We start from the raw sequence: 54,322 nt of genomic DNA on the forward strand, positions 1-54,322 counted from the left end.
GAGCCGGTCCTCACCGACCTGGATGTCGCCCGCGGCACCGGTGGTGGCGCGGAAGAGCCCTCGACCGGGGACGTACATGAAGCGTTCGCCATCAACGCCAGGACTCGGTTCCTCGGTGATCTCGAACCGGATCATCGGCCACTGCCTCAGCGCAGCAGCCAGTTCGGCACCCGTCCCGGGCCGGCCGGACCACCCGCACTCCGCCCGGCGCGCGCCGGGATCGACGGGCTGGGCCGTCCAGTGCAGGGTGACCGGCGCGGTTAGGACGCGCGCGATCGCCCACTCGACGTGCTGGCACACGGCGAGTGGGGTCGAGTGGACGTATACGACGCCACGCGTTGGCACGGTGACCTCCCGGAGAGCGAGGTGCGTCTTCCCCTACGACCTCGCATCACCGACGGATCACCGCGCAATGCTGAGACACATGATGACGGTTGTGACGGATGGTACGCCAGGGATTCGGGAAACTGCTCGAGGGGAATAGCCGTACCGGTGTAGGTAGTTGGTCCCCATGTCAGCGGCGGTAGCCGACCAGCCAACACCGCCGTCGTGTAAAATTTGCCCGGCGGCGTCTGCCGCTGGCAGCAGGCAGCACCCGGTCGTCCCCGCCCATGGTTCAGACCTCCGTGGTCCAGACCCCCGTGGTCCAGCCCATGGCGTCCACTCATGGCGGAGCCGGCCAGCACGATATGAATCGGCGGCCCGTCCGCCAACTGTCCCCTCGGACTTCCCGTCCTCCCGTACGTCATGCAAGGAGTACCTCCGTGGCGAGCAACACCTCCAAGACCGCGCGCGCATCCGTCCGGGCCGGGCAAGCAGGGCAAGGTGGCGCCCTGAGCGTGCTCGGCGAGTTCAAGTACCTGATCCCGCTCAACGGCGGCAAGCACGCCTACGTGCGGAACCTGCTGAACGGCAAGACCACGCACCTGCGGACCGACTCCGACGCCTTCGTCGAGGAGATCCGGGCGCTGGCCGGCGCCGGCCACGCTGCCAAGATCCGCGCCGAGCTGACCAGCCTCGCCGCCACGCACCCGAGCGACGGGTGGGACCGCTGCGAGAAGCGGCTCGTCGAGGCCGGCGTCTTCGAGGCCTGAGCGGAATCACGGGCGCTCGTAGCACGGGCGCCCGTGGCACGTACCCGGTAACGCCCCCGGCACGACCTCCGTGCCGGGGGCGTTCGCCGTGCTCGTCAGGTCCCTGACCGGCACGTCCGATTCCGCCCGTCGGATTCCTGACCGGGGCGTTCGCCCCTGCCCGTCGGGTTCCTGACCGGGGCGCGATGCCCGGGTTCACCGGGCCGGGGGTGCGGGTAATCACCGCCCGGTGAGACGTGTCGACGCCCGGAATCCGGACCCGCGCCCGCGCCCCGCCGACGGCGGCACTGCTTCGGGCACAATTGTTACCCGTGGGTACGGTTTACCCCGGCTCGATACGGAGGTGGCCATGCCCGACCCCGTCTCGGTACCTCTGCCCGACGGCGTACGGCTGCACGGCGAGAGCTGCGGCCCCGAGAACGCCCCGCTCACCGTCCTGCTGCTGCACGGCTGGACACTCGACCGGCGAATCTGGCACCGCCAGGTGACCTCGCTGCGAAAGACTCTCGGCGACGCGGTCCGGGTGGTCAGTTACGACGCCCGGGGCCACGGCCGGTCCGGCCCGAGCAGCCTGCGCACCGCGACCCTGGCCCAACTCGGCGACGACCTCGCCGAGGTGATCGCCCAGGTGGCCCCGCACGGCCCGGTGGTGCTGGCCGGCCACTCGATGGGCGGGATGACCGTGATGGAGTACGCCCACCGGCACCCCGACGACTTCGCCCGCCGGGTCGCCGGCCTGGTCCTCGTCTCCACCACCGCCGAGGGGCACACCCACACCGGCTACGGAGTCGCACCGCAGCTCGCCCGGCTGATCCGGATCGCGGAGACCGCCGGTGCCGGACTGCTGGCCCGCTGCGGAAGCTGGCGTACCCCCCGCCCGTTGCTGGACGTGCTCCGCCCGACGCTGCGCTGGCTGCTCTTCGGCGACCTCTGCGACCCGGCCGACATCCGGCTCACCACCGCCGCGGTGGCCCGAGCCTCGCTGGTCTCGATCGGCGGGTTCCGGCCGTCCATCGGGGCACAGCGCCGACTGGAGACGATCGCGGCGCTGCACGACGTACCGGTCGCGGTCCTGGTCGGTGACCGGGACCGGCTGACCCCGCCGCCGTGCGCGCGCTCGATCGTCGACGCGCTGCCGTCGACCGAGCTGACCGTCTGTCCGGGTGCGGGCCACATGCTGATGCTGGAGCGCGCCGACGTGGTCACCGCCGCGCTGCTCTCGGTAACCGAACGGGCCGTCGCCGTCCCCGCCGGCCCCGCTGCGGCGACTCCCGGCAGATCACGGGCAGCCGCCGGCAAGCGGACGGCGGCGAGGAGGTCGACAGCGACCGGCGGCAAACCGACCCGCCGGTCCGCCGGCAGAGCCGACCCGGCCGGCAGGGACACGCCGAGGGTGGCGACGGCGGGCGAGGGAGCCGTGCCGCTGCTGGAACAGCCCCGACAGCGTGGTGGGCGGCCGGCCACCCCGTGCCCGTGACCCGGACGACCAGCGGCCCCGACACGACCGTCAGCACTGCCGACACGGTGAGCAGCGGGCCCGACACGACCGTCAGCACTGCCGACACGGTGAGCAGCGGTCCCGACACGACCCCCGCCGCCGCCGACACGGCGGTCGGTGGACGCGCGGGCGGGGCGTACCCTCGCTAGCTGGCACTCGCACGGCGGGCGAGGTGCCGGGTCCGGGAATCCGGGACCGGCACCCTGACCGGAATCCGATCTCCCGGGAGCATGAGCGTTGACCGACCAGACCACCATGCGGCAGGAGATCGAGGCCGAGCAGCACCACCTCGACCGGGTCTACGCCCGGCTGGCGCAGCTGCGCCGCTCCGCCGCCCGGGCGGAGCGGGAGGGTTACCAGATCGCCCGGGTCGGCAACTTCGGTGCGCTCGTCGAACGCGACGCGATGGTCTTCCACGCCGCCCGGCGCCGGCACACCCTCGACGCGGAGCACGAGGGCCTGGTCTTCGGCCGGCTCGACCTGCGCACCGGCCAGGTGCTGCACGTCGGCCGACTCGGCGTACGCGGCGAGCACGCCGAGCCACTGGTGATCGACTGGCGGGCCCCGGCCGCCGCCGCGTTCTACCAGGCCACCGCGGCGGATCCGCAGGGCGTCGTACGCCGCCGGGTGATCTCGTCGAGCGGCGAGCGGGTGACCCGGATCGAGGACGACCTGCTCGACCCGTCGGCGGCTCCGCCCGGGATGCGGGTGGTCGGCGACGGAGCGCTGCTCGCCACGCTCTCCCGCACCACCGGGCGCGGCATGCGGGACATCGTCGCCACCATCCAACGGGAGCAGGACGAGGCGATCCGCTCCCCCGCCGGCGGGGTCACGATCGTCTCCGGCGGCCCGGGCACCGGCAAGACCGCGGTCGCCCTGCACCGGGCCGCCTACCTGCTCTACTCCGACCGCAACCGGTTCGCCGGCGGTGGCGTACTGGTGGTCGGGCCGTCCGCCGTTTTTGTCGACTACATCGCCTCGGTGCTCCCGTCCCTCGGCGAGAACGCCGCCACGCTGCACTCACTCGGTTCACTGGTCGAGGGGGTCAGCGCCACCCGTACCGACCCGACCCCGGTCGCGGCGGTCAAGGGTTCGCTGCGGATGCGCAAGGTGCTGCAGCGGGCCGTCCGCGACCAGGTGCCGGACGCCCCCGGCGAGCTGCGGCTGCTCTACCGGGGCGAACTGCTCCGGCTGCCCGGCACCGAGCTGGAGCGGATCCGGCTGCGGGCGCTGCCGCCGGGTGCCCGGCGCAACGAGGTACGCCGGGCCGGCTTCGACGGGATCTTCAGCGCGCTCTGGGCGCAGGCCCAGGAACTGCGCGTCGGCCGGCTGCCGGACCAGCGGACCTTCGAGGACGACATCGCCGAACGCCCCGAGTTCCGGGACTTCCTCCGGGCCTGGTGGCCCCGGCTGCACCCGACCCACGTGCTGAACTGGCTGACCCGGCCGGAACGGCTCCGCCGGTACGCCACCGGGATCCTCTCGAACGCCGAGATCCGGCTGCTGGTCGAGGCGTACGGCGGGACCGGTGCCGACGGGCCGACCATCGCCGACGTGGCACTCCTGGACGAGCTGGACGAGTTGCTCGGCCGCCCGCCGCGACCCGCCCGCCGCCGGCGGGACCCGTTCCACGTGGCCGGTGGGATCCGCGAGGTGACGACGTACGCCGACCGGCAGCGGGCCCGGGCCAGCCGCGACGCCGAACGGCCGGCGGACTACCGCGAGTACGCGCACGTGGTGGTCGACGAGTCCCAGGACGTCTCGCCGATGCAGTGGCGGATGCTGGGCCGCCGCGGCCGGATCGCCTCCTGGACGGTGGTCGGCGACCCGGCCCAGACCGCGTGGACGGGTGACCCGGCCGAGCTGTCCCGGGCCCGGGACAAGGCGCTGGGCCGACGGCCCCGACACGAGTACGCGCTCACCACGAACTACCGCAACTCGGCGGAGATCTTCGCGCTGGCCGCCTCGGTGATCCGTGAGATCTCCCCCGACCTGCCGCTGCCCGTCGCGGTGCGCCGTACCGGGGTCGAACCGGTGCGGCTGACGGTGCCCGCCGCCGAGCTGCCGCACGCGGTCCGCGAGGCGATCGTCACGCTGCTCGCCGAGGTCGAGGGCACGGTCGGCGTGATCACCCCGGTCCCACGCCGGGACGAGGTCGCCGGCTGGCTCGACCCGGCGGCCGAACCCCGCCTCCAGGTCGTGGACAGTCTCCAGGCCAAGGGCATGGAGTACGACGGCGTGCTGCTGGTCGGGTCCGGCGAGATCCGGGCCGACTCGCCGGCCGGGGTACGCACCCTCTACGTCGCGCTCTCCCGGGCCACCCAACGCCTGGTCACCCTGGACCCGGTGTAAGGAAGGGCCCCTTGTTATCGCTTCTGGTTGTACAAGGGGCCCTTCCTAACCGGTCAGCCGACGGGCGGCGGTCCGACGTCAGGGGCGCGGAACCGCGACCACGGAGTACGGCGTCTCCGGCGTCGGCGTGGTGGTGAACCGCGCGTTCGGCAGGTAGAGCCGGTTGCCGTACGCGGCCACCGTGGTCGGTACGTCGAAACCGGCGTCGGTCACCCGCTCGACCACCCGCCCGCTCCGGCCGGCCCGGTCCAGCCGCAGCACCGCGAGGGTGTTGAGCCGGTTCTGCACCACGTAGAGCGTCCGCCCGTCGAGCAGGAGTCCGTCGCCGTTGGTGAGCAGTTCACCGCCGAGGTCGACGGTCCGGGTGGCCCCGGTCGCCGGATCGACCCGGAACAGCAGCCCGGTGCCGGACTGTACGACGAGCAGTCCCTTCCCGTCCGGGGTTGGGGCGATGCCGTTGGCGTTGATCCCGGTCCCGTAGACGATGTCGCCGCTCAGCGGCACCCGGACCACCCGGTCGGCGGCGGGCAGTTGGCCACCCCGGCCCAACGGCACCCGGTACAGCACCGGGTTGGTGGAGTCGGTGAACCACGCCGACCCGCCGGTCAGTACGACGTCGTTGACGAAGCTGGCCTGGTCGGTGAAGCGGTAGCTGGCCAGCAGCCGGCCGGTGCGGGTGTCCACGACCCGACCGTCCCCGCCGGTGCCACCGGCGACGAAGAGTCGTCCCCGGCTGTCGACCTTCATCCCCAGCGACGGCGTACCCGGGCCCGGGTTGATCACCTCACCGCGGCCGGTGAGCAGGTTGGCCCGGTAGATCGCCCCGGTGGCCCGGGAGCCGAAGTAGCCGAACGGCGTGGCGCCGATCGCGATCCCCTCGGGTTGGAAACCGGCCGGCAGGTCGAGGGTGCGCGGCGCGATCGGCGCCCACCGGGGCAGCGTCTCCGCAAATGCGCCGGCCCGGTCGGCCGGCGCGGCCCGGTCGGCTGGCGCCCCTCGGTCGGTTGGCGCGGCCGACGCGGCGGGGACACCGGTGGCGACCAGCGCACCGGTCAGGGTCAGGGTGGCGGCGAGCAGGACGGGGTTACGTCGGCGACGACGCATGGATTCGGCTCCCTTCACTGCCCGACGGCCACCGGTACCGACCGGACCGGTCACGACCCCGGTCGGCGACACCGGCCGATCCGCACCCGGTGCCGTACCGGCGGCGGCACCGGCCGGTCGGATCAAACCGGTCGACGCTGACCGCTGACCGTCGGACATCGACGAATCTTCACTGAGACCGGGTTCGATGATGCCAGGTGTCCGGCTGTCCGCATCTCGACACGGCGCTCCCCCGCCCACCCGACCCCCGCCACACTGGCCGGATGCGCCCCGCCTGCTCGCCGCCGCCGGGCGTCGATCCGACACCGTCGTACACCGGTCGGTCACCGCGCGTCGAACGGACACCGTCACACGCCGAGCCGCCACCGCGGGTGAACCTGTCGAGATTCCTCCGGCGCCCGGGGCCGGCGGGGTGGCGGTGAGGCGTCCCCTGCTGCGACTGGCCCTCGCCGGGCTACGGGCGCACGCCGTACGGCTCGCGCTGACCGGGTTCGCGGTGGTCGTGGCGGTCGGTTTCCTGGCCGGCACCCTGGTGTACGGCGACACCGCACGCTCGGCGTTCTACACCGACCTGGCCCGGTCGGCCCGGAACGTGGACGTCCTGGTCGAGCCGGACGCCGGACTCGTCACCCCGGCGGTCCTGGAACGGATCCGGGCCGTCGACGGGGTGGCCGAGGCGGACGGGCGGGTGATCGCCTGGCTCGGCGTACTGGACCGCGACGGCCGGCTGCTGACGAGTCAGGAGCACATCGGCTACGCCCTCTCGGTGCCGACCGCCCTGGCGCTGGCCCCGTACGACGTGGCGGCCGGCAGGCTGCCCCGGACACCCGGCGAGATCGCCCTGGACCGGGCCACCGTGTCGGGCGCCGGATTCGCCACCGGAGGGCCGGTGACGGTGCTGGACCAGGCCGGTGTCCCGCACCGGCTGCGCCTGGTCGGGATACTGGACCTGGGGGTGAACCGGCTCTTCGGCGGTTCCGCGGTCGCCGCGTTGACCGACACCGACCTGGTCAGGTTCACCGGCACCGGCGACTACGCCCAGGTGGTGGTCCGGGCGGCGGACGGCACCGATCCGGCGACCCTGCGCGGCCGGGTCGCCACCGCGGTCGGCCCCGGCCACCAGGTGGTGTCCGGGAGCGGTTTCCGGGACCGGCTGGCCCGGCAGGCGGCCAAGTACGTCGACGGCTTCCTCGCCGTCCTCCTCGGTTTCGGCCTGGTCTCGGTCACCGTGTCGGCGTTTGTCATCTACAACACGTTCGCGATGCTGGGCGCGCAGCGTACCCGGGAGTTGAGCCTGCTGCGCTGCGTCGGCGCCTCCCGACGGCAGGTGACCGGCGCCGTACTCCTGGAGGCGACCGTCCTCGGTCTGCTGGCCTCGCTGGGTGGGCTGCTGGCGAGCCTGCTGGTCGGCTACGGCCTGATCCGGGGGCGGGAACTGGTCGCCTCGGACATCCCGCTGCACGCGCCGGTGGTCCGCTGGCCGACGGTGGCGGTCGCGCTCGGCTTCGGCGTCCTGGTCTCGGTGCTGGCCGCGCTGGTGCCGGCGGTGGAGGCGGGCCGGGTGCCACCGCTGGCGGCACTGCGGGACCGGGACGCCGCCGAGGCGGGCGGCGCTCCGCTGCGGCGCCGCCGGGGCCGGGTCGTGGTCGCCGCCGGCCTCGGCGGGGTCGGCGTGCTGCTGGTGCTGGCCGGGCTGCCGCAGGGTTTCCCCGGCCTGCCGCTGGTGCTCGGCGGCGGCATGATCGGCATCCTCGGCGCGGTTGTCGCGGCGCCGTTGCTGGCCCCCGGGGCGGTCCGGCTGGTCGGCTGGCTGCCGGCCCGGGTCTTCGGCCCGGTGGTACGACTGGCCGTCGCGAACGCCCGACGTAACCCGCGCAGGACCGCGGCGACCAGCAGCGCGCTGATGATCGGCGTGGCCCTGATGGCGATGTTCGGCGTGCTGCTGGCAACCGCCCGACAGCAGGCCGGACGTGAACTGACCGAGAACTTCCCGGTGGAGTTCGTGCTGGACACCGTCCGCCTGGACGGCACGCCGACGGCGGTACGCGGCCCGTTGCCGGCCGGACTGGCGCAGCGGCTCCGGGCCGACCCGGCGTTCGCCACGGTGGCCGAGGTCCGTCAGGCGCCGGCCCCGCTGGACCCCCGGGTCCGGGTCTGGGCGGTGCCGCCGGAGCAGTTGGTCGGGCCGATCCGGCCGGAGGTGACCGCCGGCAGCCTGGACCGGCTCGGCCCGGACGCGGTGGCGCTGAGCCGACGGCTGGCGGCCGAGCGGGGGCTCGCAGTCGGCGACCGGATCCCGCTGGGTCTGGGTCCGGCGGACCCGTTGACCGTGGTCGCGCTCTACGACGACGCGCCGACCGACGGTGCCGTCCTGGTCGACTGGGCGGCGTACGTCGCCGGCTACGGCAAGGCCGCCGCGGACCGGATCCTGGTCGACCTCGCCCCCGGGGTGTCGACGGCGGCCGGCCGGCAGGCCCTCGACAGGCTGCTGCACGACCACCCGACGGTTCGGGTCCGGGCCCTCGCCGAGCAGGCCGACGCGCTCTCCACCACCCTCGACGAACTGCTCGGGATCTTCGCCGCGCTGCTCGGCATGTCGGTCCTGATCGCGGTGCTGGGCATCGGCAACACCCTCGCCCTGTCGGTCTTCGAGCGCCGACACGAGTCCGCCCTGCTGCGGGCGCTCGGGCTGGGCCGCCGACACCTCACCGCCCTGCTGCTGGTCGAGGCGTCGCTGATCGCCGCGATCGGCGCGCTGGCCGGGCTCGCCCTCGGGGTCACCCTCGGCTGGGCGGCGGCCCTCGGGCTGATCAGCGCGTACGGGCACGGCCTGCCGGTCGTCCCGGTGGGTCAGCTCGCCCTCTGCCTGGTACTGGCCGGCGCGGCGGCGGTGCTGGCCAGCCTGCCGCCCGCCCGGCAGGCCGCCCGAGCCCCCCTCGTGTAAGGAAGGGCCCCTTCTTATCGCTTTCTGGAGAAAAGGGCCCCCTTCCTAACCACCTACCGGTCGGCGGCCAGCCGCGTGAGCATCGATGGGGCCGACCGCCGGACATATCGCGATCTCGGCATATGTCGGATCACGCTGGACACAGCGGGGAAGGTGTGGACGTGGGGGCAGGACATGACCACGCCGGTGCGGTGACGCGCGCGGCGCAACGGCACCGGGGCCGGTTGTGGGCCGCCTTCGCGCTGCTCGCCGCGCTGATGGTGGTCGAGGCGGTGGCCGCGCTGCTCACCGGCTCACTCGCGCTGCTCTCCGACGCCGGACACATGTTCACCGACGTACTCGGGATCGGGATGGCGCTGGCCGCGATCACCGCGGCCGGGCGGGCGGCGGCCGACCCGCAGCGCACCTTCGGGCTCTACCGGCTGGAGGTGCTGGCGGCGCTCGCCAACGCGGTCCTGCTCTTCGGCGTCGCGCTCTACGTACTGGTCGAGGCGGTACGCCGGTTCGGCGACCCGCCCCAGGTCGCGGCCGGGCCGATGCTGGTGGTGGCGGCACTCGGCCTGCTGGCCAACCTCGCCGCGTTCGGGCTGCTCCGGGCCGGGGCGCGGGAGAGCATCAACCTACGCGGGGCGTACCTGGAGGTGCTGGCCGACCTGCTCAACTCGGCGGGGGTGATCGTCGCCGCGTTGCTGATCATCTTCACCGGCTGGCGTTGGGCCGACCCGATCGTGGCGCTGGCGGTCGGACTCTTCATCCTGCCCCGCACCTGGCGACTGGGCCGTACCGCGGTCCGCATCCTGGTCCAGGCCGCTCCCGAACACCTGGACGTGGCGACGGTACGGACCCGGCTGGCCGCCGTACCCGGTGTCTGCGACGTACACGATCTGCACGTGTGGACGCTCACCTCCGGGATGGAGGTCGCCTCCGCCCACCTCACCCTGGACGCCGGGGCGGAGGTCGCGACCGTGCTCGCCGCCGCCCACTCGGCGCTGCACGATGACTTTCACATCTCGCACGCCACGCTGCAGGTGGAACCCCGTACGACGCCCGGCGCCTGCGGCCCCACCGACTGGTGACCGCGGAGCCGAAGCGGACCTCGGCGTGACGGATGCCCGGTGGCTCGCGCCACGCCTACCCGGAGTAGTTAGCTGGGCCTTAAATTTGCCCCGGCAATCGGTCGAGTTTGTCCGATTAGTTCACCCGGAAACCGCATAATCGGGGCGCCCACACCGGCAACCACGCGTGTCCCCCGACGGCAACTGCCGGTAGGCTCAGCTCCGGCCTCCGCCGGACGGCACCCGCCGAACCGTGGAGACCGCCGCCTAATCGCCACGCGCGAGCCGGGGAACCAGGTACCAGGGGTGTATCCGCGCCAGCGGTAGGGATCTTCCGTCCCGAACCCGTCAGCTAACCCGGTCGGCGACTGACGGAAGGACACTGTCATGCCGTTCCTGGCATCTGCCAGCAGTACCATCCGCCCAGCCACCTGGGCGGTACCGGGATCCGGCCGCGGATCGGCCGCCCGACTGGTTGTCGTACTGACCGCGCTGGTCGCCCTGGGCGCACTCGTCGTGACGCTCGGCGGCTCCCCCGCCACCGCGGCCCCGGCCCCACTCGGTTACGCACCCGGTGACATCGACGAAGGGGGCACCGACGACCTCCGCGAGCAGCTCGAAAAGGCGAGCAAGGGGTACGTCGACGCCAAGACCAAACTGGACCGTTCCGTCAAGCGACAGAAGGAACTGACCGAACAGCTCGGCACGCTACGCACCGAGGTCACGGCCCGGAGCCAGCAGGTCGCCGAGATGGCCGGGGTGGCGTACCGGACCGGCCGGCTCGGTCAGGTCTCCGCCCTGCTCAGCAGCGGCTCCCCGGCCAGCCTGCTGGACCGGGCCGCCGCACTGGACAAGGTGGCCGCCAACGAGAACCGCGCCCTGCGCGACCTCCGGGCGACCCTCGACGCCGAGACCGAGGCCAAGGCCGAGCTCGACCGGGAGATCCGGGAGCAGCGCAAACAGGTCGAGGTGATGGAGACCCGCAAGAAGCAGGCCGAACGGGCGCTGGCCGCGGCGAACAGCGGCGGGGCCAGCGGCGGGGTCAGCGGCGGCAACTCCGCCTCGGCGAGGCCGGCACCGCGCAACTCCGACGGCTCCTGGCCGGCCGAGTCGTGCAGCGTGAACGACCCGACGCCGGCCGACGGGTGCATCACCCCCCGCACCCTGCACGCGCTCAACCAGGCCAAAGCGGCCGGCTTCACCCGGTACGTCTCCTGCTTCCGCAGCGGCGGCAGCGGCGAGCACCCGAAGGGTCGGGCGTGCGACTTCGCCGCCCAGAAGAACGGCTTCGGCGGCGTGGCCACCGGCGGCGACCGGACGTACGGCAACAACCTGGCGGCGTACTTCGTGAAGAACGCCGACCGGCTCGGTGTGCTGTACGTGATCTGGTTCAAGCAGATCTGGCTGCCGAGCAGTGGCTGGCGGGCCTACAACGGGGGCGGAGACCCCTCGAGTGACCACACCAACCACGTGCACCTGTCCATGAACTGACCGACGCACGTCCGCGAAACCACCCGCCGGCACCGCCCGCCACCCCTGGGCAGTGCCGGCGGGTCGCTTCTGTCCGAACGTCACACCGGACACCCGACGACGGCGGCCGTGCGGTCAGCAGCCGATCCGGGCCGAGCCGAGCGCGACGTCGTCGAACCAGAGCGTGTCGGCGCCCTCGCCGTAGCTCTCCCAGCCGAGCCGCAGATCGGTCAGGTTCGGCCGCCAGTTGGCCCGGTTGTGCCACTGCCCGTCGACGTCGTGGGTGGGAGTGCCGTCGGCGGTCAGGCCGGTCACCGCCGTACCGTCGACCCAGGTCTGCAACCGTCCCTGGGTGCCGTCGACCAGGAACTCGACGCAGGTCCACCGGTTCACCGGCAACGGCAGACTGAGCGCGACACCGTTCGGGCTCTGCTCCGGCAGCGTGGCGTCGTCGGAGGCCCGGTTCCACTGCAGGGCCCCGTTCTGGCCACCCATCCGCAGGTCACGGTTGCCGTCGTTGGCGTCCCGCATGGCCAGGAACGTGACGTGCTGGGTCGGCAGCGCGGTGGTGTGCCGGACCCAGAACCGGCCGTACCGGACCGCGCCGGCACCGCTGAGGTCCCGGTTGGACCGGACGAAGACGTGGTTGCAGTAGCCCGCCGTACCGCTGATCCGTACCGACCGACTGCCCTGGTGCGCCGTCGTGCTGTCGATCGAGGCAGTGCCGCTGCCCTGACAGTCGGGATAGTTGACACTCCAGTCACCGGAGGGCGTCGTACCCGTCTGGTTCTCGAAACCGTCACAGAGCACGGCGGTGCCGCAGCCCGCCGGCGGCGGTCCGGTGGTGGGCGGCGGCGTGGTCGGCGGCGGCGTGGTGGGCGGCGGCGTCCTGGGTGGAATCGTGGGCGTCGGTGGCACAGTCGGCTCGGCGCCGTTGCACGGTACGCCGTTCAGGGTGAACCCGGTCGGTGCCGCCGCGCTCGCCGAATACGTGCCCTGCACGCCGAACTCGGTCGAGCCGCCGGCGGGCAGCGAGCCGTTCCAGGCCACGTTCTGGGCAGTCACGGTCACCCCGCTCTGGGTGACCTGGGCGTTCCAACTGCTGGTGATCCGTTGGTCGCCACCGTAGGTCCAGGTGACGGTCCAGCCGTTCACCGCGGTGTCCCCGGCGGTGACCCGCACGGCGGCGGTGAACCCACCGGTCCACTGGTTGACCCGGTAGTCGACCAGGCAGCCGGCGGCGGCCTGGGCGGAGGCGCCGGGGAGCACGCCGACCACGGCGACGGTGCCGACGGCGAGCGCGGTCACCACCGCCCCGGCGACGGACCCACGACGGTACGGTGCGGAGATCCTCATGGGGATTCCTCTCAGAGGCTGCCGGCCGCGCACGACCGCGCGCCGGCGATGCTGCTGCTACGACGACGGTCGACACACCTCGTCGGGTGCGGCCGTCCGACGCCTCCCGCGATCGGCTCCCCGCGATCGACCGGCTCCGGCGGCTCCGGCGGACCGCCCGACCAGCCCGTATCCGGTCGTCCCGCCGGCCCTGCCTGGATGCCGGGCCCGGCTCAGCTTAGAGACGGATATCGATAGATGCAACCAGGGCTCCGGGGCCGGAAGCTGTCCGCTCCCCTGCTGACGCCGCCTCCCGGGTCACATCGGCGCCGCGCCGGACCGCCGGGAGAATGACCGGCATGACCGTGGCCCGTTCGCTGCTACTCTTCCTGCTCGCCGCCGTCGCCGAGATCGGCGGGGCCTGGCTCGTCTGGCAGGGCGTACGCGAGCAGCGCGGACTGCTCTTCGTCGCCGCCGGGGTGCTCGCCCTGGCCGGGTACGGCTTCGTCGCCGCGTTCCAACCCGATCCACACTTCGGCCGGGTGCTCGCCGCGTACGGAGGCGTCTTCGTGGCCGGCTCGCTCGGCTGGGCCGTACTGCTGGACGGGTTCCGGCCGGACCGCTACGACCTGGCCGGCGCGACCGTCTGCCTGCTCGGGGTCGCGATCATCATGTACGGCCCGCGCGGCTGACCGGCCCCGCCGTCGCCCCGCCGGACCGGGGCCACCGTGACCCGCCCGCCCGCCCGCTGTCGTACGTCGAACCGCGTACCTCCGACGTCCACCCTCGTACGACGCCACCGCCACCGCCCGGCGGGAGCATGGCCGGCATGAGACTGTCTCCGCGTTGGCGAAAGGCCCTGCTCACCCTGCACGTGACCACCGCCGTCGGGTGGCTCGGGGCGGACGTGGTGCTGCTGACCCTCGGCGTGGCCGGGGCACGCGGCGTTGATCCCGGTGTGGTCTATCCGGCCGTCGGCCTGGTCGGCCAGGTGCTCTTCGTGCCGCTCAGCGTGCTCGCCTGGCTGGTCGGCGTGGCCAGCGCCCTGCTCACCCCCTGGGGGCTGGTCAGGCACCGGTGGGTGGTGGTCAAGCTGGTGATCACCACCGTGATGCTGGGCGCGGTCCTCTTCGCGCTGCGACCGAACCTGCGTGCCGCCGCGGAGCTGGGGGCGGCGGTGCCGGCCGACGTCCGGGAGGGGCTGCTCGCGGCGCCGATCGTCTCCAGCACCCTGCTGATCGTGGCCACGGTGCTGTCCACGTACAAGCCGTGGGGCCGGACGCGACGCCGGACGGGCGTGCCGGGCGACGGGACCGTCGACGGCGGAAAGCGTGCCCGGGGCGGGCGGGCTGTGCCGCCGGTCGGTGGCGGCGAGGCTGTCCCGGGACGCCCGCTCAGGTCTGGAGGGCGGCGGGCAGACGCTCGGCGAGGACCAGATGCGCGGCCCGGGCCTGCTGGAAGGCGTACCGGAACAGGGGCGTGGGCGCGGTGAGGGTGATCTCGACGTCGACCCGTACGTGTCCGTCGGGTTCCCGGCTCAACCGGGTGTGGTTGTGCACGCTGGTGCGGGGCCACTGCCGGGCGACGATCACCACCTCGTCAGGGCCGATCCGGAGCGTGTCGGCCTGGTAGGTGATGCGGAACCGGAACGGTCCGGCGACCAGTCGGTCGGTGACGAGTTGGCTGCGCAGCACGCCGGGGCGGGGCGGGCGGTGGCGTACCCGGACGATCAGCGGGTGCAGCACCGCCTGGCGTTCCACGTCGGCGAGCAGGTCCCGCGCGTGGGCCAACTCGCAGCGGGCCCGGGCGGTGTACCGGAACGAGCCTGTCCGCGGCACCGATCGCCTCCCGACGGTTATCCACTCGTGCGACGTGCCGAATCGTGCCAGGCGGGCCCCGGCCGGGCAATCGGGTGTCGACTATGCGTAGCGCACCTGACGAGTGACAGATGGTATTAAGAGCTGCGAAGGGGGTATGTAACGGGCATGGACGGACATGTCATGGTCTTCGCCCCGGCGCCTCAGCTCACGGTCACCATCGACCAGCCGGCCGACGAGACCGAGATCCACCTGCATCCCGGCGGCCAGGGCGTCTGGCAGGCCCGGATGATCCGATGCCTGGGCGTCGAGGTGGTGCTCTGCGCCGGTCTCGGCGGCGAGATCGGCCAGGTGCTCGAACCACTGCTCGCGAGCGAGGGCGTCGAGCTGCGGGTGATCCACCGGGAGTCCAGCAGCGGTGGTTACGTGCACGACCGGCGCGACGGCACCCGCGACGAGATCGCCTCCGTACCGGGACACCCACTGAGCCGACACGAGCTGGACGAGCTCTACAACCTGGCGCTCGGCGAGGGCCTGGGCAGCCCGGTCAGCATCCTCAGCGGGCCCGGCCACCCCGCCCTGGTGGCACCGGACATCTACCGCCGACTCGCCGCCGACCTGGGGCGCAACGGCAGCCGGGTGGTCGCCGACCTCTCCGGCCCGCACCTGGCCGCCGTCCTGGACAGCGGTCTGCACCTGCTGAAGGTCAGCCACGAGGAACTGCTCCGGGACGGCTGGGCCACCGACGACAGCGAGGACGAACTGCTCCGGATACTGCACGCGCTGCACGCCGACGGCGCCGAGTCGGTGGTGCTCAGCCGGGCCGAGAAGCCGGCCCTGGTGCTGATCGACGGCGAGGTCTACGAGATCGCCATGCCGCAGCTCGAGGTCGCCGACCCACGCGGCGCGGGCGACTCGATGACCGCAGGGGTCGCCGCGACCCTGGCCCGGGGCGGCGACCTGGAACTGGCCGTCCGGACCGGCGCCGCCGCGGGCGCGCTGAACGTCACCCGGCACGGTCTCGGCACCGGTCGGCCCGACGCGATCGCCGGCCTCGTCGAGCGGGTACGGCTGGCGCCGGTGGGTACCGACCGGCAGGACCGGATGACCCCGGACGAACTGGCCCAGCGAACGACCACGTCATGACGACCCGGGTCCTGGTCACCAACGACGACGGCATCGCCGCCCCCGGACTGCACTGGCTGGCGCGTACGGCGGCGGCCCGTGGCCACGACGTGGTGATCGCCGCACCCCGGGAGGAGGCCAGCGGCGCCAGTGCCGCGATGGGCGCGGTGGAACGGGACGGCCGGGTGGTCGTCGACGAGCACCACATCGAGGACCTGCCGGGCATCTCGGCGTACGCGGTCGCCGGCTCGCCCGCGCTCATCACCCTGATCGCCCTGCACGGCGCCTTCGGGCCGGCCCCGGCGGTGGTGCTCTCCGGTGTCAACCGGGGTGCCAACGCCGGCCGGGCGGTGTTGCACTCCGGCACGGTCGGGGCGGCGTTCACCGCCGCGGCCAACGACTGTCACGGCATGGCGGTGTCACTCGACGTACTGGCCGCGCACGAGGCGACCCCGGGCAGCGGCGGGGCGGCGGTGGCGGTACCGCATCCGGGCCGGGACCAGCGGCGGCACTGGGTGACCGCCGCCCGGGTGGCGTTGGACCTGCTGCCCCGGTTGACCGCCGGCCCCCGGCACAGCGTGTTGAACGTCAACAGTCCAGACCTGCCCTACGAGCGACTGCGTGGGGTTCGGCGGGGAACCCTGGCCGGCTTCGGGCAGGTGCAGATGACCGTGGCGGAGGCGGGACGGGGCTTCGTCCGTACCGCGCTCGAGGAGTCCGGCCAGCGGGTGGAGCCGGGTACCGATGTGGCCTGGCTGGCCGAGGGCTACGCCTCGGTGACGGCGATCCGGGCGATCACCGAGGCGCCGGACGTGGACCTGTCGGATCTGGCCGGCCCGACACAGAACTGAGTCGGGCCGGTACGAGGGATGGGAAACGTCCGGGATCACGTCCCGGGTCGCGGTCAGGCGCCGGGAACCTTTACCTCCTCGGCCGACGCGGAGCCCGCGAAGTAGGGCTCCGGCGCGCCGAAGAGGCCGAGGAGCCCGGTGACCCAGAGCTGCCGGTGGACGAACCGACTCGGCTCGGTGACCACAAGCTTGACGTCGCTGACCTCCGCGGTCTGGAAGCCGGCGACCATGGCGCTGATGCCGACGGAGTCGATGAAGCTGACCAGTCGCATGTTGAGCTCGATCCTGGACGGCCGACCCTTGGTGAGAACCTCGGCGATCGCCTCCCGGACCTCGTACGCCGTATCGACGTCGATTTCTCCACGAGGGGCGATCTCCACAACTCCACCGGGCAGGACCGACTTGACGATCGACAGGCTCACGCGAGCACCTCCACTCGCCCATGTCCGGGCGCCTAATCAGTACGCGGGCCGCGACCGAGAGTATTCCTCCTACGGCCCCGATCGCCACCCTTCCGGCCGGGCAATCTACTCAACGAGCCGACAAACCTACCCGGTAACGGGGCAAACCGCGCCAAATTTTCCGGCGGTCATCAGGATTCGCACCACTGCCCACGATCCTCAGCGTAGCCCTCCGCACAGCGGCGCGACGCCACCGGCCCGCCGTGTCGGGGACCCGACTCGACCCCCGGCAGTAACCGACCGCCGGTTCCCCGCCCGGCACCTCCGGGCTCCCGGCTACCGGCTCTCTCCCCTCGGCTCCCTGCACCCTGCACCCTGCACCCGGCGTGCGGCACGCGGCGCCCGGGCAGCCGAGGGAGTCGACCGCCGCCGGCCCGGTCCGGTGCGACGCCGGACCCTCGGGTGCCCCCTGGTGGATGCGTCGAACCGGGCAACCCCGCCAGCGACCACTTACCATGAGGATTCGATCCCGCCCGTCCCGCGCCGCAGACCCGGCTCGCCGAGACGGGCCGGCGTGGACCCGGGCGGCTCAGGCTCGGGGAGGAACGGAAATGCTGAAGAAGCTGCTTGGACTGGCCGGTGTCGGCGCGCTGCTGGCCCTGGTGCTGGCCTGTGGGTTCGGCGGCGCGGGCGATGACGGCGACGGCGATGACGACGATGATTTCGCCCAGCCTGCGGCAGTTGTCCTGATCCGCTGACCGTACGACCGCGACCGCCGGTGGGTGCACCGTGCCGACCGGCGGGTGCGGTTGTGCCGTACCGGCATCGGGAGCGGGTGGATTCAGGCAGACTTCGGGACATGATCCCGGGTTTGCGGCGAAAGCCGCCGGGGCACCTCCGAGTTAGCAACCCGCAACCGCGCCGAACAGAGCCTCTGTCCGAAGTGGCCGCTTCCGTTCGGCAACCGAGGAGGTAGCACAGATGCTCGGAACGAATTTGCTGAAACAACGCAAGCCCGAGCGCGTCACCGACCAGGCCTGGGATTACCTGACCAGCTCGGTCAACTCGGCCGGCGAGTCGGTGCGGGACACCGCCCGTTCGGCGCGCCGGACCAGTGCCCATCTCACCGGACAGGCTGGGGACCGGGTCGGTGCCGTCGCCGACGAGGCGATGCACCGGGCCAGCCGGGCCTACGACGCCCTCGCCGGTCGCCGTCCGAGCCTGCCCTGGGGTTGGCTCGCCGTCGCCGGACTGGTCGGCGCCGCGGTGGCCTGGGCCGCCACCACCACGGCCCGAGCCGCACTGGCCCGGGCCGAGAACGAACTGCCCGCCACCGATCACCTGGAACTGGTGGACGTCGACCGGCCCAACTCACCGGTCCGGCTCGACACCACCAACTGATCCCGGTCGACGGCCGTGTCGGTGTACGCCGACACGGCCGTCGTTCGCCGGGCCGCCGGTGGGCCAGCCTGACGAGACAGATCGGCCGGACGAGACAGGTCAGCCGAGCCGGAAGACGACGTGGCCGCCGACCTCCTCGCGGCTGACACCGAGCCCGTCCACCGGCCGGGTCAGCACGTCCTGCCACGGCGTACCGGGCAGATACTCCGGTAGTACCACAACGGTGCGGACCCCGAGATCCCGCAGATAGCCGACGCTGGCCTGGTCGGGGAAAGTGGTTGTCATCGCGTGGGTCCGGGCCTGGGACTCCGGGGTGAAGGCGGCCAGCCCGTTGACGATGCGCGGGAAGCCGTCGGTGGACCAGAGCATCACGCTGAACTCCAACGTGCCGTTGGCCGGCAGCACCAGCATCGGCCCCTCCGCCCCGTGCATCGCCACCGGCTGCGGAATCACCGGGGCGTGCGGAGTCATATTGACGCCTTCCACGACAACCAGGGCCAGCGGAACCAGCGCGACAAGCCGGGCCAGCAGCCGGACACCACCCCGGTCCCCGCGAGCCGGCCGACGCGCCCCGTCCTCCTCCCCCGGCGCAACCGGATAGATCGCCGACCGGAGCACCGGAGCAGCGGGCGCGGCCGCGACCACCCCCGGCCCGGCCGCCGTCGGGACTGCGGCCCGGTTGGCCAGTACCGGCTCCGGCGGGCCAGCCGGTGCCCGGCCGGGATCCGGGGACCCGTCCGGACCCGGTACGTCCCGCGCCGGCTCCGGCTGACGGGTCAGCGCGGTGAGCGCCCCGGCGGCCAGGATGCCGAGCAGCAGCGTGGTCCAGAGGACAAGCCGACCGGAGGTACGGATCGCGTCCCAGCCGGGAACGTGCAGCACCAGGGTGGCGTACCCCGGATTGCCGTCACCGCCGAACGTGGTGCCGCTGGCCAACGCGACGCTGACCAGCACGCCGAGCGCGAGCAGCACCCGGTGTCGTACCCGCCAGGCCGAGTAGAACAGGCCGGCGAAGGCGAGCCCGATCAGCACCACCCCCGGCAGCAGCGTCATCTCCCCGACGAAGGAGAGGGTCTCCCGCGCGGCGGCGTGCCGCTCGCCCCACAACCAGTTCTCCGTCGGCGCGGTCAGGAAGCCACGCCACGGTGGGGAGAACATCTCCACCTGCTCCAACGTCCGACGACCGGCCGGATGCCGGGCCACCACCTCCAGGTACGGCATCACCATGAACAGGGTGATACCGAGAAACGCCCCGCCGCCGGCCAGATCGGCGGCGAGCAGTTTCCGCCCGAAAACCGGCCGGCGCCCACGCCGCCACCAGGACCAGAGGAAGCAGGCGGCGGCCACCAGGCAGATCAGTGCGAGGACGTAGCCGAAGGGCAGGCCGATCCCGAAGCCGAGGGTGATCTGCCAGGCCGCCACCAGCCAGCCGGTGAACGCCCAACCCGGCCGGGCCCGCTCCGGCCGGTAGCCGTACCGCAGCGACCAGCCATGTCCCCTGGCCAGCATCGCCAGGGCGAGGGCGATGCCGCCGATCGAGAGCACGTGCAGGTGACCCGCCTGGGCGAGGCGCCAGGGGGCGTACGCGAAGGCGACCCCCGCCACCGCCGCCCCGATCCGGGCCGCACCGAGCTGCCGGACCAGGGCGTACGCACCGACGAACGCGAGCGCGTGCACCAGGACGTACAGGATGTTGTAGCGCACGACGGCGGCAACCGGGCCCTCCCCGATCATGCCTGCCGGGGCGTAGCCGAGCAGGGTGTCGGAGTAGGCGTAGGTGTACGGCTCCGGGTAGAACGTATTCGAATGCCACAGTTGGAGCGGGTCGTGCAGCAGCGCGTGCCCACCCCAGGCGATCTGCCAGGCCTGCAGGGTCGGGTCACCGATGTCCTGCGGGATGGTGCGGGTCAGGTCACGCAGGGTCGGCCAGGTCAGCACGACGGCGAGCAGCAGGCCGCCGAGGACGGCGAGGGTCCACTCGTGGCGGAGCACGCGCAGGACCGCGACCCTGGTTCGGGCCGGGACGGCGCCGTGCCGGGACGGCTTGCCGTCGGCGGCGGCGTCGGCCCTGGGCTCGACCTCGTCCGCGTCGGGGCGGGGATCGGTGGTGGTGATGGAGGGTCGGGGGGGGGGGGGGGGGGGGCCGGGGGGGGGGGCGCCCCCCCCCCCCCCCCCCGCCTGCGGTCCGTCCGGCGCCTCCAGCTCCCGGCCGTCCGGCGCCGCCCCGGCGGCCTCCTGCTCGGTTGTCATTCCTCGCCTCGCCCTTCCGGCCGGGGCCCTCTCCCGCGCCATGTCGGCATCGATGATTCCTGATGCTCGTCGGCTCTGTCACGTCCGCCGCAGCCGACGTTCGGCTCGCCCGTTCCGGGTGAGGAGCCTTCACCCGGGCGCGCGGAAGGGTCGAAGTTGACGGGTGTGGCCGGCAGGGGCACCGGCGGGGCGCAGCCTACCGCCCGCCGCCACGGCAGGGACGGAACCGGTCCGGTCCGTCAGGTACCTGGACCCGACGCGGGGAGGAACGGCGATGGCCACCCGGACGATGATCCACAGCGACGAGGAGATCCAACACGACGTACTCGCCGAACTGGCCTGGGAACCCCGGGTCCAGCCCAACGAGATCGGCGTGTCGGTACGGGAAGGCGTGGTGACGCTCAGCGGCTGGGTGGACAACTACGCGAAGAAGTGGTCGGCCGAACGGGCCGCGCACCGGGTGACCCGGGTCCGGGCCGTCGCCAACGACATCGAGGTCCGGCTGCCGAGTTCCGTGGAACGCCCCGACCCCGAACTCGCCACCGCCGCGCTCCGGGCCCTGGAGTGGGACGCCTTCGTACCGGTGCAGGATCTCGACGTGACCGTCGCCAACGGGTGGATCGTGCTCCGTGGCGAGGTCGAGTGGGAGTACCAGCGGCGTGCCGCCGAGCAGGCGGTCGGTCGGCTGTCCGGGATCCGTGGGGTGACCAACGGCATCTCGGTACGACCGCACGAGACGCCGGTGCCGGCCGAGATCTCCGATCGGCTGCAGAGCGCCCTGGTCCGCAGCGTGGAGACGGATGCGGAGGGGATCGGGGTACAGACCCGGGACGGGGTCGTGGTGCTGGTCGGCACGGTCCGGTCCTGGCTGGAACGGGAGGAGGCCGAGCGGGTCGCCTGGTCGGCACCAGGGGTCACCCAGGTCGACAACCACATCACGGTACGGCTGTGACCTCTCCGGCGGTCCGGCGGTGACCTTCCCGGCGGTCCGTGGTCGACCCGCCCGCCGGCTCACGGCACGGCCGGCGGATCCGCTCCCCGGCCCTCACCCGTTGCGGGTGAGGGCTACTCACCCCGTTCGGTGCGAACCTCCTGACACCACATCGCGCCGTTCGCGCGCCGGGGCCACCGAGGAGCATGAGTGAGCACTCCCCTGCAGGTCACGGTCAGCCGGCTCCGGGTGCCCGTCACCGAGGCCGACCACATCCGAGGGCCGGTGGACGCGCCTGCCACGCTCGTCCAGTACGGCGACTACCAGTGTGTGCACTGCGGCAGCGCGCACGCCGTCCTCGGGGAGGTTCTGCGCCAACGGCCGGAGAGCGTCCGGCTGGTCTTCCGGCACTTTCCGCTGATCAACGTCCACCCGTACGCCGAGGACGCGGCAGAGGTCGCCGAGGCGGCGGCGGCCCGGGGCAGCTTCTGGGAGATGCACGACTGGCTCTTCGAGCACCAGGACCAGCTCGACCCGGTGCATCTCTCGCTCGGCATGCAGCAGCTCGGGCTGCCGGCGGACGAGATCGGCGAGGAGGTCGCCGGGCACGCCTACCTGGACCGCATCCGGGGCGACTTCGTCGGTGCCATCCGCAGTGGGGTCAACGCCACTCCGACGTTCTTCCTCAACGACTTCCCGCACGACGGGTCGTACACGATCGCCGATCTGCTGGCCGCGATCGACAAGGCGGCGAGCGACTGACCTGGCCCGGGTTGGAGCGGGTCGGGGGCGGCTCAGAGCAGGCGGAGTTCGCGGGCCCGGCGTACCGCGTCCCGACGCCGGGTGGCGTCCAGTTTGCGATAGATGTTGCGGACGTGAGTCTTCACGGTGTTGACCGAGAGTGACATCTCCGCGGCTATCTCCACGTTGGACAGAATGCTCTGCAGGTAGCGGAGGACTGTCAGTTCCCGCTCCGTCAGCGGTTCACCCAACGGCGGCACCATCGGGGACGGCCGGCCCGTGACCGCACTGGCACCGATCAGGTCACTCAGCGTCGCCCAGTACCCGGTCCCCGAGTCGAGGTGGGTGGTGAGCAGTTCCCGTACCGACGGATCCGCCCGGGTGAAGACCCGGCGGAAACCTTCGGGCTCGGCCAGCTCCAGCACCCGTTCGACGATCCGGGCGGCGCGACGGTGGTCGCCGGCCAGCCGGGCCGCGCCGGCGTCGAGCAGGCCGGCCTCCAGCCGCAGCGCCAGGGGCCAGTCGGCCGCCGACGTGTCCCACTCCGGCAGCGTACGGACGGCGCTTCGCGGATCGCCCCCGCGCAGGTACGTCCGGGACAGCGCGACCGCCAACGGCGCCACGGGTTCGACGCCCGACTCGACCGCCGGGAGCAGCAGAGCCCTGGCCGACTCGAGGTCACCGTGCGCGGTACGCAGGTCGGCCTCGCCGACCAGCAGCCAGTGCGCCAGCAGCCGTCCACCCGGCGGTTGCCCCGCTCCCCGACCGTCGGGCCGTACGACGGCCGCCGCGCGACCGTCCGGGCGGGCCACGGCGCCTCGACTGTCCGGGCTCGCGACAGCCACCCCGTCGTCGGCGTGTGCGGGGATCGGCCGACTGTCGGGGCGGATCCCCGGGCGTCGTGGGTCGGGCCGCTCGGCCAGACTTCGTCGGGCGCCGTCCAACACCTGGTGGGCTCCGCCGAGGTCGCCACGGTCCCGCAGCACCTGCGACCGGAGCAGTCCGAGCAGCACGACAACCAGCGGTTCGTCCACGTACTCGGCCGCTCGTGCGGCCAGTGACAGCTTGACGTCGGCCTCGTCGGTCCGGTCCCGGTGCAGGGCGACCAGTGCCTGGGCGAGGTGGGCGTGCACGCCGTCCGCGGGTCGCGCGGGTACCCCGAACGGCCCGCCGCTCAGCGCCGTCCGAGCCGCCTGGTCGGCGGCGCGCAGCTGCCCACGCAGGGCCCGGACCAGGGCAAGCCGTCCCAGGCAGAGCCGGCCGGCCCGGGACAGCCCGGCCGCGTCGGCGTCGGTCAGCCCGTCGGCGAGGTCCGCCTCCGCGCCGAGGTCGCCCGTGCCGAGCCGCGTCCCGGCGCGGACGATCCGGGCGACGGCCACCCCGGCCCGGTCCAGCGCGAACCGTTCCGGATCGGCCCTGGCGACGTCGATCGCGCCGACGCCGATCCCGTCGTCATCCGTGGTGACCCCACCGGGTCGGTCGGGGTCGACCCGGTGCAGGTCCAGCAGGCGGGCGGTCTGCGCCTCGACGGCCGGACCGTCTCCGACCGACTGGGCCGAGGCGAGCCGCAGCGCGGTGCCGATCCGGCACAGGCGGTAGCGACGGGCCTCGTCGTCGAGCCGGTCCGCGAGGTCCGCCGCGAGGTCCAGGTAACCGCTCGCGGATACCGGATCCCGTGCGTCCAGCCGGTCCGCCGCGCAGGCCAGGGCGAGTTCGGGGGTGGTGCGGAGCATCTCCGGAGGCGGTGGTGGCGGGTTGGTCCGGGCCGGACCGGTCTGGCCGTACGGCACCAGGTCCGGCCAGTGCCGAAGCAGCAGGGTCGAGGCGTACTGCCAGTCGGCACCGGCGAGTGCGTGGCGGAGCGCCTCGTCGGGCAGATCGTGCCCGGCGGACCAGACCGCCGCCCGTCGGTGCAGCTCGGCAAGCTGGTCAGCGGGCCGCCGGGCCAGCTCCGCACGAAGCAGTTGCGCGACCATCGGATGGATCCGGTACGTCGGCGGTCTCCCGCCGAGCGGAATCACGAACCCGCCGTGCCGACCGAGTTCGCCGAGCAGCCGGTCCCCGTCAGCACGCTCGCCGTGCGCGTGGTCCCCGTCAGCACGCTCGGTGCGCTCGGTGCGCTCGGGGTGGTTGTGGCGGTCGGCGCGGTCGACGCTGACGCTGCGGTCGGAGCGGTCGGTCAGGGCGGTGATCAGGTCGGCGGAGAAGGCCGCCGTCACCGAGGCGCGGCACAGCGCCTCCCGCGCCTCGGCGGAGAGGTTGGTGAGCAGTTCCTCGGTCAGGTAGTCGGCGACGTCCGGATGCTCTCCGGTGAACTCCTCGACGAACCGGGCCGGATCGGGATGCCCGGCTCGGGCAAGTGCGGCGAACCGCAGGCCGGCCGCCCATCCCTCGGTACGGCCCCACAGCCCGTGGGTCTCGTCGGCCGACAGCGGTACGCCGTACGCGGCGAACAGTTCGGTCACCTCGTCGGGCCGGAACGCCAGGTCGGCGGCGCGGACCTCGGTCAGCTCGCCGCCGAGTCGCCAACGGTGCAGGGCGAGCCCGGGATCGGTGCGGCACCCGATCACCAGTCGGAGTCGACCCGCCGCGTGTCGGAGGAGGAACTCGAGTCCGTCGGCCACCTGCGGGTCGTCGACCTGGTGCAGATCGTCGAGGACGAGGGTGACCGGTACGGTCCGTCCGGCGAGTTCCTCGGCGAGGTGCGGCAACCCGTACCCGCTGTCTGGTTCGTCCCGCCCGTCCGGGGCGTCGGTACGCAGCGCGGCGGAGAGGTACGTCCAGAGCCGTTCTCCGCCGTCGCCTGGCTCCACCGACAGCCACCCCAGCGAGGACCGCTCCCCACCGCCGGTGGATCCGATGCCGTCCGCACCGCCCGTGGACCGGTTACCCGTCGCGCTCCGCGCCTGGTACGTCGCGCTCCGCGCCTGGTACCAGGAGCTCAACAGCATCGTCTTGCCCCAGCCGGCGGAGGCCGAGACCAGCGTCAGCGGGCCGGCCGTTCCGGCGTCGAGCAGTTGGAACAGCCGGGGCCGGGGCATCACCACCGCGCCGGACGTCGGCGCGACCGCAAGCTTCGTGCTGAGCAGTGGCTCCCTCGACACGTCCACCTCCTCCCACGGCTCGCCGCGTGCCCTGCGGCGGCGGATACCCCGCCCACCGGGCTTCACCCCTTGCGGACGAGCCCGGTTCACCCGCCCGCGCCGGAGGCTGACGGCCCGGGCGACCAGCGCCGGACCGACGAGGTGCCCGGACGACCACCCGCGGGGCCGCCGGCGCTGCCGCTACCGGTGCGGGGCACGGTCCGCGGCGGTGACGTCACCGGGCCGGGGACGGTCCGGCGGATGGCCGGGGGTGGCGGCGTCGAGCTGGGAGGGCACGCGGATGGCCTGGTTGACCGGGGGTGTGGTGGCGGTGGCGACGGTGGCCGTGGGGGTTCTGGCGCGTCGCCGGTCACGGTCGAGGTCGTACACGGTCACCATCGATCGGCCGCCGGCGGAGCTGGCGCCGGGTGGCCGGCTTCCCCCGGCGGTGGCGAGCCTGGGCTCCGGGGTGGCGGTCACGCTACGGGCCGCACCGGACGGCCGGGGTACCGAGTTGGTGGTCCGGCTCCGGGAGGGGGAGCCGAGCGTGTTCGCCGTACTGTGCGCCTGGCTCACCGGCGAGGACCGGCACACGGCGGTACGGTCCGCGCTGCGGCAGGCCAAACAGCTGGCCGAGGCGGGCGGGACGGGTCGCTGACGCCGAGGCGGACGGCGCCACCCGGCCGTGCAGGGCTGAGGCGGTGCCGGCCGAGGGCTGAGGCGGGGCCGGCCGAGGGCTGGGGCGGGGCCGGCCCACGGGCCCTTCGCGGCCGAGCGGCCGGGAGGGGGTGCCGTGGGCCGGGGTACGACGTCAGTAGACGAAAACGCTCTTGCCCGGGAAGCTGAAGCCCGGGTTGCTACCGCTGAGCAGCAATGGTCGTCCCGTGCAGTCGTCGTTCGGGAAGAGGGTCGCGGCCCGGCTGTTGGTGTTGACCGACGAGTGGGCCCGGTCGGCCCAACCGTGCTCCACCAGGTCGACGCAGGTGCCGACGTCGGGGTTCAGCGCGGAGACGGTGAACCTGGCGCCGGTGTGGCCCGCGCCCTCGAAGAGGCACAGCGCGCGGAAGAGGTCACAGGTGTCGGTGGCGGCGGTGTTCGCCGCCGACGGTGCGGCGGTGGCGGGAGTGGCGATCGCACCGCCGGCCAGCACCGCTACGGCCAGCGGCACCATGAACCGGGAAATCGTACGCCTGATGCTGTGGTTACCCATGTTTCGCTCCCTGTTCTCGGACGAGCACCAATAGCGGCGAGCGACGTCGGTTTCGGAGGATCCGAAAAATACCGACAGGGAATCGACCGTTGCGACAACGGACAGTGGAACGCCGACTGATCGTGGCAGTCGGCGGCGAGCGAACCGATACGGCGGTGGCCGTGGTTCGGCAGGTCGGGGGCCGTTACGTCGGCGGTCCCACGGCGGCACCTTGGCACGCGAGGCCGGCCAGCGGCCTTCTCACACTCACGGCGCCCCCGTACGCGGTCAACTGTGGAGAAACAGAATCGCTCGCCAATACATAGAAGAACGCCGATAGGCTAGCACGCACTCCGCGATCTCCACAACGACACGTAATCGATGTCGCCATCCACACCAACCGCGATTGCCGACACACATCTGGCCAGTCCGCCCGAAGCTCGGACAGATCCCGCCAGTCCGCCGTTCCAAAACAATCCTAACCTGGCCGACAATGCCTTTTAATTCATTTTTGTCCGTCAATGTGTTGCCATCCGCCGTCGACGTCGTACGACGAGGGCGCCGGGTCCGGTGGCGGGGCCCTCCCGGCCGGCGGTTGACCCTCGACCTGGTCGAGGGGGCAGAATCGCCGGACGTGGAGGCCGGAGACGAACTGCTGAGCATCGGCGAGATGGCCCGGGCCAGTGGCCTGACGGTCAGCGCCCTGCGGTTCTACGACGGTGCCGGCGTGCTGGCGCCCGCCCTGGTCGACCCCGCCACCGGCTACCGCTGGTACGCGACGGACCAACTCCCGGAGGCCCGCCTGCTGGCCGGACTCCGCCGGATCGGCATGCCGCTCGCCGAACTCAGCCGACTGCTCGACCTGCGCGGGTCGGACCTGGCGGCCGCGTCGAGTCTGCTCGACGCCCACCTGAGCCGGCTGGAGGACGGGCTCGCCGACGCCCGGCGGGAGATTTCCCGGCTGCGCGCGCTCTTCCTCGCCCCGGCGCCGGAGGACAGCGTGTACCCGGCGGAGAGGTCCGGACGGGCCGGTTTCCGGGTCCGGCTCACCGTGCCGGACGCGGACCTGGCGGCGGCGGTCGACGCGGTACGGTTCGCGGCCCGGCTGAACCCGGCGCTGCCGGTGCTGGGTGGCGTCTGGTTCGAGACCGACGGGCACGTCCTGCGGCTGATCGCCACCGACCGGTACCGGATGGCCGTTGCCGAACTCGACGCCGCGCCGACCCGGGACGGCCCGACGCGGGCGGTGATCGCGCCGGTCGGCTTCGTCGACGAGGCCCGCGCGCTGCTGGCCGGGAGCGGTCCGACAACCGGTGGGCTGACGACGGTCAGCCTCGGCACCGGCAGCATCAGCCTGCGGGCCCGGGGTCGACGGATCAGCGCCACGACGCTCGACGACGACGTCCCGGACTACCGGCGGCTGCTCCGGGAGGCAACCGGCGATCCGGAGCACCGGCGGGTCACCGTGGACGCGTCCCGACTGCGCCAGCACCTGGCCACCGCGCCGGCCAGGACGGTGGTACGCCCCGCCGACGGCGCCCGGTGCGCGGTCAGCGTCCTCTCCGTCGACCCGACCGGCGAACTCACCATCGGAGACCACCCGACCGGCGAACTCACCACCGGCGCCGACCCGACCCGCGAACTCACCACCGGCGCCGACCCGACCGAGCCGCGATCCGGGTCGGACGTGGTACGGGTCGGGGTGAACCGGGAGTTCCTGCTCGACGCCCTCGACGCGCTGGACGCCAGTGACCCGACCGGTAGCGGTCAACTGCTCCTCGACCTGAACGGCCCGATCCGCCCGCTGGCCGTACGCCGGGCTGACGACAGCCGCGCCTTCTCGATCCTGATGCCGATCCGGCTCTGAGCCGCCCGACCGCGTCCCGCACGGCGCCGGGTGGGACGCTCGCGCGGACGGCGGTCACTCCCCCGGTTCGGTGAAGAGCGTCAACTGCAACCGGCCGGGGGCGGTCAACCGGGAGTTCACCGAGTTCCACGGGGTCCGGCGAGGCTCGGCGAGCACCGTCGCCCCGGCGTCGGCCAGCGTCGCGGTCACCGCCGCCGCGTCGTCGACCTCCAGGGCGACCCGGATGTGTCCGGCGACCCGCTGCCCCACCTCCACCTCGTCGACGTACTCGGCGTGCCCGGGATCCGCGATCTCCAGGGTGGCCTGGCCCGCCTCGAGGATGACGACCCGGCCGTCCGGGGACGAGAAGGCGTTGCGCTCGGGCAGACCGAGGACGTCCCGGTAGAACCGGACGGCCTCGTCGTAGTCGGCCGCGGTGACCACGAGCCGGAGTTGGCGGACGGCGGGTCGATCGGTCATCACCCCAGTCTGGCAGCCGGCCCGGGCGCTCCCGGTACCCGACGTGACGTCGAGGGCTCGGGTCACCGTGGACAAACTGCGGTTCATCGGCGCGGACACGCGCGGACGATCCACCTGACCAGGCAGTTCCGACACTTAGAGTTACTACATGGGCTTCGTCCGGTTAAATCCGTTTGCTCCTGGTCGGCTGCGTCGGCGTACCGCCGTCGTCGCGCTCGCCGTACTCGGTGGGCTGCTCGCCACGGCGCTGGTGGTGGGCGGCGTGCCGACGCCACGACGGACAGCCGGGCCGCCGCCCGGCGGCGAACCGGGCCGACCCACGGCCGGCCCGACGCCCGGTGCCGGGTTCTCCGGCGACGCGGCGCCGCTGCCTGCGGCCCCGCCGCCGGCCGACCTGCCGGTGGTCGACTACGGGCCGGCGCCGGGCGGTTTCCCGGCCGACCCGGATCCGATGTCGACGGTACGACTCGGCGAGGGCCTGCGGCCGATCCGACGGGTCGTCGCGTACGACGCACCGGGTGGCCGCCCCCGCGCCTGGCTCGCCCCGACGATCAGCGGTGTCGAGGTCACCATGCCGATCGTCGAACGCCGTTCCGGTTGGTTCGCCGTGCTCCTGCCGTCGGCCAACCGGACCATCGGCTGGGTCCCGCCCGGCGCGTGGACCACCATCACCCTGCCCGACCTGGTCATCGTCGACCGGGGCGGCCGGCGACTGCACTGGTACCGGGACGACCGGCTGGTCGCCTCCTGGCCGGTCAGCGTCGGCGCCCGAGCCACCCCGACCCCGCTGGGCCGTACCTTCATCCTCGGCCGCTCCTCCCTGCCCGGCCGGGTGTACGCGGACACCGAGGTGTTCGCGCTCGGCGCCGTACCCGACGAGCCGGAATCGGTGCCGACCGGGCTGCGTGGCGCGCACATCGGACTGCACGCCTGGTACCGCGACGCCGAGTTGGGCCGGACGAACAGCAACGGCTGCGTACGGATCACGAAACGCGCCCAGCAGCGGCTGCTCGCGGAGTTGGGTCCCGGCACCGAACTGCTGGTGCTCGACCGGTTCACCGCCCCCGCCCGGCTGCCCGGCCCACCCGCCGTCTGACCGACTTCTATCGTGTCCGGATGACGATCGACTGGAAGACCGTCGTCCGTACCGACCGTCCGCCCGATGCCCGGGCGGTGGCCGCCTCACACTCCCGGGTCGGGTGGGTGGCCGAGGAGATCACCGAGCCTGCGGTGGTCGCCCTCATCCGTGAACTCCAGCGCCTGCGTAGCACTGACTTCGTCCAGGTCGCCCGTTTCCGGCCGACGGTCCACGACGACACCCTGAGTTGGTTCGTCTCGCGGAACCGACCGTACGAGTGGGATTTCTTCCGTCACCTGCTCGGCCACCGCGCCACCCGGACAGTCCTGCCGGACCTGGGCATCCCCGATCCCCTGCGCGAGGTCCCCGGCCTGACGGCGGTACGTCTGCACGCCCTCGACGGGGAACTCGGCGCGGAAATCAACGCCGGGTCGGTCTACACCCGCTACGACGGCACGTTCTGGGAGGCGAAGCGGCTCGGTTTCGAGTTCCTGCGCGGGCTGGTCGGCGACCGGCCGGCCGACTTCGCCGCCTACTTCACCTCCGAGGCGTGGACGTCGTGGTTCAGCGCGCCCATCCCCACCGACCGGACCTGGGTGATCATCGACCGGGGCGCGGCCCGCGTCCTGGTCATCTGCCTCACCGACAGCGACTGAGGACACCGGTTGTCCACCACCAGTGCCGGATCAGGTAGACGACACCCGTCCCGGCTGAGACGACCCGTCAGCGGATTACGTGGCGCCGTACCGTCTGATATCGATGTACGGGCCCGCGTCGACCCGTCTGGTCGTCGCAGCGCTACCGAAGGGCGGTCTGGTGGAGTCTGTGCTGCTCAGAGTTCCGATCGAGGACGGCAGTGACGAGTTCGTGGAGGTGGAGGCGGACTTCGAGGACCAGGAGGAGTCGCTCCGACTCGCCTCGGCGCACGACCGGCGGGCCCGGGTCAGCGCGTTCTCACTGGCTTCGGCGATGGACAAGGTGATGCCGGTGCTGCGGACGATCGTGCGTCGGGTCCGGTCCACCGAGCACGCGCCCGACGAGATCGCCATGGAGCTGGGTCTGAAGGTCGGCGGCGAGCAGGGCTTCATCCTCACCAAGGGCACCGCCGAGGCGACCCTCACCCTGACCCTGACCTGGCACAAGCCGCCAACCACACATAGTGGATCGTGAAGGCGTCGCGGCCGGTGCCGGTCGACCGCTGACCGGGCGGTCCGAGCGGGGCGTGCCGACGCCCCTACCCGGTCGGCCACCTCGTGCGGCACCGGAACAACCGCTGCGACGACCGGAATCGTCTGACGGACCCGGATGCCGAACGGAAAGCCCCGCCGTCCGCGCTGGGAACGACGGGGCCTGATCTTCTGCCGGCCTGTCCGGTGCCGCGTCTCGCGGCCGTCGCCGCTGTCATCAGCCTGCGACCACCCGGTTGACGAAGGCGTTCAGGTTGGTCATCGTCCGACCGATCCGCTCCTCCAGGGTGAGCGTCTCCTCCCGGCGGACCAGGCGCGTCTTCGGCTGGCGCTTACCGCGGAGGTAGAGCGAGCAGGCCAGATCCGTGCAGAGGTATTCGCCGACGGTGTTGCCCTGCCGTCCGGCGGCGCCGGCCAGTGGCGCCACGAACAACGACACCCCCGAACCCCCGTGGTCGGTCAGACACACCTGGCACATACTCGACCGCATCGCGGTGACCTTGCGAGTCTCCGGCCGGCGCAGCACCAGACCGGTGGGACCGTTTTCCCCGGGCACGACCAACAGCGCCCGCAACTCGGCCCCCGGGTCGGCCCAGCCTAGAAAGTCCAGGTCGGCCCAGGGAACGCCGCCTTCGGCGAAACCTGGGGGCAACCGGACCCGGCCCGCCTCACCTTTGCTGCAGTTTACGAACGATGCCCGGATCTCCCGTTCATCAATTGGTTCCATGGCGGCGAAGCTAGCCGACCTGTCACCGCAGGTCACCCCTATTTGCGGCGCCTGAGGGCGGCGCACTCGCCCACGGTGACCGCGATCACCGCCGGCAGGCTCGGACAGGCCCGGTCAGTGGGCGCCGCCACCGCGCCCCCGACTCGTCACACCTGCCACCCGGCAACAAGCTCGTCAACACCATAGTTGTGCCACCATGTGGGCCTGTGCTTGCGCAACGCTCCGTCGACTCGCGTCAGCAACAGCCAATTCCCGTTCAGCACAAAGGCCGCGTCTTCCTTCCGGGCGGCCAATATCCGAGCCACGGTAGCCACCATGTTCGGCGTCGCGTCATCCCTCGGCTCGTCCTTGCCCATGCGGAAGCCGACATTCACGTATGCTTCCGGCTCCCACTCCCAGTGGGAGCCGTCGTCACGTTCGGCGTCGTAGTACCCGTGGCGGCCGCCGTAGACACTGATTGCGTACCCGTTCCGTTCATACAGGTCGGCGGTCAGCACTCGTGAACGTCCAGGCGAGGCGGGGGTTTCAATGGCTTCTGGGGCAGCGAGACTGGCCACCTCCTCCAACGGGATGTCGCCCGCCAGGGTCAACCGATACTCGACGGCCATATGTGCCCCTCCTCATTCTCGCCGCACGATCTGAAGGATCGCGCCGCCGCGTACCACTGCCACCAACTCTTTCAGGTCGGGTATCGGCCAGTCATCAAACTGCTTCTGCAGGGCCCGCATATCGCCGCGCCAGTCTTCGAGGTTCAACACGATCCGCTGGGTCTGCTGGGCGGCCACCTTGTCGCTGACCTCCGTCCAAACGCCCCGAACCGGCTTCGCGGAGGTAGGAGAATAGCAGTCGATTATTGCTCTTCGAGCAGATAGTCCGGCTTACTGTCTGACTTTCCCACGTCACCGGTGCTCCGGCGCGCCTCCGCGATCTCCTGCCGCGTGGGGTTCTGATGAACCCGGTAGCCCTGTTGGGCGACGGTGTCGGCGCACCTGTTCTCCAGGTCCAGCGCGCGCCGGACATCGGCATCTTCCCGGCGGCCGATCCTGGTCCGCGGTCCGGTCCGGGACTGGCCAGGAATACCGCTGGGTCGCCTGCTCCACGGCGTTCCTGGAACGCTGATCGTAGGGACGGCATCCCCCGATCCGGACGACGTCGGTGTCAGTTCACCGGCGCTGGCAGGCGCAGGGCTGGCAGGTACGGGTCCGCCAGCCCCGGTCAGTTTCCCGAGGAGCCCAACTGTCGGGCCCGCACGATCGCCACGTCGGTGGACTGTCGAGCGTTGCTCATCCGTTGGGTCAGCGGCACCAGGACCTGCGTGATGTTCTGCAGCGCGGAGAGCATCGGTCCCGGCTGTCCGCCCTGCAACGTCACGGTGACCAGCCGTTGCGTCTTGTCGACCTGCTCGATCGTCGCGGACGCCGCCTCCCGGGCCCGGTCCAACCGTTCCTGCACCGGCGTCAGTCCGGCGATCGACTCCTGTGGCGAGCCCTCCTGCGGAACGGCCGCCGTCGCCTTCGCCGCCTCGCCGATCAGGCCGCCGAGGTTGCCGAGTCTGCCCTGGATTTCGCCGATCGCCTGCTGCACGGCCAGCATGCCGGTCGCCACCGCGACGAAGCCGGCGCCGGCCGCCTGGCGCGCCACCTCCTCTGCCTGCCGGCCCGCCGCAGCGGCCTGACCCTGCGCCTGTTCGACTCCTGCGGTGAGCGCACCCAGCTCAGTAGCGATCTCCTCGACCTGAGACACCTGACCGACCTCACTCGAATCCGTTGCAGATGGGTGATCCAACGCTACGACATGAGCCGGTCAACTCCGGTACGCGATCAACGCGGAGTTCGGTGTCGAGTCAGGTCAGTCGTCGCAGCCGTAGCCGTCACCGTCCCGGTCCAGGTCGTAGATGTCCCGGCCGATCACTTCCACCGGCCCCTCGACGTACGCCGGGCCGTTGCCGCTGCCGCCCGCGCAGTCCACGTCGCTGGCGACCGGTACGCAGCCGCTGTAGTTCGGGTCGCAATTCCGCGTCTCCCGGGTGCCGACCGCGACGACCTGGGTGACCGGCCTCCTGGTCACCTCCTCGTCGACCAGACGCTTCCCGGTCTGCACCCCGTTGGTGTACGTCACCTCGTAGGTCAACGTCTTCCGCCCGGGCACGCCCTTGGTCCGTACCTTGCGGGTGCCCTTGGCCAGCGACGAGTCCTGCACGGTTCGCTCGCCGAAGGGGATGTTCCGGGTCTCGGTGGTCGTCCGCTTCTCGACGGTCGGCCCCGCCGAAGGCGTGGTCGGGTTGGCCGCCGGTGTGGTGACCTGCGGTCCGGCCTCCGCAGGTTCGGTCGGAGCCGACCCGGCCGGCGTACCGGAGTCCGACGGAGCGGAGGAGATCGCTGTAGCGGAATCGGCGGCCCGCGGGTCCCGCGCATCCCCCGCCGAGGTACCGGCTGCGGTCTGCTTGGGGTCCTCGGCGCCGCTCCCGATCGCGACCAGCCCTCCGCAGCAGAGCAGGAGTGCCAACACCGGAGCGCCGACGATCAGTGCCGCCTTCTGACCCGGTCCGAGCCGACCCGGTCGACGTACGGGTGGACCGGCCGGATAGCCGGGTCGGTACGGCACCGCCGGCATCGGTTGGGTCGGGTAGCCGTGCCCGGACGGCTCGTACGGCGTCTGAGAGGTCACCGGGGCAGTCTGGCGCCCTGCCGAGATCATCCACAGTGGTCGTTGATGGGACCCTGCCGCACTGTTCGGCTGTGGACGACCACGTGGACCGATGTCCCGCCCGGTCGGCCGGCCCTGGCCGGCTGCTGGACGGATCAATCTCGTCGGCCGATCGGAGCAGCAGGTCAGCCGTACGACACTCGTCGACTCCCCAGGTGAGGGCGTGACCCGCTCTTCCGCCACCGACGGTCGCCGCCGTACCCGAACAATTCCTGAACCTGGCCTGAACCCCGCCGATCAGGATGAACCGGTGGTGAGCACCGAATTCCTGGAGGACAGATGCGCAGCTGGATCGGTCGTCGGCCGCTACTGCTCAGCACGATGCTCGGCCTCGCCCTGCTGGGGGGTGTGACCGCCTGTGGCGACGACCCGGCCCCGACCGTCGACTCCGGCGGTACGGAGGGCAGCGTCCCGGACGGCAGCGGCACGCCGGGCGGCGACGCCGCCGAGCCGGGGGGACCGGCCGGCGGCACCGGCAACCTGAGCATCGTCGCCGACGGCAGGACATACCGCTTCGTCACCGACGACTGCGCGACCGTCGAGGTGCCGACGAAGCTCTTCTCGCTGAGCACCGAGGACGCGAGCATCGAAATGTCCCTGCCGTTCGCACCCGGCCCGTTCGACCAGGACAGCGACGGGGCGACGGTGCCGCTGACCCTCGGCGACGCGGACGAGACGTACCAGACGGTGGCGTTCACCGGCGAGCGGACCGAGAGCGGCGACCGGACCTCCGGCGCGCTGAAGGGTACGGCGAAGCACGCCATCACCGGCGCTGAGGTCGAATTCAGCCTCGACTTCGACTGCCCGCTGAGCCGGGACTGACCGGCTACGAGCGTTCACCTGGCCGGGCTGCCCGCCTGCGACCACTCGCACCGAGTCGGAGTGGCCGACCTGCGCCGGGTTGACGGACAGGGGCCGAACCCGCGCCGTCCCACTCTGGAGCGTGCCGGCGTCGACAGGGCCGGAGGCGTACGGTCGGTCCGTGTCCAGGTTCCGATCCCCCCAGGTCATCCTGTTCAGCGAGAACGTCGCCCGGGCGGCCGCCTTCTATCGTGGTCTCGGATTCACCGAGACCTTCCGGGTGCCCGCCGAGGGCGAACCCGTCCACGTCGACCTCGCCCTCGACGGCTACAAGATCGGCATCGCCTCGGTCGCCTCCAGCCGCGACGACCACGGACTCGACCCGGTCCCCGACGGGCAGCGGGCCGCCGTCATCCTCTGGACCGACGACACCCGCGCGGCGTACGCCGAGGTCACCGCGAGCGGGGCGCCGGCCCTGGCCGCACCGTACGAATGGCTCGGTCGGCTGTTGATCGCCTGGACCGCCGACCCGGACGGGAACCCGGTCCAGCTCGTCCAGCCGCTGTGATCAATTCCCGGAACGCTCCGCCCACCCAGGCTCCCTCGAAGATCATCATGGGCGATCCGTTCGCTCACCTGCAAGAATGTCCGCCCGGGGCGAGCATTTCACAGGGAAGTTGATCAAGATGGTGACGATTCGCGCGATCGCCGACAGTGACCACGCCGAGCTGCGCGGGCTGTTCGGTCGTGCCTGCGCGGACGCCCCCTCCGCTGCCCTGTGGGGGCACGAGGAATCCGAAGCGGCCATCTACCTGGACCCGTACCTGAGTGCGCACCCGGGCTCGCTCTTCGTCGCCGTGGCCGACGGCGAACTGGTGGGTTACCTCGCGGGTTGCCTCGACAGCTCGACGATTCCCAGCGAGAGCAAGCGCATGGAGCAGGCCATCAGGACGCACCGGCTGGTGTTCCGGCCGAGGCCCGCGGCGTTCTTCGCCCGGGCCATGGTCGATCTCGTGGTGGCCGCGGCCCGGCGAGAGCCCACCGCCGGCGGCTTCGACGACGTCCGGTGGCCGGCGCACCTGCACATCAACATGGCGCCTACGGCACGCGGCACCGGTGCCGCCGCCGAGCTGATGGCGCGATGGTTCGACCGGCTCAGAGAGACCGGCACCCCCGGCTGCCATCTGCAGACCCTGGTCGAGAACACCCGTGCGGTGCGGTTCTTCGAACGCATGGGCTTCGTCAGGCATGGTGCGACTCCGCTGGTCCCGGGCACGCGGAAGGGTGGCCGGCGGCTCCACCAGCAGACGATGGTGTGGAATCCGTGACCCGGTGACCGGAGGGGAGGCCACCGGGCCGGCGGGTCAGCCGGCCAGGTGACGCCGGAGGAAGGTCAGCATCAGCGCCCACTTGAACGCCAACTGCGCGTTGTCGGCGGCGGCTCCGTGCCCGCCCTCGACGTTCTCGTAGTAGGAGACGTCGTGACCGTACCGGCGTAGTCGGGCCGCCATCTTCCGGGCGTGGGCGGGATGAACCCGGTCGTCGCGGGTCGAGGTGACCAGCAGGACCGGCGGATAGCGCCGGTCGGTGCGGATGTTGTGGTACGGCGAGTATTCGCGCAGGAACGCCCAGTCGGCCGGATCGTCCGGGTCGCCGTACTCGGCCATCCAGGAGGCGCCGGCCAGCAGCCGGTGGTAGCGGCGCATGTCCAGCAACGGCACCCGGGCCACCACCGCACCGAACAACTCCGGATAGCGGGTCAACATGACCCCCATCAGCAGTCCGCCGTTGCTGCCGCCCTCGATACCGAGCCGGGCCGGCACCGTGACGCCCCGCTCCACCAGGTCGGTCGCGACGGCGGCGAAGTCCTCGTACGCCCGGGGTCGGTTCTCCCGCAACGCGGCCCGGTGCCAGCGCGGGCCGTACTCGCCGCCGCCCCGGATGTTCGCCACCACGTAGCAGCCGCCCCGGGCCAGCCAGCCCCGCCCGATCACCCCGCTGTAGGCCGGGGTCCAGGAGGCTTCGAAGCCGCCGTACCCGGTCAGCAACGTCGGCCCGCCGTCGTGCCCGGGCGGGCTGACCACGAAGTACGGCACCCGGGTCCCGTCGGCGGAGCGGGCGAAGTGCTGCCGTACGTCCATGCCGGCCGCGTCGAAGAACGCCGGCTCCCGCTTCAGCGTCTCCACGGCACCGCCGACCGTGCCGTGGTGCAGCGCCGTCGGCTCCAGAAAGCCGGTGCTGGCCAGCAGGTACTCGTCGCTGTACTCCGGGTTGGTGTCGACGACCATGAGATGACGCCGCTCACCGGCGGCCTCGACGATCCGGCCGGTGTCGCCGGCCGTGCCCGCGTCGGCCGTGCCGCCGACCCCGGCGGTGTGGCTGGAACCGGCGGTGTGGCCGGCATCGCGGACCTGGTCGGTCCCGACCGCCGGCGGTGCCGTCGCCGCGTCACCACCCGGCAGCGGCACCCGCCGCCAGCCGTCCGAGGTCGGGCTGAGCACCTCGATCCGGCTCCGGACGTCGACCAGGCTGCTCAGGATCAGGTGGTTGCGCGTCCAGGCGTGACCGCTCAACGCGGTGTCCGGCGCCGGCGTGAAAACCACGGTGAGGTCCCGTTCCCCGGCGACGAACCGGTCCAGCCGGGTGACCAGCAGCGCGCCGGACGGGTACGTCCGATCGGCCACCGTCCACTCCGAGCGGAGCTGGATCAGCAGCCACTCCCGGTGCACGTCGGTCTCGGCGTCCTCCGGTACGTCGATCAGCACCAGTCCGCCGTCGGCGGTGCGGAGGAACTCCTCGCGCCGGAAGAAGTCGAGCCGACGCCCGAGGAAGTCCCGGACGAAACCGGGGGTGGGATCGTGTACCGCGTACACGGCCACGTCCTCGTCACGCCCCTGGTGCACGACGGTGGCCTCGGCCAGCGGGGTGCCCCGCCGCCAGCGTTTCACCACCCGGGGATAGCCGGAGGCGGTCAGCGAGCCCGGGCCGAAGTCGGTGCCGACGTAGATGTGATCCGCGTCGATCCAGCCGACATCGCTTTTCGCCTCCGGCAGCACAAAACCGTCGGTGACGAAGGAGCGGGTCTCCAGGTCGAACTCGCGTACCACCCGGGCGTCGGCCCCGCCCCGGGCCAGTCGGATCAGGCACCGTCGGTGCTCGGGGCGCTGTACCACCGCGCCCTGCCAGGTCCACGGTTCGCCCTCCGCCTCGGCGAGCGCGTCGACGTCGAGCAGCACCTGCCACTCCGGCTCGGCCCGGCGGTACTGCTCCAGCGTGGTCCGGCGCCACACCCCCCGGGGGTGGGCCTCGTCCTTCCAGAGGTTGTAGAGGTGTGCGCCGTCCCAGTGCACGTACGGCACCCGGTCCGCGGCGTCGAGCACCTGCCGAAGTGCGGCACGCAGCGTGCCGAAAGAGGAGTCGTCGGCGACGGCGGCGAGAGTCTCGGCGTTACGGGCCCGGACCCAGTCGGCCGCCGCCGGGCTGGACAGGTCCTCGAGCCATCGAAAATCGTCGTCGGAATTCGGAGGCACGGGCAGATTACTACCATACGGCGTCAACGATGTTACCGATCAGTCGGAGAACAGATTGAACCTTTCCGGCCAGCCGACCGAACTATCGAAGGTGGCAGCGCACCGGATCGACCGTTCCTCCGTCCGTCGGGGCGTACCCCGCTCCGGACCCGGACTGTCCCGGCCGGCCGCGCCGGCGGGCGGACCGCTGGCGGGCCTGCTGGGCGGGCTGCTGGTGATGCTGGTCGCCGGGCTGGCCGGACTGGCCGTGCTGATCGGCCCGGCGCGGCCGGCGGCGGCACACGCCGCCGTGGTCTCGACGGTGCCGCAGCAGCGGGCCGTGCTGGGCTACTCCCCCACCGAGGTCACCGTCACCTTCAGCGAGCCGGTAGCGCTGCTGCCCGGTCGGGCCCAGGTGCTCGCGCCGGACGGCAAACGAATCAACGCCGGGGAGGCGACCGTCCGAGGCGCCACGCTGCGGATCCCGGTCCGGGTCGCCGACCGTCCACTCGGGACCTACCTGGTCAGCTACCGGGTCGTCTCCGCCGACAGCCACCCCGTCGCCGGTAGCTGGACCTTCTCCGTCGGCGCCGCCTCGACGGGCCCACCGGAGCCGACCGACGCCGGGGTGCAGCCGGTCGTCCGGGTCGCCGTCCCGGTCAGCAGATACCTCGGGTACGCCGGACTGGTCCTGACCATCGGCCCGACCCTGCTGCTGGCCCGGCTCTGGCCCCGCCGGCTCAGCCGACGCGGGGCGGCCCGGCTGGTCCGGGCCGGACTCGTCCTGCTCGCCGCCGGCACCCTGACCGGGCTCTGGGTACAGGCGCCGTACACCAGCGGCGCCGGCCTGTTCGACGTCTCCACCCCCGAACTCGCCCAGGTGCTCAGCTCCGACTTCGGCCTGGCCCTGACCGCGCGACTGGCCGTCCTGCTCCTGGTCGCCGTCCTGCTCGCCCCGGTGCTACGCGGCGACAACCGGCGACGCCAGCGACCCGTGACAACGGTCGACCCGGCGCGGCAACGGCCGGTCGCACGCCTCTCCGGACGGTGGCGGGGCGCCCTGCTGCTCCTGCTCACGCTCGCCGGACTGGCCACCTGGCCGCTGTCCGGGCACGCCGCCGCCGCGCCGGTGCCGCTGGCCAGCGGGTTGGCGAACGTCGTACACCTGGCCGCCATGTCGGTCTGGCTCGGCGGCCTGGTGGTGATCTGCGGATTCCTGCTGCCGGCGGCCCCACCCCGTGTCCTGGGCGTGATCCTGCCGGTCTGGTCCCGGTGGGCGGCGCTCACCGTACTCTGGCTCGTCGTCGGCGGCGGGGTGCTGGCGCTGGTCGAGATCGGTGACCCGGGGCAGCTGACCGGCACCGGCTACGGGCGGCTGCTGCTGGCGAAACTGGGCCTGCTGGCGCTGGCGCTGACCGCCGCCGGGTACGCCCGTCGTACGGTCCAGCGGTTAGGAGGGGGCCCTTCCTATACCGAAAGCGATAAGAAGGGGCCCTTCCTTACCGGGGTACGGCGGGCGGTCGCGGTGGAGGTGGTGCTCGGGCTGGTGGTGCTCGGGATCAGCGCCGTGCTGGTGCAGACCACCCCGGCCCGCAACGCCGCGATCGAGGCGACCGCGGCGGCCTCGGAGGGGTTCGCCCAGACCCTCAACTCCCCGCTCTACACGCTGCAGTTCGACATCTACCCGGTGCAGCTCGGCGAGGCCAACACCGTGCACGCGTACGTCTACACCCCGGACGGCACCCCGTTGCCGGTGGTGGAGTGGACGGTGAGCACCGCGTTGCCCGAGCGGGGCATCGAGCCGACCGAAGCGCCGATGCTCGGCGTCACCCCGCACCACGCGGTCGGCGCGTTGAGCTTTCCGGTCCCCGGCGACTGGGAACTGCGGTTCACCGTCCGGCTCTCCGAGGTCGACCAGGCGACGGTGCGGACCGTCGTACCGGTGCGCTGACCCCGGCCGGTTCCAGGGCTCGACCAGGCCGGTTCCAGGACTCGACCAGACCGGTTTCAGGGCTCGACCAGGCCGGCCCGGATGGCGTACCGGGTGAGGTCTATCCGGTCCCGCATGCCGAGCTTCTGCAGGATGTTGGCCCGGTGCCGGTCGACCGTCTTCACGCTGATCACCAGCGCCTCGGCGATCTCCTTCGCCGAGTTCCCCTCGGCGATCAGCTTGATGATCTCCTCTTCGCGCGGGGTCAGGATGCTCTCCGGCAGCCGCTCCCCCTGCCGGTCCCGGTGCAGGTAGTCGCGGATCAGCGCGGTGACCGCCCCCGGATAGAGGAACGGCTCGCCACGCATCGCGGCGCGGCACGCCTCCAGCAGGTCGCGGTCGGCGACGGACTTGAGCACGTACCCGGAGGCGCCGGCCCGCAGCGACTCGAAGAAGTACTGCTCGTTGTCGTGCATCGAGAGAATCAGGATGCGGATCCCGGGCGCGCGGCGGGAGATCTCCCGGGCCGCCTGGAGGCCGGTCATCCGGGGCATCGCGATGTCGAGGATGGCCAGGTCGACGTCGGGCTGCTTGGCCGCCTCCACCGCCTCCGCACCGTCGGCGGCCTCGGCCACCACCGTCAGGTCGGGCTCCGCGTCCAGGATCAGCCGGAGCCCCCGGCGGACCAGCGCGTGGTCGTCCGCCAGCAGAATTCGGGTCTTGGCCGTAGACACCGGGGTCAACTCCTCTCGGCCGGGACCGGCACGACCAGTCGTACGTCGGTACCCCGTCCGGGGACCGCGTCGATCCGCAGCCGTGCGCCGACGAGCAACGCCCGTTCCCGCATGCCGCGGATCCCGGCCCCCTCCTCGCGTACCTCACCTCGACCGTCGTCCGCGACCCGCAGCAGCACGTTGTTCTCCTCGGTCTGCAGCGACAGCTCGACCCGGCCGGCCCGGGCGACGTTGGTGAGGCTCTCCTGGGCGATCCGGTAGATCACCAGTTCCATCTCGGCGCTCAGCGGCGGCAGGTCCGGCTTGAGCTTCCGGGCCACCGGCACTCCGCTGACCTGGGAGAACTCGGTCGCCAACGCGGTCAGGGCGCTGAGCAGGCCAAGATCTTCCAGGACGTCGGGGCGGAGTCGGCGGGCGACCCGGCCCACGTCGTTCAGGCTGGACCGGAGCGTCTCCTGTACGGCGTGCAACTCCTCGCGCTGCTCCTCGGGCGCCCGGTCCACCGCCCGTTTCAGCCCGAGCAGGACCACGGTGAGGCTCTGCCCGATCTCGTCGTGCAACTCCCGGGCGATCCGCTGCCGCTCGCCCTCCTGGGCCGCGAGGGTGTGCGCGCTGCTCGCACTGCGTTCGGCCTCCAACCGGTCCAGCATCGCGTTGAAGGTCTCGATCAGGTCGTGGAGGTCGCCGTTGCCGCTGTCCGGCAGCCGGTCGCCGCCGCGCAGCAGGTCCACCCGACGCATCAGGGTGGTGAGCGCGTCGAGCGGAGCCAGACTCGCCCGCAACAGCAGGGCGTTCACCGCGATGATCAATGCCAGGCCGACGGTCAGCACCGGTATCTCGGTGAGCAGCACCGGTGAGGAGACCGTCACCGGAGAGAGCGCGAGGACCAGCGTGCCGACGGTGAAGACCAGCCCGTTGAGGAGCAGCAACCGCCGGAACAGCGCCCTCGCCGGCGGCCGGGGCAGCGCCCGCCAGGGGCCGGTGTCCCGGCGCTCCGGCGGAGCGACCCGGTCGGCGGTGTTGGTCATGCTGCCAGCTTCGCCGTAACGCGGCGGGTTTGTCCATCTGGTCTGACCCCCAACCGGGAGCCCGCACCCCCACGCTGAGCAGCGAAATTTACATGTTCCACCCCGGCTCGAATGGGTGCTGCGCCCGATGGTCGGCGGCGCCGGAATCTCGGAGTCTTGGGACCTGGCCCGGGAACGGAACCGGACATCGGTGGCGACCCCGGGTCGGGAACGGAACCGGACATTGGTGGCGACCCCGGGTCGGGAACGGTCCGGGCGGAGGCCACCGCCCACGGACACCAACGCCGGAACCGGGTCGGGGCCGGCGGGGCCAGCGGACGGGCTGGCCCCGCCCCGACCTCCTCCGTCAGCCCCGTCCGGTTCCGTCAACCCACCCGGGTTCCGTCAGCCCCACCCGGGCTCGTCACGCCCCCAACCCGAGCGAGGAACAGTGGATATCACCCGGACCACCGTCCCCGGCGTCGGCATCGTGCATCACCTTCTGACCCGGAGCGGACAACGCTTCGGCGTACTGGTGGACAGCGCCGGTCAGCGGTCGCTGCTGTGTTACGGCCCCGGCGATCCCGACGTACCGGCCGAGCGCATCGCGCTGGCGCACGACGAGGCCGACCAGTTGGCCGAGATCCTGCACAGCAGCCCGGTGGCCGACCGGCTGGCCAACCTCGAACGGCGGCTCTCCGAGCTGCTCGGCGAACCCGCGTGATGGGGCGTACGCGAGGGCCCGGGGTGGTCGGATCCGGCATCGGAAGGACCGCCTGTTCACCACTGACGGAAATCCCGGCGCCGGGAGAGGTGACCGGCGTCCGGTCGTGGTCGAATCGATCGAGAGCACTGGCTGAGACTGGGCCCTGCGCCAGGGGAAGGTGTCATGCAAGCAGGACAGATCGCCGTGGACGTCCCGACGGTGACCGTTCAGGATTCCGTGGCGAGGGCACTGCGCCTGATGGCGCTCAGCCGGCTGCCCGGGTTGATCGTGGTGGACGGGCGGGGTCGGCCCCGTACCGTCCTGCCCGGCACCCAGGTGCTCCGGCTGGCGGTGCCCGGCAGCTACCAGGAGGACGCGGCGCTGGCCCGGACCATCGACGAGGCACACGCGGACCTCTTCTGGGAGGAGCTGGGCAGCCTGACCGTCGGCGACTGTCTGGTCCGGGAGATGGCCCGACCGGCCAGCGTCGGACTGGACGCGACGCTGCTGGAGGTGGCCGCCCTGATGGCCCGGCAGCGCAGCCCGCTGGTGGCGGTGGTCGACGGTACCGGAGGGTTGTTCGGGGCGATCACCCTCGAGCGGCTGCTCGGCAAGCTCGCCCTGCTCGCCCCGGACGTCTGACTCCACCGGGGCGCGTCCCGGCGGCTCCGGCGGGGTGGGCCCGATGAGCTTCATCATCGCGCTCGCCATCTTCGTCGTGGCGTTCTTCTTCATCGCCACCGAGAAGGTGGACAAGGTCAGGGTGGTGCTGATCGCCGCCGGCCTGATGCTGGTGCTCGGGCTGGCGCCCGGTGCCGAGGTGTTCTTCTCCGAACACGAGGGGATCGACTGGCGGGTCATCTTCCTGCTGCTCGGCATGATGATCATCGTTGGCATCATCAAACAGACCGGGGTCTTCGACTACCTGGCGATCTGGGCCGCCAAGAGGTCGTCCGGCAAGCCGTACCGGCTGATGGTGATGCTGATGGTGATCACCGCCGTCGCCTCGCCGTTCCTCGACAACGTCACCACCATCATGCTGGTCGCCCCGGTCACCGTGGTGGTCTGCAACCGGCTGCACATCCCGGCCCAGCCGTACCTGATCGCCGAGGTGCTGGCCAGCAACATCGGTGGCGCGGCGACGCTGATCGGCGACCCGCCGAACATCATCATCGGGGCACGGGCCGGGCTGACCTTCACCGACTTCCTGGTGCACATGGCACCGGTCGTCGTGGTGATCTTCGTGCTCTTCGTGCTCCTCACCCGGGTGCTGTTCCGCAAGTCGTTCCGGTACAACCCGGAGCACGTCGCCGAGGTGATGTCGCTGCAGGAGCGGCGGGCGATCACCGACGTACGGCTGCTGGTCCGCTGCCTGATCGTGCTCGGCCTGGTCGTGATCGGGTTCGGGCTGCACGCCGTACTGCACATCGACCCGTCGGTGATCGCCATGGTCGGCGCCGGGGTGATGCTGCTGGTCTCCAAACTGGACGTCGCGGACGTACTGGAGGAGGTGGAGTGGCCGACCCTGGTCTTCTTCATGGGGCTGTTCGTGATGGTCGGCGGGCTGGTGCACACCGGTGTCATCGGCGCGATCGGCAGCTGGGCGATCGACGTGTTCGGCGACAACTTCTTCGCGGCGGCCACCTCGTTGATCTTCGGCTCGGCGGTCCTCGGTGCCTTCTTCGACAACATCCCGTACGTCGCGACGATGGCGCCGGTCGTCGAGGGGCTGGTCGCGCAGGCACCCGACCCGCAGACCGGCCAGGCGCTCTGGTGGGCCTTCGCCCTCGGGGCGGACTTCGGCGGCAACGGCACCGCGGTCGCGGCCAGCGCCAACGTGGTGGCCATCGGCATCGCGGCCCGTACCGGGCACCGGATCTCGTTCTGGCAGTTCACCCGGTACGGCATCGTCGTCACGATCCTGAGCTGCCTGATCGCCTGGTTGTACGTCTGGCTCCGTTACTTCCTCTGACCGCTGCCCTCCCCGGATCCGTCGCGGTCGCGGACACCCGGGCCGGGCGCGGTTCGCGTCCGGCCCGGTCCGGGGTGGAACGGCCGGGCCGGTCGAGGTGAGTCGGCCTGCCCGGCCTCCGGAGGTACGGGTGCGGCACGGCCTCCGGGCGCGGGGCGCCGGGGGTCAGCCGGGGTCGCCGAGGAGCCAACCACGATCCTCGGCGATCCGGACCGCCTCGGCCCGGGTCCGCGCCCCGGTCTTGCCGATCGCGGCGGAGAGATGGTTGCGGACCGTCCCCTCGGACAGGTGCAGCCGGCGGGCCAGGTCGGCCGCGGTGCCGCCGGCCCGGGCCGCCCGGAGCACCTCGGTCTCCCGGTCGGTCAGCGGACTCTCACCACTGGCCAGGGTCTCCGCCGCCAGGGTCGGGTCGACCACCCGCAGCCCGGCGTGCACCCGCCGGACCGCGTCGGCGAGTTGCCGGGCCGGGGTGTCCTTGACGACAAAGCCACCCGCGCCGGCCTCCATCGCCAGGCGCAGGTAACCGGGGCGGCCGAAGGTGGTGACCACCAGCACCCGGCACCCGGGCAACTCGGCCCGGAGCAGGGCGGTGGCGGCGATCCCGTCCAGGCCCGGCATCTCGACGTCGAGCAGTGCGACGTCGGGTCGGGCACGGCGGGCCGCCGCCAGTACCTCGTCACCCCGCCCCACCTCGGCGACCACGGTCAGGTCCGGCTCCAACGAGAGGAGCGCGGCCAACGCGCCCCGGACCAGTGCCTGGTCGTCGGCGAGCAGCAGCCGGATCGGCTCGGTCACGACAACGCCCCCCGGAAACGCCGCACCAGCCACCTCGACCCCGTCACGACACCGACTCCCGGAAGCTCAGCACCAGCCGGAAACCGTCGCCGTTGGCGCCCCGGCCGACGACCACCCGGGCACCCGCCTGCTCAGCCCGTTCCCGGAGCCCGAGCAGCCCGTGTCCGGCACCGCCGTCCGACTCCGCCGCCGGGCCCCGACCGTCGTCGCGCACCTCGATCTCGTCCGGACGTACCCGGACGACGCAGCGTCGGGCGCAACTGTGTCGTACCACGTTGGTCACCCCTTCCCGGACCGCCCAGGCGAAGAGTTCCCCCCGTCCGGGCGGGAGCGTGGGAACGGTGTCCGGCAGTTCGGCCTCGATGCCCGCGGCCCGCAGCGCCGTCCGGGCGCTGGCCAACTCGGTGGCGAGGGTGATCTCACGGTACGCCCCGACGGTGGACCGCACGTCGGCGAGTGCCTGCCGGGCCAGCCGTTCCAGGTCCGCGACCTCGGCACCAGCCCGGGCCGGGTCGACCTCGAGCAGCCGACCGGCCAGTTCCGCCTTGACCGTGATGACGGTCAGCGAGTGGCCGAGGATGTCGTGCAGGTCCCGGGCGGTCCGGGCACGTTCCTCGGCGACCGCCAGCCGGCGGATCTCCTGTTGGGCGTCAACCAGCCGGATCTGCCGGTCCACCAGGCGGCTGAAGCCGAAGACGGCGACCCCGGCGAGCAGTACCGCGAGCGCCACCCCGGACTCCGGTTCCCAGGCCGGGACGAAGTGCGGCGCGATCACCGGCACCGTGGCCAGCACGGCGACCAGGACCAGCGCCACCCTGGTCGGCAACAGCAGCGTCGCCGCGGCCGAGAGGTAGACCAGGGTGACCAGCCAGTCGCCGCCCGCCGCCGGGATGGTCAGGGTGCCGACGAGGAACAGCCCGGCCAGTGCCAGCGCCGCCCGGGCCGGCGGGATGCGGTCCCGTCGCCACACCGCCTGGCGGACCCAGCCGAACAGGGCCACGTAGCCGGCGCCGAAAACGGCGATCGCGGCGAATCCGAGGTCCCGCGCGGGCCCGTGCGGATGCTGCCAGACGGTGCCGAGTGGCTGCCCCAGGTAGATGAGCCACACCACGGCGACCAGCCAGCCGAGCCGTCCCCGACCGCGGCCGACACCGAGGCTGCCCCGGAAGTCGGTGTCAGGTCCGGGGCGACCCGGACCGGGTCCGGTACCGGTCGCGCCGCTGGCCCCCTGCTCGGTCACACCGGCCACGCTATCCGCGCGGTCCCGGCCGGCAGACCGGATCGGTGTCCGGGTGGCCCCGGTCACCGACGTGTCCGGCCGGTCGGCTGGCCCCGTGCCCAGCCGACGACCGAACGGGTCCGGGTTCCCGCTGCCGGCGGTCATACCCGGGTGGTGTCCCGGCGGAAGAGCCGGCTGGCACCGAAGCCGAAGGCGGCGGTCCAGAGCACCAGGTTGAGTACCGCGCCGGCACTGACCCCGTCACCGGTCAGCGGGGCCCGGGCCAGTTCGCCCACCCCGTACACCGGGGTGAATTTGGCGATCTCCTGCATGACGTGCGGCAGCACCTCCAGCGGCACGAAGAGACCGCCGAACATCGCCAGGATGGCCAGGATCGGCCCGAGGAACTGCATCACGTTCTCGGCCGGGGCGAGGTAGCCGACGAAGAGGCCGAAGGCGGCGAAGACCAGCGAACCGAGCCAGGCGGCCAGGCCGGCGAGCAGCCAGACGTGGGCGGGCATCCGTACCCCGGAGGCGGCGCCGACGACAAACTCGACCAGTACCGCGAGCAGGCCGAGTGCCATCGCGGTGAGGACCTTGGTGGCGACGTACGCGGCGGGCCGGAGCGGCGTCAGCCGGAGTTGCCGGCTCCACCCCTGGGCGCGTTCCACCGCGACCATGCCGCCACCGCTGGTGGTGGCGACCATGGCGCCGTAGACCGCGAGGCTGATCATGATGTAGCCGGTGACCTGGGCGCCGTTGTCCAGCGTCTGTCCCTTGTTCGGCAGGCCGAAGAGCAGGAAGAAGACCGCCGGCATGATCAGGATGAAGACGAGGGTACGGCGGTTGCGCAGCACCCGGCGGATCTCCATGATCAGATTCGCGGTGTTGAACCCGCCGAGCGGCGGACGTCGCCGGTTGATCGCGGTCGTGGTCATCGGACGCTCCCCTGCAGGCCGTGGCGGTTGGTGTCGGTCCGGGCGGCCGTGCCGGCGCCCTCGGTCGCGGTGTCGGTGGTGAGGGCCAGGAAGGCGTCCTCAAGGTTGCGGGCGGTGATCTCCAGATCCCGTGCCGCCGTCTGGTTCAGCAGGTACCGGGCCACCACGTCGGAGTCGCCGGCCTGCACCAGCACGCTGTCCCCGCGTACCTCGACCGATTCCACGCCCGGCAGCCCGGCCAGCGCCATCTGGTCGGCACCGGGCAGGGTGGCCCGGACCAGCCGACCCGAGGCCAGGTTCTTGACCTCGGCGGTGGTGCCGTCGGCGACGATCCGCCCCTGCCGGATCAGCACGATCCGGTCGGCGTACGCGTCGGCCTCCTCCAGATAGTGGGTGGCGAACAGGACGGTACGGCCGTCCCGGGCGTCCCGCCGGATCGCGGTCCAGAAGTCCCGGCGTCCCTCGACGTCCATCCCGGTCGTCGGCTCGTCCAGCACCATCAGGTCCGGGTCGGGCAGCAGCGCCATCGCGAAACGCAGCCGCTGCTGCTGGCCGCCGGAGCACTTGCCCACCCGACGCCCGGCGATGTCGGTGATGCCCGCCCGGTCGAGTACCTCGGCGACCGGGCGGGCGTGCGGATAGAAGTTGGCGGTCATCTGCACCGTCTCGGCGACGGTCATGTCCTTCAGCAGGCCGCCGGTTTGCATCACGGCGGCGATCTGGCCGAGCGCCACCGCGTCGGCGGGCGCCTGGCCGAAGACCCGTACGCTGCCGGCGGTCGGCCGGGCGAGCCCGAGCAGCATGTCGACGGTGGTGGTCTTGCCCGCGCCGTTCGGGCCGAGGAAGGCCACCACCTCGCCGGGTTCGATGCGCAGGCTCAGTCCGTCGACGGCGGTCACCGCGCCGTACCGCTTGATCAGTCCGGTCAGTTCGACCGCGGGTGTACTTGTCGGCATACCCGCAATGCTGCGGGCCGGCGGGCCGCCCCGACCGGCTCGCGCGTCACGTCCTGACCATGACAATTGTCAGTGATGATCTTCCGCCGGCCCGCGGCCCGCCGTTGCCTGGCGGCCCCGGCCCGCGGTCGCCTAGAGGTTGTAGCCGCCGGAGACCTCGATGTTCTGCGCGGTGATCCAGCGGCTCTCCTCGCCGAGCAGCGTTGCGATCACCATGCCGATGTCGTCGGATTCGCCGACCCGGCCGAGGGCCGTCTTCGCGGCGAGAGCGGGAATCACCTCGGGGTGGCGGGCGAAGGCGTCACCGGCGATACGGGTACGGGTGGAGCCGGGAGAGACCGAGTTGACCCGGATGCCGCGCGGGCTGAGTTCCTTGGCCAGGTAGCGGGTCAGCACCACCAGACCGCCCTTCAACGAGCCGTACGCGGAGTAGCCGGCTTCCATCCCGGAGAGCAGCGCCGCGTTGCTGGTTACGTTGACGACGGCGCCGCCGTCGGCCAGCAGCGGCAGCAGCGTCTGGGTCAGGAAGTACGGGCCCCTGAGCAGGATCCGGGTGAACCTGTCGAAGAGTTCCTCGGTGGTCTCCTCGAACATCGCCATCTGGCCGAACCCGGCGTTGTTGACCAGAGAGTCGAAGGAGTCCCGCTGCCACGTGTCGCGCAGGGCCGTGACGACGGACTCCCGGAAGGCCGGGAAGGTCTCGCTCCGGCCGACGTCCAGCGGCAGCGCGACGGCCGTGCCGCCCACCTTCTCGATGTGTGCCACGGTGTCCAGTGCTCCGGCCTGGTTGCTGCTGTAGGTCAGGATCACCCCGGCCCCACGCCTGGCGATCTGGATGGCTGCGCTCTGCCCGATGCCGGAGCTGGCGCCGGTGACGATGACGACCCGCATGACCCGCCCACCTGTTCAATCGTGGAGCAGCTGCCTGCCCCTGGGATCTGTTCCTCCCATCAAACTGCTGCGAGCGGGGCAAACGATAGAACGATGCTCCCTACTGCTTGCCTGATCCTATCTTTGTGGCGAGCATCGTTTGATGCTTCAATGGCCGCATGGCCCTTGACGAACTGCGTGCGTTGCTCGCCCGGCACGCCCGGCCCGACGGCACCACCGCCATCGACGGTGTCCTCGCCTCGAAGGTCGAGCAGCCGTACCCGCCGTCGCCGTCGATGTCCGGCACGGTGCTGGCGCTCATCGCGCAGGGCGCGAAACGCCTCGCGCTGGGCGACCGCGTCTACGAGTACCGCGCCGGGCAGTACCTCATCGCGTCGGTCGACCTGCCGGTCACCGGCCACTTCATCGAGGCCAGCCCCAGCCGGCCGGCGCTCGGGTTCGGCCTGACCCTGCATCCGGCCACCGTCGCGGAACTGCTGCTGCAGGCCGCTCCCGGAGACATCCCGTCCGGCAGCGGCGGCGCACCGTCCAGCATGGCGGTCAGCGACGCGCCCGACGAACTGGTCGACGCGGTGATCCGGCTGCTGCGCCTGCTCGACCAGCCCCGGCACATCGCCGTACTCGCACCGCTGATCAAACGGGAGATCCTCTGGCGGCTCATCACCGGCGAGCAGGGCGCCGTCGTACGCCAGCTCGGTCTCGCCGACAGCAACCTCAGCCACGTCGCCCGCGCGGTCCGGTGGATCCGCGACCACTACACGCAGTCCTTCCGGGTGGAGGACGTGGCACAGCTGTCCGGGATGAGCGTCTCCGCCTTCTACCGCAACTTCCAGGCGGTCACCGCGATGAGCCCGATCCAGTTTCAGAAGCAGATCCGGCTGCAGGAGGCCCGGCTCCTGCTCGCCACCCACCCGAACGACGTCACCGGCGTCGGCATCCGGGTCGGCTACGACAGCCCCTCACAGTTCAGCCGCGAGTACCGCCGCCAGTTCGGCGCGCCTCCCAGCCAGGACGCCGTCCGGCTCCGCGCCGCCACGCCCCGCGCCGCGTCGACCCTGCCGTGACGGCACGGCCCGAACCACGGGCCGTGCCGTCAGCAGGTCGTCGCGTCGTCCCGGTCCGGGTAGGCGGCCACCCGGCCACCTGAACACCGGCGCTCAGTGCCCGCGGGCCAGCCATTCATCCAGGTGGGGTGCCTCGGCGCCGATCGTGGTGTCCGCGCCGTGCCCGGTGTGCACCACCGTCTCGCTCGGCAGGCTCAACAGCCGGTCCCGGATCGACCCGACGATGGTGCCGAAGTCGCTGAACGACCGGCCGGTGGCACCCGGTCCCCCCTGGAAGAGGGTGTCACCGGTGAAGACCGCGCCGAGTTCGGTGACGTGGAAGGAACAGGCACCGGGGCTGTGCCCGGGAGTGTGCAGCACCCGCAGCACCGTCCCGGCAACGTCGATCAACTGCCCGTCGCGCAGCTCGCCACCGGGCGCGGTGTCCGGATGCACCATGTCCCAGAGCACCCGGTCCGCCGGGTGCAGCAGCACCTCGGCCCCGGTCGCCCTGGCCAGTTCCGGCGCCACCCGTACGTGGTCGTCGTGCGCGTGTGTCGCCAGGATCGCGCGTACCCGCCGGCCGCCGACCAGTCCGACGATGGTGTCGACGTCGTGCGGCGCGTCGATGATGACGCACTCGGTGTCGTCGCCGACCACCCAGACGTTGTTGTCGACGTCGAAGGTCTGGCCGTCGAGGGAGAAGGTGCCCGAGGTGACCCCGTGGTCGATCCGGGCCGCCATCAGAAGATCACCACAGAGCGCAGCACGTCCCCGTGGTGCATCTTGCCGAACGCGTCCTCGACCTGGTCGAGGTTGATCTCCTCGCTGACGAAGGCGTCGAGGTCGAGTCGGCCCTGCAGGTAGAGCGAGGTCAGCATCGGGAAGTCCCGGCTCGGCAGGCAGTCGCCGTACCAGCTGGACTTGAGGGCACCGCCGCGACCGAAGACGTCGATCAGCGGCAGGTCCGGGATCTTCATCTCCGGCGTCGGCACCCCGACGAGGACCACGGTGCCGGCGAGGTCGCGGGCGTAGAAGGCCTGCTTCCAGGTCTCCGGCCGGCCGACCGCCTCGATCACCACGTCGGCGCCGAAACCGCCGGTGAGTTCCCGGATCGCCTCCACCGGGTCGGTTTCCCGGGCGTTGACCGTGTGGGTGGCGCCGAAGCCCCTGGCCCACTCCAGCTTCCGGGGGTCGGTGTCGACGGCGATGATCGTGGTCGCCCCGGCCAGCGCCGCACCCGCGACCGCGCCGTCACCGACCCCACCGCAGCCGATGACCGCGACCGAGTCGCCCCGGGTCACCCCGCCGGTGTTCACCGCCGCGCCGAGCCCCGCCATCACCCCGCAGCCGAGCAGTCCGACCGCGGCCGGCCGGGCCGCCGGGTCCACCTTGGTGCACTGTCCGGCGTGGACGAGCGTCTTCTCCACGAAGGCGCCGATACCGAGCGCCGGGGAGAGTTCGGTGCCGTCGGCCAGGGTCATCTTCTGCTTCGCGTTGTGGGTGGCGAAGCAGTACCACGGCTTGCCCTTCCGGCAGGCCCGGCAGTTGCCGCAGACCGCCCGCCAGTTGAGTACCACGAAGTCGCCGGGCTCGACGTCGGTGACCCCCGCGCCGACCTGCTCCACGACGCCGGCCGCCTCGTGGCCGAGCAGGAACGGGAAGTCGTCGTTGATGCCTCCCTCGCGGTAGTGCAGATCCGTGTGGCAGACGCCGCACGCCTGCACCCGTACCACCGCCTCACCCGGGCCCGGGTCCGGCACGACAACGGTGGTCACCTCGACCGGCGCGCCCTTGGCCCTGGCGACAACCCCGCGCACTTCCTGGCTCACGCTGCCTCCTCAAGATCCGGGATCAAGATCCGTCGTAGCTTGTCACGGTCGTCCGGGCCGACGTCCGGGCCACGCCGACGTAGGGCTCGGCACCGGGACACCCTCCGACCGGTCCGTGCCCGGTCGTGACCGATCCGTCGAAAGCGCACCAGGAAATCCCGCCGACCACAACTCCCGTTCTGTCCGGCGGAACGCTGCTCCCCGGATCCGGTGGCCCGGTCGGGGGTTCGGGTCGGGGAACATCCGCGGGCGGGTCGCGGTTGTATCCCCCGTACGACCGCAGCAGCGGGCGACATCACCGGCCTGTCCCGGCGTTTGTGGCCGGATGGGTGTGGTGTCCGGTTTCCGGGTCGTGATCGACTCGGCCGGGTGGGCGGATCCGTGGAATGCCCACCACCCGCCGACGGTTGTATCCCCGGTACGACCGCAGCAGCGGGACAGCCCCTCCGGTTTCCCCACCGAGAGCAGGGCATCCTCTTCTCTCCCGTTTTCGACCCACGCTCCCTGTCGGGGGTGTTCGGGTCTTTCATCCCCGGAAAATGGAAGGCGACCATCATGACTTTCGTCAACCGGTGGCTACCGGCCATCACCGAAACCCCGATCCGTAAGACCGCGCTCGGCATCGCCGGACTCGCCGTCGTCGGCGGCGCGATCGCCGGCCCCGCCGTCACCATGGGCACCCCGGCACCGTCGATGGACATGACCCCCACCGCCGTGACCCAGCAGATCGGCGACCTGGACAAGGGTCAACCGTCGAAGGTCCTCGACGTGAACTACGAACCGCAGTCGACGTACTTCTACTGCGCCCCGGCCGCGACCCGGATCGCACTGTCCGCGCAGGGACACACCCCCAGCCAGGACGACGTGGCCCGACAGCTGGGCACCACCGAGGCCGGCACCAACTCGGCCGAGGACACCACCCGCGTGCTCAACAACGCCGGCGGCAAGGACTACCACACCGTCGCCATCCCGGACGAGACCGCCAAGCCCGCCGAGATGGACCGACTCCAGGTCGACGTCGTACACGCCATCGACAACAACCGGCCGGTCGTGGCCAACATCAAGGGCACCGCGGTCGACACCGACGGCATGGCCCACTCCTACGAGGGCGGGCACTACCTGACCGTCGTCGGCTACGACGACCACGGCCGCAAGGTCAAGATCGCCGACCCGGCCGAGCCGAACCACAGCGAGTACTGGATGAGCACCATCAACCTCGCCAACTGGGCCGCCGAACGCGGCTACTCCGCCTGACCGACAAACCCGCACCACCACAAACGGGCCGGCTCCCCACCACGGGGAGCCGGCCCGTTCCGTCGTACCG

50 protein-coding genes, 2 pseudogenes and 1 riboswitch (1 of these 53 running past the window's edge) are annotated in these 54,322 nt (G+C 72.1%); of the genes and pseudogenes, 28 read left to right on the forward strand and 24 right to left on the reverse strand.

Annotated features, from left to right (window positions below):
- Window positions 1-345 carry the 5' portion of a DUF3145 domain-containing protein gene (locus V1633_RS27630; protein WP_331217189.1) on the reverse strand. It extends 147 nt beyond the left edge of the window, so only the first 345 of its 492 coding nucleotides appear in the window; its start codon is at window positions 343-345; its stop codon lies beyond the left edge, outside the window.
- A 419-nt stretch (window positions 346-764) separates the two neighbouring features.
- On the opposite strand from V1633_RS27630, the gene V1633_RS27635 reads away from it, so the two are divergent.
- The 3 genes and pseudogenes from V1633_RS27635 (at window position 765) to V1633_RS27645 (ending at window position 4,944) form a co-directional block, all read left to right on the forward strand.
- On the forward strand, window positions 765-1,094 hold the full coding sequence (locus V1633_RS27635; protein ID WP_331217190.1) for a hypothetical protein: 330 nt from the start codon (window positions 765-767) through the stop codon (window positions 1,092-1,094).
- Window positions 1,095-1,443: 349 nt separating this feature from the next.
- Window positions 1,444-2,337: pseudogene (locus V1633_RS27640) on the forward strand (alpha/beta fold hydrolase); the annotation flags it as partial.
- A 492-nt stretch (window positions 2,338-2,829) separates the two neighbouring features.
- Complete coding sequence (locus V1633_RS27645) at window positions 2,830-4,944, forward strand: HelD family protein (RefSeq protein ID WP_331217191.1); 2,115 nt, start codon at window positions 2,830-2,832, stop codon at window positions 4,942-4,944.
- Window positions 4,945-5,022: 78 nt separating this feature from the next.
- Here the strand turns inward: V1633_RS27645 and V1633_RS27650 are convergent, their stop codons facing one another.
- Window positions 5,023-6,048: an SMP-30/gluconolactonase/LRE family protein gene (locus V1633_RS27650; RefSeq protein WP_331217192.1), complete on the reverse strand. Its 1,026-nt coding sequence runs from the start codon at window positions 6,046-6,048 to the stop codon at window positions 5,023-5,025.
- A gap of 418 nt (window positions 6,049-6,466) precedes the next feature.
- On the opposite strand from V1633_RS27650, the gene V1633_RS27655 reads away from it, so the two are divergent.
- The 3 genes from V1633_RS27655 to V1633_RS27665 all read left to right on the forward strand — a co-directional run bounded on the left by V1633_RS27655 (window position 6,467) and on the right by V1633_RS27665 (window position 11,538).
- A complete protein-coding gene (locus tag V1633_RS27655) occupies window positions 6,467-8,992 on the forward strand; it encodes an ABC transporter permease (RefSeq protein ID WP_331217193.1) in 2,526 nt (841 codons plus the stop codon).
- A gap of 161 nt (window positions 8,993-9,153) precedes the next feature.
- A complete protein-coding gene (locus tag V1633_RS27660; protein ID WP_331217194.1) occupies window positions 9,154-10,068 on the forward strand; it encodes a cation diffusion facilitator family transporter in 915 nt (304 codons plus the stop codon).
- A gap of 233 nt (window positions 10,069-10,301) precedes the next feature.
- Window positions 10,302-10,430, forward strand: a riboswitch (cyclic di-AMP (ydaO/yuaA leader).
- A gap of 4 nt (window positions 10,431-10,434) precedes the next feature.
- Window positions 10,435-11,538 (forward strand): coiled-coil domain-containing protein, encoded by a 1,104-nt coding sequence (locus tag V1633_RS27665; protein WP_331217195.1) that lies wholly within the window; start codon window positions 10,435-10,437, stop codon window positions 11,536-11,538.
- 114 nt (window positions 11,539-11,652) lie between these two features.
- Here V1633_RS27665 and V1633_RS27670 read toward each other — a convergent pair whose 3' ends face one another.
- Window positions 11,653-12,873: a cellulose-binding domain-containing protein gene (locus tag V1633_RS27670; RefSeq protein WP_331217196.1), complete on the reverse strand. Its 1,221-nt coding sequence runs from the start codon at window positions 12,871-12,873 to the stop codon at window positions 11,653-11,655.
- 338 nt (window positions 12,874-13,211) lie between these two features.
- Here V1633_RS27670 and V1633_RS27675 point away from each other — a divergent pair, with 338 nt between their 5' ends.
- Together V1633_RS27675 and V1633_RS27680 are read left to right on the forward strand one after the other, a co-directional pair.
- Window positions 13,212-13,544, forward strand: a complete 333-nt coding sequence (locus V1633_RS27675) for a YnfA family protein (protein ID WP_331217197.1) — start codon at window positions 13,212-13,214, stop codon at window positions 13,542-13,544.
- Between the two features lie 137 nt (window positions 13,545-13,681).
- Window positions 13,682-14,344 carry a hypothetical protein gene (locus tag V1633_RS27680; protein WP_331217198.1) on the forward strand — a complete coding sequence of 221 codons (663 nt, stop codon included), beginning with the start codon at window positions 13,682-13,684 and terminating at the stop codon, window positions 14,342-14,344.
- On the opposite strand, the gene V1633_RS27685 is transcribed toward V1633_RS27680, so the two are convergent.
- Window positions 14,247-14,690, reverse strand: coding sequence for an SRPBCC family protein (locus V1633_RS27685; protein ID WP_331217199.1), 444 nt, complete (start codon window positions 14,688-14,690; stop codon window positions 14,247-14,249). The genes V1633_RS27680 and V1633_RS27685 overlap by 98 nt on opposite strands.
- Before the next feature lie 147 nt (window positions 14,691-14,837).
- Here V1633_RS27685 and V1633_RS27690 point away from each other — a divergent pair, with 147 nt between their 5' ends.
- On the forward strand, window positions 14,838-15,815 hold the full coding sequence (locus V1633_RS27690) for a 1-phosphofructokinase family hexose kinase (RefSeq protein WP_331217200.1): 978 nt from the start codon (window positions 14,838-14,840) through the stop codon (window positions 15,813-15,815).
- Complete coding sequence (gene surE / locus V1633_RS27695; protein WP_331217201.1) at window positions 15,812-16,645, forward strand: 5'/3'-nucleotidase SurE; 834 nt, start codon at window positions 15,812-15,814, stop codon at window positions 16,643-16,645. Before V1633_RS27690 ends, surE begins: the two co-directional genes overlap by 4 nt.
- A 53-nt stretch (window positions 16,646-16,698) precedes the next feature.
- On the opposite strand, the gene V1633_RS27700 is transcribed toward surE, so the two are convergent.
- Window positions 16,699-17,067: an STAS domain-containing protein gene (locus V1633_RS27700; protein ID WP_331217202.1), complete on the reverse strand. Its 369-nt coding sequence runs from the start codon at window positions 17,065-17,067 to the stop codon at window positions 16,699-16,701.
- Between the two features lie 590 nt (window positions 17,068-17,657).
- Between V1633_RS27700 and V1633_RS27705 the strand changes: the two genes are divergently transcribed.
- Complete coding sequence (locus V1633_RS27705; protein ID WP_331217203.1) at window positions 17,658-17,804, forward strand: hypothetical protein; 147 nt, start codon at window positions 17,658-17,660, stop codon at window positions 17,802-17,804.
- Window positions 17,805-18,027: 223 nt separating this feature from the next.
- On the forward strand, window positions 18,028-18,447 hold the full coding sequence (locus tag V1633_RS27710; protein WP_331217204.1) for a hypothetical protein: 420 nt from the start codon (window positions 18,028-18,030) through the stop codon (window positions 18,445-18,447).
- Between the two features lie 99 nt (window positions 18,448-18,546).
- On the opposite strand, the gene V1633_RS27715 is transcribed toward V1633_RS27710, so the two are convergent.
- The gene (locus V1633_RS27715) at window positions 18,547-20,697 is read right to left on the reverse strand and encodes a hypothetical protein (protein WP_456238646.1); all 2,151 of its coding nucleotides are present in this window, start codon (window positions 20,695-20,697) and stop codon (window positions 18,547-18,549) included.
- 274 nt (window positions 20,698-20,971) lie between these two features.
- Between V1633_RS27715 and V1633_RS27720 the strand changes: the two genes are divergently transcribed.
- Together V1633_RS27720 and V1633_RS27725 are read left to right on the forward strand one after the other, a co-directional pair.
- On the forward strand, window positions 20,972-21,649 hold the full coding sequence (locus V1633_RS27720) for a BON domain-containing protein (RefSeq protein ID WP_331217206.1): 678 nt from the start codon (window positions 20,972-20,974) through the stop codon (window positions 21,647-21,649).
- A 189-nt stretch (window positions 21,650-21,838) separates the two neighbouring features.
- Complete coding sequence (locus tag V1633_RS27725; RefSeq protein ID WP_331217207.1) at window positions 21,839-22,390, forward strand: DsbA family protein; 552 nt, start codon at window positions 21,839-21,841, stop codon at window positions 22,388-22,390.
- A gap of 32 nt (window positions 22,391-22,422) precedes the next feature.
- Here the strand turns inward: V1633_RS27725 and V1633_RS27730 are convergent, their stop codons facing one another.
- Window positions 22,423-25,473, reverse strand: a complete 3,051-nt coding sequence (locus tag V1633_RS27730) for a LuxR C-terminal-related transcriptional regulator (protein ID WP_331217208.1) — start codon at window positions 25,471-25,473, stop codon at window positions 22,423-22,425.
- 280 nt (window positions 25,474-25,753) lie between these two features.
- On the opposite strand from V1633_RS27730, the gene V1633_RS27735 reads away from it, so the two are divergent.
- On the forward strand, window positions 25,754-26,110 hold the full coding sequence (locus tag V1633_RS27735; RefSeq protein ID WP_331217209.1) for a hypothetical protein: 357 nt from the start codon (window positions 25,754-25,756) through the stop codon (window positions 26,108-26,110).
- Between the two features lie 153 nt (window positions 26,111-26,263).
- Here V1633_RS27735 and V1633_RS27740 read toward each other — a convergent pair whose 3' ends face one another.
- Window positions 26,264-26,662 (reverse strand): peptidase inhibitor family I36 protein, encoded by a 399-nt coding sequence (locus tag V1633_RS27740; protein ID WP_331217210.1) that lies wholly within the window; start codon window positions 26,660-26,662, stop codon window positions 26,264-26,266.
- Between the two features lie 613 nt (window positions 26,663-27,275).
- Here V1633_RS27740 and V1633_RS27745 point away from each other — a divergent pair.
- Window positions 27,276-28,508, forward strand: a complete 1,233-nt coding sequence (locus V1633_RS27745; protein WP_407952117.1) for a DNA polymerase III subunit beta family protein — start codon at window positions 27,276-27,278, stop codon at window positions 28,506-28,508.
- 54 nt (window positions 28,509-28,562) lie between these two features.
- On the opposite strand, the gene V1633_RS27750 is transcribed toward V1633_RS27745, so the two are convergent.
- The gene (locus V1633_RS27750; protein WP_331217211.1) at window positions 28,563-28,967 is read right to left on the reverse strand and encodes a VOC family protein; all 405 of its coding nucleotides are present in this window, start codon (window positions 28,965-28,967) and stop codon (window positions 28,563-28,565) included.
- Window positions 28,968-29,115: 148 nt separating this feature from the next.
- Here V1633_RS27750 and V1633_RS27755 point away from each other — a divergent pair, with 148 nt between their 5' ends.
- The 3 genes from V1633_RS27755 (at window position 29,116) to V1633_RS27765 (ending at window position 31,215) form a co-directional block, all read left to right on the forward strand.
- On the forward strand, window positions 29,116-30,063 hold the full coding sequence (locus tag V1633_RS27755) for a L,D-transpeptidase (RefSeq protein ID WP_331217212.1): 948 nt from the start codon (window positions 29,116-29,118) through the stop codon (window positions 30,061-30,063).
- 20 nt (window positions 30,064-30,083) lie between these two features.
- Complete coding sequence (locus V1633_RS27760; RefSeq protein ID WP_331217213.1) at window positions 30,084-30,701, forward strand: hypothetical protein; 618 nt, start codon at window positions 30,084-30,086, stop codon at window positions 30,699-30,701.
- Window positions 30,702-30,870: 169 nt separating this feature from the next.
- Entirely contained in the window at window positions 30,871-31,215 is a 345-nt protein-coding gene (locus tag V1633_RS27765; RefSeq protein WP_331217214.1) for a CU044_2847 family protein, read from the forward strand.
- A gap of 234 nt (window positions 31,216-31,449) precedes the next feature.
- On the opposite strand, the gene V1633_RS27770 is transcribed toward V1633_RS27765, so the two are convergent.
- The 5 genes and pseudogenes from V1633_RS27770 to V1633_RS27790 form a co-directional block, all read right to left on the reverse strand.
- Window positions 31,450-31,959 carry an FBP domain-containing protein gene (locus V1633_RS27770; protein WP_331217215.1) on the reverse strand — a complete coding sequence of 170 codons (510 nt, stop codon included), beginning with the start codon at window positions 31,957-31,959 and terminating at the stop codon, window positions 31,450-31,452.
- Between the two features lie 146 nt (window positions 31,960-32,105).
- Entirely contained in the window at window positions 32,106-32,567 is a 462-nt protein-coding gene (locus tag V1633_RS27775; RefSeq protein ID WP_331217216.1) for a SitI3 family protein, read from the reverse strand.
- 12 nt (window positions 32,568-32,579) lie between these two features.
- Window positions 32,580-33,001: pseudogene (locus tag V1633_RS27780) on the reverse strand (CdiA C-terminal domain-containing protein).
- A 173-nt stretch (window positions 33,002-33,174) separates the two neighbouring features.
- The gene (locus V1633_RS27785) at window positions 33,175-33,702 is read right to left on the reverse strand and encodes a DUF6244 family protein (protein ID WP_331217217.1); all 528 of its coding nucleotides are present in this window, start codon (window positions 33,700-33,702) and stop codon (window positions 33,175-33,177) included.
- A 105-nt stretch (window positions 33,703-33,807) separates the two neighbouring features.
- Complete coding sequence (locus V1633_RS27790; protein WP_331217218.1) at window positions 33,808-34,626, reverse strand: G5 domain-containing protein; 819 nt, start codon at window positions 34,624-34,626, stop codon at window positions 33,808-33,810.
- A gap of 318 nt (window positions 34,627-34,944) precedes the next feature.
- Here V1633_RS27790 and V1633_RS27795 point away from each other — a divergent pair, with 318 nt between their 5' ends.
- From V1633_RS27795 to V1633_RS27805, 3 genes are all read left to right on the forward strand, one after another.
- A complete protein-coding gene (locus V1633_RS27795; protein WP_331217219.1) occupies window positions 34,945-35,487 on the forward strand; it encodes a hypothetical protein in 543 nt (180 codons plus the stop codon).
- A 160-nt stretch (window positions 35,488-35,647) separates the two neighbouring features.
- A complete protein-coding gene (locus V1633_RS27800) occupies window positions 35,648-36,034 on the forward strand; it encodes a VOC family protein (RefSeq protein ID WP_331217220.1) in 387 nt (128 codons plus the stop codon).
- Window positions 36,035-36,110: 76 nt separating this feature from the next.
- Window positions 36,111-36,794: a GNAT family N-acetyltransferase gene (locus tag V1633_RS27805; RefSeq protein WP_331217221.1), complete on the forward strand. Its 684-nt coding sequence runs from the start codon at window positions 36,111-36,113 to the stop codon at window positions 36,792-36,794.
- A 36-nt stretch (window positions 36,795-36,830) separates the two neighbouring features.
- On the opposite strand, the gene V1633_RS27810 is transcribed toward V1633_RS27805, so the two are convergent.
- On the reverse strand, window positions 36,831-38,996 hold the full coding sequence (locus V1633_RS27810) for a prolyl oligopeptidase family serine peptidase (protein WP_331217222.1): 2,166 nt from the start codon (window positions 38,994-38,996) through the stop codon (window positions 36,831-36,833).
- A gap of 217 nt (window positions 38,997-39,213) precedes the next feature.
- Here V1633_RS27810 and V1633_RS27815 point away from each other — a divergent pair, with 217 nt between their 5' ends.
- Window positions 39,214-40,926: a copper resistance CopC/CopD family protein gene (locus V1633_RS27815; RefSeq protein ID WP_331217243.1), complete on the forward strand. Its 1,713-nt coding sequence runs from the start codon at window positions 39,214-39,216 to the stop codon at window positions 40,924-40,926.
- A gap of 56 nt (window positions 40,927-40,982) precedes the next feature.
- Here V1633_RS27815 and V1633_RS27820 read toward each other — a convergent pair whose 3' ends face one another.
- Both V1633_RS27820 and V1633_RS27825 read right to left on the reverse strand, forming a co-directional pair.
- The gene (locus V1633_RS27820; RefSeq protein WP_331217223.1) at window positions 40,983-41,639 is read right to left on the reverse strand and encodes a response regulator transcription factor; all 657 of its coding nucleotides are present in this window, start codon (window positions 41,637-41,639) and stop codon (window positions 40,983-40,985) included.
- 5 nt (window positions 41,640-41,644) lie between these two features.
- On the reverse strand, window positions 41,645-42,667 hold the full coding sequence (locus V1633_RS27825; RefSeq protein WP_331217224.1) for a sensor histidine kinase: 1,023 nt from the start codon (window positions 42,665-42,667) through the stop codon (window positions 41,645-41,647).
- A gap of 430 nt (window positions 42,668-43,097) precedes the next feature.
- On the opposite strand from V1633_RS27825, the gene V1633_RS27830 reads away from it, so the two are divergent.
- The 3 genes from V1633_RS27830 (at window position 43,098) to V1633_RS27840 (ending at window position 45,324) form a co-directional block, all read left to right on the forward strand.
- Entirely contained in the window at window positions 43,098-43,370 is a 273-nt protein-coding gene (locus tag V1633_RS27830) for a hypothetical protein (RefSeq protein WP_331217225.1), read from the forward strand.
- Window positions 43,371-43,535: 165 nt separating this feature from the next.
- Entirely contained in the window at window positions 43,536-43,994 is a 459-nt protein-coding gene (locus V1633_RS27835) for a CBS domain-containing protein (RefSeq protein ID WP_331217226.1), read from the forward strand.
- Between the two features lie 43 nt (window positions 43,995-44,037).
- Entirely contained in the window at window positions 44,038-45,324 is a 1,287-nt protein-coding gene (locus V1633_RS27840; protein WP_331217227.1) for an ArsB/NhaD family transporter, read from the forward strand.
- Between the two features lie 165 nt (window positions 45,325-45,489).
- Here the strand turns inward: V1633_RS27840 and V1633_RS27845 are convergent, their stop codons facing one another.
- The 5 genes from V1633_RS27845 to V1633_RS27865 form a co-directional block, all read right to left on the reverse strand.
- On the reverse strand, window positions 45,490-46,119 hold the full coding sequence (locus V1633_RS27845) for a response regulator transcription factor (protein WP_331217228.1): 630 nt from the start codon (window positions 46,117-46,119) through the stop codon (window positions 45,490-45,492).
- A gap of 43 nt (window positions 46,120-46,162) precedes the next feature.
- Window positions 46,163-47,359 (reverse strand): sensor histidine kinase, encoded by a 1,197-nt coding sequence (locus V1633_RS27850; RefSeq protein WP_331217230.1) that lies wholly within the window; start codon window positions 47,357-47,359, stop codon window positions 46,163-46,165.
- Between the two features lie 140 nt (window positions 47,360-47,499).
- The gene (locus V1633_RS27855) at window positions 47,500-48,276 is read right to left on the reverse strand and encodes an ABC transporter permease (RefSeq protein ID WP_331217231.1); all 777 of its coding nucleotides are present in this window, start codon (window positions 48,274-48,276) and stop codon (window positions 47,500-47,502) included.
- Entirely contained in the window at window positions 48,273-49,232 is a 960-nt protein-coding gene (locus V1633_RS27860) for an ABC transporter ATP-binding protein (RefSeq protein ID WP_331217232.1), read from the reverse strand. The genes V1633_RS27855 and V1633_RS27860 overlap by 4 nt, the downstream gene beginning before the upstream one ends.
- A 132-nt stretch (window positions 49,233-49,364) precedes the next feature.
- Window positions 49,365-50,123: an SDR family NAD(P)-dependent oxidoreductase gene (locus V1633_RS27865; RefSeq protein WP_331217233.1), complete on the reverse strand. Its 759-nt coding sequence runs from the start codon at window positions 50,121-50,123 to the stop codon at window positions 49,365-49,367.
- A gap of 158 nt (window positions 50,124-50,281) precedes the next feature.
- On the opposite strand from V1633_RS27865, the gene V1633_RS27870 reads away from it, so the two are divergent.
- Window positions 50,282-51,187 carry an AraC family transcriptional regulator gene (locus V1633_RS27870; RefSeq protein ID WP_331217234.1) on the forward strand — a complete coding sequence of 302 codons (906 nt, stop codon included), beginning with the start codon at window positions 50,282-50,284 and terminating at the stop codon, window positions 51,185-51,187.
- A 93-nt stretch (window positions 51,188-51,280) separates the two neighbouring features.
- Here the strand turns inward: V1633_RS27870 and V1633_RS27875 are convergent, their stop codons facing one another.
- Together V1633_RS27875 and V1633_RS27880 are read right to left on the reverse strand one after the other, a co-directional pair.
- Window positions 51,281-51,910 (reverse strand): MBL fold metallo-hydrolase, encoded by a 630-nt coding sequence (locus tag V1633_RS27875; protein WP_331217235.1) that lies wholly within the window; start codon window positions 51,908-51,910, stop codon window positions 51,281-51,283.
- Window positions 51,910-52,998 (reverse strand): S-(hydroxymethyl)mycothiol dehydrogenase, encoded by a 1,089-nt coding sequence (locus V1633_RS27880; protein ID WP_331217236.1) that lies wholly within the window; start codon window positions 52,996-52,998, stop codon window positions 51,910-51,912. The genes V1633_RS27875 and V1633_RS27880 overlap by 1 nt, the downstream gene beginning before the upstream one ends.
- Window positions 52,999-53,553: 555 nt before the next feature.
- On the opposite strand from V1633_RS27880, the gene V1633_RS27885 reads away from it, so the two are divergent.
- Window positions 53,554-54,252, forward strand: coding sequence for a C39 family peptidase (locus V1633_RS27885; protein ID WP_331216224.1), 699 nt, complete (start codon window positions 53,554-53,556; stop codon window positions 54,250-54,252).
- Window positions 54,253-54,322: the final 70 nt, after the last annotated feature.

Source organism: Plantactinospora sonchi, assembly GCF_036422035.1.
Classification (GTDB): Bacteria; Actinomycetota; Actinomycetes; order Mycobacteriales; family Micromonosporaceae; genus Plantactinospora; species Plantactinospora sonchi.

What these genes read in the sequence shown, in the direction of transcription:
- V1633_RS27650 (WP_331217192.1), bottom strand. Translation starts at nt 6,048, where the DNA reads ATGCGTCGTCGCCGACGTAACCCCGTCCTGCTCGCCGCCACCCTGACC.
- V1633_RS27665 (WP_331217195.1), top strand. Translation starts at nt 10,435, where the DNA reads ATGCCGTTCCTGGCATCTGCCAGCAGTACCATCCGCCCAGCCACCTGG.
- V1633_RS27670 (WP_331217196.1), bottom strand. Translation starts at nt 12,873, where the DNA reads ATGAGGATCTCCGCACCGTACCGTCGTGGGTCCGTCGCCGGGGCGGTG.
- V1633_RS27675 (WP_331217197.1), top strand. Translation starts at nt 13,212, where the DNA reads ATGACCGTGGCCCGTTCGCTGCTACTCTTCCTGCTCGCCGCCGTCGCC.
- V1633_RS27680 (WP_331217198.1), top strand. Translation starts at nt 13,682, where the DNA reads ATGAGACTGTCTCCGCGTTGGCGAAAGGCCCTGCTCACCCTGCACGTG.
- V1633_RS27690 (WP_331217200.1), top strand. Translation starts at nt 14,838, where the DNA reads ATGGACGGACATGTCATGGTCTTCGCCCCGGCGCCTCAGCTCACGGTC.
- surE (WP_331217201.1), top strand. Translation starts at nt 15,812, where the DNA reads ATGACGACCCGGGTCCTGGTCACCAACGACGACGGCATCGCCGCCCCC.
- V1633_RS27705 (WP_331217203.1), top strand. Translation starts at nt 17,658, where the DNA reads ATGCTGAAGAAGCTGCTTGGACTGGCCGGTGTCGGCGCGCTGCTGGCC.
- V1633_RS27710 (WP_331217204.1), top strand. Translation starts at nt 18,028, where the DNA reads ATGCTCGGAACGAATTTGCTGAAACAACGCAAGCCCGAGCGCGTCACC.
- V1633_RS27715 (WP_456238646.1), bottom strand. Translation starts at nt 20,697, where the DNA reads ATGACAACCGAGCAGGAGGCCGCCGGGGCGGCGCCGGACGGCCGGGAG.
- V1633_RS27720 (WP_331217206.1), top strand. Translation starts at nt 20,972, where the DNA reads ATGGCCACCCGGACGATGATCCACAGCGACGAGGAGATCCAACACGAC.
- V1633_RS27735 (WP_331217209.1), top strand. Translation starts at nt 25,754, where the DNA reads ATGGCCTGGTTGACCGGGGGTGTGGTGGCGGTGGCGACGGTGGCCGTG.
- V1633_RS27740 (WP_331217210.1), bottom strand. Translation starts at nt 26,662, where the DNA reads ATGGGTAACCACAGCATCAGGCGTACGATTTCCCGGTTCATGGTGCCG.
- V1633_RS27750 (WP_331217211.1), bottom strand. Translation starts at nt 28,967, where the DNA reads ATGACCGATCGACCCGCCGTCCGCCAACTCCGGCTCGTGGTCACCGCG.
- V1633_RS27755 (WP_331217212.1), top strand. Translation starts at nt 29,116, where the DNA reads ATGGGCTTCGTCCGGTTAAATCCGTTTGCTCCTGGTCGGCTGCGTCGG.
- V1633_RS27760 (WP_331217213.1), top strand. Translation starts at nt 30,084, where the DNA reads ATGACGATCGACTGGAAGACCGTCGTCCGTACCGACCGTCCGCCCGAT.
- V1633_RS27770 (WP_331217215.1), bottom strand. Translation starts at nt 31,959, where the DNA reads ATGGAACCAATTGATGAACGGGAGATCCGGGCATCGTTCGTAAACTGC.
- V1633_RS27775 (WP_331217216.1), bottom strand. Translation starts at nt 32,567, where the DNA reads ATGGCCGTCGAGTATCGGTTGACCCTGGCGGGCGACATCCCGTTGGAG.
- V1633_RS27795 (WP_331217219.1), top strand. Translation starts at nt 34,945, where the DNA reads ATGCGCAGCTGGATCGGTCGTCGGCCGCTACTGCTCAGCACGATGCTC.
- V1633_RS27805 (WP_331217221.1), top strand. Translation starts at nt 36,111, where the DNA reads ATGTCCGCCCGGGGCGAGCATTTCACAGGGAAGTTGATCAAGATGGTG.
- V1633_RS27815 (WP_331217243.1), top strand. Translation starts at nt 39,214, where the DNA reads ATGCTGGTCGCCGGGCTGGCCGGACTGGCCGTGCTGATCGGCCCGGCG.
- V1633_RS27825 (WP_331217224.1), bottom strand. Translation starts at nt 42,667, where the DNA reads ATGACCAACACCGCCGACCGGGTCGCTCCGCCGGAGCGCCGGGACACC.
- V1633_RS27835 (WP_331217226.1), top strand. Translation starts at nt 43,536, where the DNA reads ATGCAAGCAGGACAGATCGCCGTGGACGTCCCGACGGTGACCGTTCAG.
- V1633_RS27840 (WP_331217227.1), top strand. Translation starts at nt 44,038, where the DNA reads ATGAGCTTCATCATCGCGCTCGCCATCTTCGTCGTGGCGTTCTTCTTC.
- V1633_RS27855 (WP_331217231.1), bottom strand. Translation starts at nt 48,276, where the DNA reads ATGACCACGACCGCGATCAACCGGCGACGTCCGCCGCTCGGCGGGTTC.
- V1633_RS27860 (WP_331217232.1), bottom strand. Translation starts at nt 49,232, where the DNA reads ATGCCGACAAGTACACCCGCGGTCGAACTGACCGGACTGATCAAGCGG.
- V1633_RS27865 (WP_331217233.1), bottom strand. Translation starts at nt 50,123, where the DNA reads ATGCGGGTCGTCATCGTCACCGGCGCCAGCTCCGGCATCGGGCAGAGC.
- V1633_RS27870 (WP_331217234.1), top strand. Translation starts at nt 50,282, where the DNA reads ATGGCCCTTGACGAACTGCGTGCGTTGCTCGCCCGGCACGCCCGGCCC.
- V1633_RS27875 (WP_331217235.1), bottom strand. Translation starts at nt 51,910, where the DNA reads ATGGCGGCCCGGATCGACCACGGGGTCACCTCGGGCACCTTCTCCCTC.
- V1633_RS27885 (WP_331216224.1), top strand. Translation starts at nt 53,554, where the DNA reads ATGACTTTCGTCAACCGGTGGCTACCGGCCATCACCGAAACCCCGATC.